This window comes from Photobacterium sp. J15, from assembly GCF_963870815.1.
Classification (GTDB): Bacteria; Pseudomonadota; Gammaproteobacteria; order Enterobacterales; family Vibrionaceae; genus Photobacterium; species Photobacterium marinum.
On the sequence record NZ_CAWMUI010000002.1, the window covers coordinates 1,729,455 to 1,787,125 of the forward strand.

Sequence of the window (57,671 nt, forward strand, 5' to 3'; positions counted from 1 at the left end):
CCCTATTCCGCGCACCCCGCGAAAGAAAGCCACCAGCTCTTCCGGTTGTGGCAACACTGGTGTTTCTGTCAAGATCTGGCTGGCTTCTTCAACTAACTCGCGGCAATCTTCAATACCGCTGTCAGGCTGCTGGCTCTGGACTTGTTTTTGTTCAGTCGTACCTTTATCCGCTTCCTGCCGTTGAAGATAAGGGTTTGCCCCTCCGGTCGGATGCATACCCTGGAAGTTCCAGGCTTCACTTGGCCACTCTTCTCCTGAAGCCCTGGCAACCCGATGCAAAGCATAGTGCTCATCAGCTGGCGCATATTCACCGGTATCAGTTAAATAGCTGGCATGGCCGAAGGCAATATGGCGCATAGTACGAAGCAAAGATGAATCGATCTTGCCTATTTCTTCCCAGTTACGTTCAGCAAAGTATGGCTTAGTGAAGTGATCCGGAGCCATTAACCACATTAGGTACTGGCCAATCCAGTCACGGATATATGGGAAGGCGGCAAAAGCAGTCGCACACTCAAGGATCGAATACTCATCTTCAGTACTGACCGCGATATCACAGGCCCAATATTCCGCATTTGCGGCTTTGGATACCCGCACAGCCAAATCCAGCACCCCCTGAGGAACATCTTGGTAATCCATGCTGCCACCCTGGCTGGTATTGGTCAGCCACTCCCCTTCCGGCGGACGACGCCAGAAAGCACAAACCGGCTGATGGCCTACCAGCATCACCCGAATATCGGCTTTCATCGGCACGAAATCCTGAATGTATGCCGGGTAATAACGACGCTCAGTAAACAGACGTTCAGCCTCTTCGACGCTATCTATCTTATGAACGAAGTAACCGCCATAGTTTGACGGGCCGTAAGAACGTTTGACGATCTTGGGATAATCAGTGCTGCGCAAGAATGCCAGCGCTTCATCCGGCTGATAGAAGATCCGGGTCTTCGGGATCGGCAACTGGTACTTTTCACAGAAGTGGGTGACATTTTCTTTCGATTTATTGCTGAACTGGGTATCCAACGACGGAATAAACTTCACCTCAGGCAGCTCGCGAGCAATCTCACGGAAGGTTTCGTAGGCGGTGGCAGGAATATTACCAATCAGGACTTCGATCTTTTTACGCTTCACTTCATTGATGAAACGCTGCTTATCATTTCCCCAGTGATAAACGACCTGCTCGATCTTGTCCGGCCAACCTTTGAAATTAGATTTATCAAAGAAACGTAAAACATGATCAAGGTAGAGCATACCGATTTTCGGCAAAGGCTGCTTTGGAGAAATCATAGTACTTTTTCCTTAACGACTGAGCTTGAAGGGGCTGCAACTTCTGCAGGAGATAATTCCATGACTGACACTTCCGGGCGCACTTCGTCACGACGAGTAACGGTTCGCTCCATCAGATCAACCAGGTAAGCAATCTTGGTATCGTTGAAATTCAGGCCGGACTGTTCCTGATCCGGCGTCGCAAAAGCCGGAATACCATTCACTTCCAGCACCACATATTGTTGATGCTCGACATCATAAATAATGTCGACACCGGCCACTTCGAGCCCGGTTGCCTTAGCGGCTTTCTGCGCCAGCTCGATCACTTCCTGTGACGGTTCACGAAGGAACACACTACCGCCACTGGTGATATTGGTTTTCCAGCTACCAGGGCCAGCTTTGCGTCCATAACAGGCAACATACTTGTTATCGACAATGTCGATCCGATAATCAGTGAAATCGTTTTCAATTACCCGCTCAAGATAGAACTGAGGAGCGCCCTGCTCAGAGATATAAGGTTGAAGCAGATCCAGATCCCGCTCGTTTTCCAGCTTGATAATGCCCCGGCCACCCCAGCCATTAACTGGTTTGCAAATCGCTTTACCGTTCCAGAACCGCAGGTGCTCTTTCAACTCTTCGATATTGTTCTTATTACAAACAATGTGATCGGCTGTCGGTATGCCATGAGTTTTCAGAAGATGCGCAGTGCGAAACTTATCTTCTGTCAGTTCAAAAGACTGATAATTATTGATGGTCGGTATCATACTGCTAAGGGTCTGATACAGATAAACCTGAAACGGCCCCTGCTGCCCGGCGTTATAAGAGAAGAACAAATCCAGCTCTTCCATCGCATGGCCGTTACAGAAAATACTGCCGTTATTGGCCGACGCGTTGTTCAGGTCCAGCCCCGTAATTGCTTCAATGTTTCTTTCATTCAGCTTTTCAACAATCTTGCGCTCAATCTCTGTTCCGCCAGAGTTCTGATACATCCATAAACCGACACGATGGGGGGCCATGATTTACTCCTTAATCATCCGCACTTCAAAAATATGCCACGCGGGCATCCAAACGATTTCAAATCGGTATTAATATAGTTGCACATCATAGTGTTGCGCATTAGCAAGAACAGTGACCTGGGTGGAAATTCTCATCGACAAATGGGCGTGAATCGCAATTACATCGGAAGGAATCAAATTGTGAAACGTATCGACTTTTCAGACTTAAAAACGCTGGTTGAAATTAACTCATGGACTCAAAACAAAAAAGGCGTAGATGCCAATGGCAAACTAATGCAGAGCTGGCTGGAAGAGCTCGGCATGACGGCAGAGATCTTCCGGCGCGAGCGCATAGGTAACCATCTGTTACTAAGCAGTCCGGTAGTCGATGACAAACCCAGATTATTACTGATGGGTCACTTAGATACCGTCTTCCCGCCAGATACTTTTGAGGGATTCCGCGAAGATGCAGAGTGGGTATACGGTCCGGGCACCTGTGATATGAAAGGCGGTAATTTTGTTGCCCTGTCAGCACTTCGCAACGTCTTTGAACAAAGTGGCAGCATTACCAATATCGACTTCTTGCTGGTAAGCGATGAGGAAACCGGCAGCGACGACAGCAAGCTGCTGACAGGCAAGATTGCCACCGACTATGACGCCTGTATTGATTTCGAAGCTGCAGGGGAAGATCACGAGGTAGTTAATGGCCGCAAAGGAGTCGCAACCTATTGTATCGAACTTAAAGGCGTCGCAGCCCACGCCGGCAACCACTACGCCAGCGGAAAAAATGCCAACCTCGCTGCAGCGAAATTACTGATCACCCTGACAGCCCTGACAAACCTTGACCTCGGCAGCACTGTGAATGTCGGTTTGATAGAAGGCGGCACCAGCACCAATACCATTTCACCTTACGCAAAAATAATGGTCGAAGCCCGCTTTGCCGAAGACGGCGAGCAACAACGGATACTGGAAGCCATCCCGGCTCTGATTGACCAGCATGGTGTAGAAGGTGTCAGCGCAACCATCAGCGGCGGCCTGCAGCGCAATGTCATGATGCCATCCAGAGCCCAGGCGGAGTTTATCAATACCCTGTCTGATCTGCTTGGCTACCCGCTGAAAACCGAACAACGCGGTGGAGTCAGTGATGCCAACGTCACAGCCGGTGCAGGAGTACCAACCCTCGATGGCTTTGGCCCATTTGGTGACGGTGACCACACAGAATTCGAGCGCGCCTCCAAACAGAGCTTCGTCCGGCGAATTGATGAAGTGACTAAGATCGTTCACCATTACAATCAGCATTACTGATTTAGCCGACATTAACGACACCAAAGCCCGTCAGATATCGGCGGGCTTTTTCTCTTCACAAAAAATAAAAAGGAAAGGTTAATTATTTTAATAAAATTCCAGATATTACTCTGAATGACAATATAAATAATAATGGATTAAATAACCCTTTCAGAATAATTAACGTCATTCCCCACCCACATGACAAATTAATGACACCATTCAAAAACCTAACACCTAATTTGTCACTTATATGTTATTAAACCAATGGCTTATTGATGTAAATTTATACGCAACCAGCACAATATACACTCAACAAACAAAGCTTCAAAACTGACAATAACTTACATTAACCACATGAAACAAAAGGGCTTTGACTGGCAACCAAAGCAAATATATAGCAGTAAATCCAATCAATCTGCTCCAACCAATTGAAAATAAGAAGTTCATCAATTGTATCTGTCAAAAAAATGTCCCATAATGCGCCTTTCATTCGGATTTAGAATGAAGTAATGCCCATCAGGTAATAGTACATGGATAATAAAATATTAGTCGTAGAAGATAGCCGACCTTTCCGACGCATTATTGAAAGTGAATTAAGAAAAGCAGGATATACACCTGTTCTGACCGACAGTATTGCTGAAGCTGAAAAAGTACTGGATGAAAGTACCGACTTTCTGTGCGCGATTCTCGACTATTGCCTGCCTGATGGCCAGGACGGTGAAATCATCGATGTCTGCCTGTCGATGGATATCAAGGTTATCGTTCTGACGGCACTGATGGATGACTTAACCCGTGAGCGAGTACTTGCTAAAACGGTTATTGACTATATTCCCAAAGACAGCCCGACCTGTATCTCCAGCATTATTCCGATCCTCAACCGACTGAAGCGAAATAATGAACATAAAGTTCTGGTTGTTGATGATTCAGCAACCGCACGCCGTTACCTCCGCAGTTTACTGGAACGCCAATACCTGACAGTCATCGAAGCCCGCAACGGCGATGAAGCGCTAGAGGTCATCAACAAAGAAAATGATATCACCCTGGTCATTACTGATTATTCCATGCCGGAGCGAGATGGTGTCAGCCTGGTCAAAGAACTGCGAAAAACTTTCCAACCCCGACAACTGGCTGTAATTGGCCTGTCAGCCAGTGATGAAGCTTCACTAACAGCTAAATTTTTGAAAGCCGGGGCAAACGATTTCCTAAAAAAACCATTTAATCAGGAAGAATTTTACTGCCGCTTGCACAGTACCCTGAACTTCCTTGACTCCGAGCGCCAACTCTATCATCTGGCAAATCAGGATTACCTGACAAAGACTTGGAACCGTCGTTACTTCTTTGAACACCATCTGGTGAAGAATTTCAAAGGACCGCGATGCCTGGCGCTGTTGGACATCGACTACTTCAAAGTACTGAATGATACCTACGGCCATCATATTGGAGATCTGGTACTCATTGAGCTGGCTAATACCCTGCAGCAGTATTTCCCTGATGCCCTGGTAGCTCGATTCGGCGGCGAAGAATTCTGTATCCTCTACGGCAACTCAGAAGACATTTTCTATCGCCGCCTTCAAGCCTTGACTCAGGATATCGCTGATACCGAGCTGACGTTATTTGGCAATGCCATCCGTTACACTGTCAGTACCGGTGTTGTTAACGGCGATGCTAATATTCATGAACTGATCCGCCGTGCGGACAAATGCCTCTATCAAGCCAAATCAGCAGGCCGCAACCAGATGGTACAAGAATAATTTGATTTCAGAGCCACCAGCTCCAGCACGTGGCTTCTCATTACCTCTTTTCCCTACCTCCCATCTTGCCAATACGCCACAAAACGCATAATTTACTTTTACGCAATGTACAGGCGAAATAATACTAGCCCGATTCCAAAAAGCAGAATCAGGCAAGTTTCAGGCAGAATTGGTACTTAAGAAGTCTCCAAGTCAGAGATAAAATAATTGCCAATAGTGGATGTTTTTTATCCAATGGCTTCTGATAAAGTAGTGCCATTCCTTTTGTGCTATGCCTGTTTCTTATACCCAGCAACGCAGGCATAAACACCTCTCCTGTTAACAATAAAGACATGGCTCTGAGAAGCCGATACCTACAAGCTCAACCGGAATCATCATTCTATGTATAAACTGTTTGAAAAGCTGGCTTCAGCATTTCCGCACCATGAACCCGAACAGCCGCCCGACAATCTGTTTGCGTTTCTGCGTCACTACACTAAAGGCTTTGAGTTGCCACTCATCGCAATGGCAATCCTGAGTGCCCTCATCGCGATCGTTGAAGTCTCCCTGTTTGGCTTTATGGGCCAACTGGTAGACTGGCTAGCCTCACATAATCCCGACACCTTCTGGGCAGAAGAAGGCGGAAAGCTGATGGCGATGGGGCTTGTAATAGTCATCATCGTGCCGCTGCTGATTACCCTTCACTCGCTGATTGTTCATCAAACCCTGCTGGGCAACTACCCGATGTCAATCCGCTGGCTGGCACACCGTTACCTGCTGCGCCAGAGCATCTCTTTCTACCAGGACGAGTTTGCCGGACGCATCGCCACCAAAGTGATGCAGACCGCCCTGTCGATACGTGAAACCGTAATGAAACTGCTGGATGTACTGGTTTATATCACGGTCTACTTCGGCTCAATGCTGGTAATGATTGGTAAATCAGATTACCGCCTAATGCTACCGATGCTACTGTGGCTGGGCGCTTATATCGCTATCCAGTTTTTCTATGTGCCGAAGCTAAAACATGTTGCCACCGAGCAGGCCGATGCGCGCTCGATGATGACCGGGCGTATCGTTGACAGCTACACCAACATTTCAACGGTCAAACTGTTCTCCCACACTAATCGCGAAACCGAATACGCCGAACAGGGCATGAGTGGTTTTATGGATACGGTGTACCGCCAGATGCGACTGGTCACCGGCTTTAACCTCTCGGTCGAAACCATCAACTACGGACTGGTCTTTATTATTACCGGCCTGTCTATCTGGCTATGGTCTAATGCCGCTATCACTATCGGCGCTATCGCCATTGCGGTCAGCCTGGCGCTGCGTATTAACGGCATGTCGAAATGGATCATGTGGGAAGTCGGTGGTCTGTTCGAAAACCTCGGTACCGTAGTAGACGGTATGAGGACTCTGTCTAAGCCGGTTGCAATTGAAGATAAACCTAATGCACCGGAGCTGATTGTTAATCATGGCGGGATCAAGTTTGATAATGTCAGCTTCAACTATGGCGAAGAAAAAGCTGTTATTGAAAAGCTAAAACTGGATATAAAACCCGGTGAAAAAGTAGGTTTGGTCGGCCGCTCCGGTGCAGGTAAATCAACCATGGTTAACCTGCTGATGCGATTCTATGACGTTGAATCCGGAGCTATCAAAATCGACGGTCAGAACATTGCCAATGTCACCCAGGATTCATTGCGCGGACAAATCGGCATGGTGACCCAGGACACCTCCCTGCTTCACCGTTCGATCCGTGAAAACATCCTGTACAGTAATCCGGATGCAAGTGAAGCCGATCTGCTCAGGGCAACCAAACAGGCTCATGCCCATGAGTTCATTACCACATTAACCGATCCGCACGGCAATACCGGCTATGATGCACAGGTCGGCGAGCGCGGAGTAAAACTGTCCGGCGGGCAACGTCAGCGTGTGGCTATTTCCCGGGTACTACTGAAGGATGCTCCGATCCTGATCCTTGATGAGGCAACCTCAGCACTCGATTCTGAAGTTGAAGCCGCAATCCAGGAAAGCCTGTACCAGCTAATGGAAGGCAAAACAGTAATTGCGATTGCCCACCGCCTGTCCACCATCGCCGCTATGGATCGCCTCATTGTCATCGACGATGGCCGAATCATTGAGCAAGGTACCCACCAGGAACTGCTGGAAAGAGACGGCATCTACGCCCAGCTATGGGAACACCAGACAGGTGGCTTTATCGCTAGCGAAGTCTAGCCACTTGTAGCAATTCAATTTAAGTATCAGGCTCCCTTTGTGGAGCCTTTTTTATGCCAATCTCAGGCAGAACAACCACCAGAGCAAAACGGCTGACTTCTCAAAGCCGGTAATCATTCTCAACGCTTAGCTGCAAAATCCTGCCGTCTGGCTGATTTTAACTACAATTCAATCAGGTACTGGTCGCAATTTCTGTGCGCTCCGACAGCGCCATTCTCTGTTGCAGGATGCTTGCTATGACGGTCAACCCCCAAAGCCTGAAAACCGAAAAACCCGAACAGACAGCCGAATCACTATTAAAGATGATTGAAGAGCTGGTTACAGAGCTGCGGCAGGGAGAACCGCCTCCGGCAACACTGAACCTCGACACCCGACTTGATCAGGACCTGGGGTTTGACAGCCTGGCCCGAGCCGAGCTTATTCAACGAACTGAGTCCCAATTTAGCATCACTCTTCCCGATCAAACTCTGGCAACAATAGAAACACCCCGAGATCTGCTGAGAGAAATATTGCAGGCGAGCAATCATCACTTCAGCACCCTATCGGAACAGACCATTCAGCAAATCAAGCTTGATGTGGTGCAGTCCGCACCGGAACATGTTGAGACCCTCCAGCAGGTACTCGACTGGCATGTCAGCACTCACCCCGACCGACCGCACCTCTATGTCTATCAGGATGCTGAACATGTTGAAGAAATCAGTTACCGGATGTTGAAAGAAAAAGCCCTGCAAATCGCCAGCGGACTGGTTGCGCAGGACATCGCCCCCGGTGAGTGTGTCGCAATTATGCTGCCCACCAGTAATGACTACTTTTACAGCTTTTTCGGCATTTTATATGCCCGGGCGATACCGGTTCCTATCTATCCCCCGGCGCGACCTTCTCAGATAGAAGATCATCTCAAACGTCACGCCAACATTCTTCATAACGCCCAGGCACGGCTGTTGATCACCGTCCCCGAAGCTAAGCCACTTTCCCAACTGCTGAGGATGCTGGTTCCTTCGATCAAAACTGTTGTAACCCTTCCTGAACTGCTCCACTGTAAAGAAAAACCGGATGTCGGCGAAGCCGCAAAATCTGATATCGCATTTCTGCAATACACATCGGGAAGTACCGGCCAACCCAAAGGAGTTACCCTGACTCATGATAATCTGCTGCACAATATCCGGGCGATGGGTAAAGTCGTAGGAGCCAGTTCAGGTGATGTCTTTGTCAGCTGGCTACCGGTTTATCATGACATGGGGCTGATCGGAGCCTGGTTCGGCAGTCTGTATCATGCAATCCCGCTGGTGATCATGTCGCCGCTGGTTTTTTTGTCCAAACCCCAGCGGTGGCTTTGGGCTATCCACCGTCACCGCGGCACCCTGTCCCCGGCACCTAATTTCGCCTATGAGTTATGTATCAACAAAATTGACGACAGCGAACTTGAGGGACTGGACCTCAGCAGCTGGCGTCTGTCATGGAACGGCGCAGAGCCTGTCAGCCCGAGCACCATCAAACGTTTTACCGAGAAATTCGCCAAATATGGTTTCCGTCCCGAAACCATGTCTCCTGTCTACGGCTTAGCAGAATCATCCGTCGGGCTGACCTTTCCTAACGAAGTCAGGCTGCCGAGAATTGAAAAAATCCAGCGTGAACCTATGGTTCGTTTTGGCCGGGCAATTCAAGCCTCAGGTGAAGATACCAATCCTATGCAGGTGATAGGATTAGGCCAGCCACTACCGGCTCACCAGATCCGCATTGTTGATGAATTCGGACGGGAGCTGCCGGAACGAGAAGAAGGCACCCTACAATTTAAAGGCCCGTCAGCCACCCAGGGCTATTACCATGATGAGGAGAAAACCCGCCAGCTCTATCACGGCGACTGGCTCGATACCGGTGACCGTGCCTTTACTATCGGCGGCGAGCTGTTTCTCACCGGGCGAACGAAAGACATTATCATCCGGGCCGGACGCAATATATACCCTCATGAACTAGAAGAAGCCGTCTGTAATATTAAAGGGATCCGCAAGGGTTGCGTCGCAGCCTTTGCCAGCCATGACCAGCATTCTGGAACAGAGCGATTAATTGTACTGGCCGAAAGCCGGCAGACCGATGAAGTCAGCCAACAGGCATTTAAGCAGCAAATTAATAATCTCTCAGTCGATTTACTTGGCAGCCCTGCAGATGACATAGTTATCGCTCCGCCCCATACCATACCCAAAACATCAAGCGGCAAAATTCGTCGCGCGGCCTGCAAAGAGTTGTATGAACAAAAACAACTTGATATTCGCCAGCGCGCCGTATGGCAGCAGACTCTGCGCCTGATCCAGGCTGGTATTCGTCCGCAATTAAAGCGCTATTCACGCATCTTGCTCGATTTCGGCTACGCCGCGTATATGTGGTTAGTCATGGCAATATTGGCGCCCACAGTATGGGGGCTGGTTGCGATTACTCCCAACCGTGATTGGAGCTGGGCTATTACCCGCTTAGGGGCAAGGGCTCTGATAAAACTAACCGGAACCAAACTCACCGTGCAAGGAGAAGAAAACCTGCCAAAGGGAGACCAACCCTTTATTATGGTAGCCAATCACTCCAGTTATCTTGACGGACTGGTCATGACTGCCGCGATTGACCTGAACTGTCGTTTTGTCGCCAAATCAGAGCTATTGAAAAACCCGTTTGCCCGGATATTTCTTTCTCGACTAGGGGCCGAGTTTGTAGAACGCTTCGATGTACAAAAAGGCATTATTGATGCTAAACGGATTGCTGATAGTGCCAAAAATAATCAACCGTTGTGCCTGTTCCCAGAGGGCACTTTATACCGAATGGCGGGTCTGCATCAGTTCCACATGGGCGCCTTTACGGCGGCCACTGATGCCAGCCTGCCGGTGATCCCTGTTACCCTGTGCGGCACCCGCTCAAAGCTTCGCGATAAGTCCCTGTTCCCAAGAAGAGGAGATGTCAGCGTAACTATAAGTGAGCCGATTTATCCAAGAGGTGAAGACTGGAGTGCTGCACTGGCACTTAGAGATAAAGCAAGAGGAGAGATCCTGCGCCACTGCGGTGAACCGGATCTGGCGCATACACCTCCTGTGCGTTAACCCCTAGTGCGGCAACTGATCGAGTCGAACAATTGGAAAGACCTGGTTATGCCGCTCAAGGGTTCGGACAAATTCAAATTGCTGGCGCATTGCATGGCCTTCACTAAATTCGCTTAAGGCGTGTTCTGATTGAGAAACGGAGGCACAACCGCCTATCAGCCAAAGCAATCCCAGTAAAACAAAATATCTGGACATAACATCCACTTACCTATCGTAACCCCAAGGTCACGATAAGCCGCTGTCAGGCTATGGGAAGAGTACATATTCTTAGTTTAGATGGCCTGTTTCAGAAGCGGGACTGATGTCTCAAAAGAGAGGGATGTTTTAGAAATGAAAAGGCAAGGAACATTTCCTTGCCTTCAAAAACCATAACCAAGAGTAATTAAAATTTATGAGCGATTAGAGGGAATCAATGCTTTAGTTGAAATAGAGTTACCCTCTTCATCTGTAGCTTTAATTGTTACTGAGCGAGCAGACTCACCAGTGCTATAAACAAATACCCGTCCATTTTCAGCCGTTGTATAGCTTTGTCCATGCAGGGAAACCTGAACACCTTCCTGTGGCATACCCGCTTTTTCAACTATCACCCAAGCGCCGTTTTTCTGTGGTGTTACATCAAGCTTCAAATCTGCCATTGCTGTACCTGAAAAAGCAGCAACACCAAGCATAATTCCTAAAATTGACTTTTTCATAACTTCCTCACTATCAACTGTTGTTTTGTTTAATTACGCAGTGTGGCTGCGTCTTGATATAAAGATTAGTTGTGATGCTGCTCACACTCGATAATGCATTTTGATTGGAGATGTTCGAAAAAACTGAGCAAGAAACAAGCAAAGAATCAGGTCAGAGGGGTATGAAAAACAAAAATTTCGCATCACAGCAAATAAATTCAGGTTAAATAAAATGAGTTTTTTTCATTAAAATTCAACAAACAGGAGCACTGTACGAGCAATAAGATTAAATAGATCACACTTTTGTGCAATCAGGCTATTTACAACAGCCTGTTTTCTGTTTAGTGTTTTTAAGTCTGGAACTCAGACCTGACAGTGATTTTCGAAGAACACTCCTCACTTCCGTCAAAGTAAGAAGACCTCCCAAAAAGATCATTCAGATGATTTCTTTCCACTGCCATCGCTAACGTTGCAGGCGATATTGCAGTGATGAGCTAATGAGTAGGGTGAACTCTTAGCTGTGAAGAAATAAAAGGTCAATGGGTTTCAAGAACATCAGCCACAGAAGAAAACGTGGCCGGATTGTATTTGTACTCAGATTGATAGCCACAAACATGAAGACTCGGTGCTATTGAGCATGCAGAGCATGATTTGGGCAGAAAGGAAAATATTATGACTTCACAAACCGGTATTATCCGTAGTTTTAACCCAAAAGATAAAACAGGCCTGATCACTTGTGATCTAGGCGGTGACATTCGCTTTGAAGCAATCAGCATCCGTGGTAAACACGCACCGGAATCTGGCAGCTTGGTTGAGTTCACAATGGACGACTCCAAGAGCAAGCTTCAGGCCGTCGATATCCGTTTTATCTGATTTCACACTCGCTATTACTTCTTAGTTAATTAATAATCACCACCATATGAAAGCAAATGTTACATGGTGGTAATAATGTACAACTGGGAAGGCGTCAGTGAATTTGTCGCTGTGGCTGAAGCTGAAAGCTTTACCGCAGCGGCAAAACGCCTTGGCATATCAACCGCACAGGTCAGCCGACAAATCAGCGCGCTGGAAGCCCGGCTTGCAGCCAAACTGTTTTATCGCACAACCCGCAAAGTTTCAGTCACTGAAGTTGGTCGTATTTACTACCAGCACTGCCGTCAGGTTCTCGACGGTCTGGAAGAAGCAGAGCGAGCAATCACCAACCTGCAAACCACTCCTCGCGGCCTGTTAAAAATTACTGCACCGGTAACCTATGGCGAAGGCACAATCGCACCGCTGATCAACGATTTCATGCAGAAGTATCCAGAGCTGGAAGTTCAGCTCCTGCTGTCAAACCAGAAAGTTGATCTGGTTGATGAAGGCTTTGATCTGGCGATTCGCCTCGGCAAACTGGACGATTCCAGCATGATGGCAAAAAAGCTCGGCTCTCGAACCCAGTATGTTTGTGCATCTGAAAAATACCTGGCGACTTATGGTATTCCCCATTCATTATCTGAACTTGAACATCACAACTGCCTGCCTGGCACTCTCGATTACTGGCGTTTTCTCGAAAACGGCAAACCTCGTAATATCAGAATTAAAGGCCGCCTGAGCTGTAACAGTGGACACGCACTGACTGACGCAGCACTGAAGGGACTCGGCATAGTCCAACTGCCGGACTACTATGTTCAGGACTATATCGATAATGGCCAGCTAATCCCGCTGCTTACTCAGTTTATGGAAAAAGATGACGGTATTTGGGCACTGTATCCGCACAACCGCCACCTTTCTCCCAAGGTCAGGATGCTGGTTGACTACCTGGGCGAAGCTATCGGAAAGCTGAAACAATCACCGGATCAATATGTGAAATAAAATACGGCCGACCAGAAGCTACTAAATCCATAGCCATTGATTTGTAAGAAACATTTAATAATCAGCTAAATATACTGCAGTACAGTTGAAATGCGTGACCATAGTTCAGTAAAATGCAGTGAAACTTTTTGCTTAATATAGCTTATAGGTATATGGCACATGGAATGTAACTGTACTCAGCTAGTGCGAATAAAGCGTAGCTTCTGGCAACGCTTGTTTTACAAATCAATCCATCGCTGCAAAGACTGCGGAAAACAATTTAAGCTATAGGTCAGGGTTTCATCCTATTCCCCCTTCACTGTCCTTTTGCTTTTGTGTTAGATGAATTGGTAATCTGAAGCCTCGTTAAACATAATTTGTTTGACGAGGCTTTTCTTATTTTGCATCAACAACTCTCGGGTTACGAACCTGCCCTCGTTGATCAACCTTTACCTTTCACATTTCCTGACACTAGGGTATTACCAGTTAATCTCCAATGCCGTTCGACAAGAAGTTGCAGTATAGTAACCTTCCATTATTGCCCTGATTATCAATCAGTTCCTTTTTCATGGAGAGCAACAAGATGCCAGCAGACCTCCATTCATCTTATGATGCCATCGTTGTCGGAAGCGGCCCGGGCGGAGCGACTATTGCCAGAGAGCTAACTCATCAGGGCCAGCAGGTATTAATTCTGGAGTGGGGAAACAATACTCCGCTTAAAGGATCCTTCTGGCAAATGGCACAAATGGCGGCAATTCCGGGAAAGAGTGCCTACGTGACTCGCGACTTGTCACTGCTTATTCGGGGAATAACCGCTGGCGGGAGCTCGGCTATCAACTATGCCGGAGCAATGACACCACCGATTGATATGTTCCGACAATACGGTGTCGACTTAACCGCTGAAGTTGCTGAAATCGCAAAGGAGTTACCCATTAATCCACTTCCGGAGCACTTAATGGGGCCGGTAGCTAAAGCCATCAGCAGCGGAGCCCGTGAGCTGGGCCTAAAATGGGACAAGCTGGATAAATTCATTGATATCAACAAATGCCAGCCACAATGTCACCTTTGTGCTTATGGCTGCCCGACAGATGCAAAGTGGACTGCCAGAGATTTCCTTGACGATGCAGTTTGCCATGGAGCCACACTACTTACCGGAGCTAAAGTGACCGAAGTACTTACGCACGGTCACAAAGCGGTCGGCGTTAAATTCCGTCATAAGGGCCGAATAAACTCCGTCTTTGCTGATAACATCATTTTGGCTGCGGGGGGAATTGGCTCTGCTCAAATTCTTCAGCAAACCGGGATCAAAAAGGCCGGGCAGCAGTTCTTCATCGACCCGGTAATTGCTGTCATGGGAAAAGTAAACGACCACTTCCCAGACGGTGAAATTCCGATGGCAGCGGGTCTTCACCTAACGGATGATGGCATTTTGCTTTCTGATCTCAGCCTGCCAAAACCTTTTTTTCATCTGTTTACAGCTCAGGTCGGGAAGTTCGGAAATATGCTTTCTGCTAACAATACCCTGTCGATCATGGTTAAAGCAAAAGACGAACCCAATGGCGTCATCGGTGAGAAATGGATGAGCAAAAAACTGGGTGACAGCGATAAGCAGCGCTTGGCAACGGGCTCTGAAATTGCTGAGAACATTTTGCGTCAAGCCGGTTGCAGCCATGTTTACCGCACCCATCATTTTGCAGCTCATCAGGGCGGTAGCGCTAAGATTGGCGACGTGGTCGACAGTAATCTACAAACGGAATTTCAGGGGCTTTATGTTTGTGATGCGTCTGTCATTCCTGAAGCATGGGGGCTTCCGCCGACCTACACTCTGCTTTGTCTGGCAAAACGACTAGGTAAGCATCTCGCATAAGCATCCCCCTGCCGCTTTTTGTGTTGACCATGAATGTGAATTTTCCGCATTCATGGTTTCACCTCCCCATCCACTTTTTCTAATAACACTTTCCATCTTATTCAATTACCTCTCAGATCTCACTCAACTTACAGGAAAAGCACAAATTTTGTGCCAGACTTTGTGATGGTTACAAACAAGACTCCCCATAAAACCAATCGAGGTAATTCGGTTGGTAACAACAGCGATAAGGAGAGCATTAGCATGGAGAGCAACACTCCCCTGCTGAACATACGCAACATCCAATCAAGTGATTATCCTGAGCTAGCGACACTCATGGATTTGGTGTTTCACGATGTGGGCGGGGCATGGCCACGGATGACAATCATGGATCTCATCCACCAATTTCCGGACGGCCAGATCTGTATTGAAGACAGCGGAAAAATTATCGGTGCCGCGCTCACCATCAAAGTCGACTATAACCGCTTTTCACTCAGTCACACATACACCGACATAATCACAGAACAAAATGTGATTCAGCATCAGGCCAGCGGAGATGCTTTATACGGCCTAGATGTCTTTGTGCATCCTGACTACCGGGGGCTGCGGCTCGGGCGACGCTTGTATGAAGCGCGTAAGGATCTGTGCCGTAACAATAACCTTAAAGCGATCTTAGCTGGTGGCCGTATTCCCGGTTATCACAACGTCGCTGATGAAATGTCTGTCCCTGAATATGTCGAAAAAGTGAAGCGCAAAGAGCTTCATGATCCCATTTTGTCGTTCCAGTTATCCAACGACTTCGACGTAAAGCGCCTGATGAAACATTATTTGCCCGAGGATACAAAATCCAGTGGCTATGGCACCCTACTGGAATGGGACAATATCTTTTATGAAGAAGAAACGCCCTCGGTTATCAATACAGAAAAGAACCTGGTGCGACTCGGTTTGGTGCAATGGCAGATGCGGGCAATGGTGTCCGTTGAAGATCTAATGAATCAGGCTGAATTTTTTGTCTCTTCGCTCTCCAATTATCACGCCGACTTTGCCCTCTTTCCCGAATTTTTCAATGCACCACTAATGGGATTACAGAACGAAAAAACATCCGTCGAAGCCATCCGCTTTTTAAGCGAATTTACCGAAGATATTAAACAACGCTTTTCCCAAATGGCGGTCACCTACAACATCAATATCATCGCAGGGAGCATGCCGGTTCTAAAAGATGATCGGCTTTATAATATCTCCTATCTCCTCCATCGTGACGGTTGTATTGATGAGCAATACAAAATCCACATTACCCCACATGAAGAACGGGACTGGGTCATTGATGGTGGAGAAAAAGTGAAAGTCTTCGATACCGATTGCGGCCGCGTCGGAATACTCATTTGTTATGATGCAGAATTTCCGGAGCTTGGGCGCATGCTGGCGGAAGAGGGAGTGCAGATCATTTTTGTTCCGTTCTGGACCGACACCAAAAATGGTTACTTGCGAGTCAGATTATGCGCTCAGGCAAGGGCGATAGAAAATGAATGTTACGTGGCTCTTGGTGGCAGTGTCGGCAACCTCCCCCGAGTTGATAACGTCGATATTCAGTACGCCCAGTCCGCGGTATTTTCCCCCTCCGACGTCTATTTCCCCCACGACGCCACCATTACCGAAGCCAGCCCGAATACCGAGATGATCATATTTGCCGATGTCGAGCTCGACAAACTGAAATACCTCAATACCGAAGGTTCAGTCACCAACCTTCGTCACCGTCGTTTAGATCTCTATGGCGGGTTTACCAGACCAAAAGAAGAATAATCATTTGCCCTGATAATAAGAAAAGGGCTACGCATGTAGCCCTTACTATTATTTACATATACCGGCTTGGTTATTCTGCAGGAGCAGGTTCAACAGGAGCTTCCGGCTCTGCCGTTTTTTCTGGTTCAGCTGGCTCTTCCGGCTCAACAGGAGCTACAGGCTCCTCAGGCAATTCCTCTTCCAATGGCTTACGCATCTGAAGAAGCCAGTATTGAGAATCGCGATCACTTGACTCCGGACTAATGACTAACACATCACCGAGATTAAACAGCTGATAAGTACCAGAAATAGTTTCTGGCAACTGATACATATATTTATCACTTTGCCATTGGCCGTGCTCATCAATCACAATGGTGCGACGGTTAAAGACGGCAAATGTTTCATTCGACACATTCGGGTTTTGGATTAGAGACTGACTACCTTCCTTAATCTTCGTGCTGATATTTGCATCAAGGTAATTGTCATTTATGTGGTAACGCTGAGATTTAATTTGCTTTTCAACAATTCCATCAACCTCAACATCAACAACTTCAGCAATATCCGTCCAACTGACACTCGTGTCGCTATCTACAGTAATTCGCCCACTACTGAAGAGCATATTACCGTCTTGCTTACGAGCTGCAACACCATGGTTATTCGAAGTATATTTTGCTTTACCATCATCGAAGAGATGAAGCATTGGAAGCTCAGCAATCGAATCCCATAGCCAATATCCGACACCGTCATAATCGCCTTTTTTCACCACCATACAACCAGCGCCGGAATCCAGTGTACTCTCTCCGGTTGCTATACTCATGTTTTCAATATCACGACAAACATATTCAGCATCACCAGGAATAACAAATTCCTGGCTGGTTACTTCCAGCGTTTCCAAATCCATAATGCTCAATACTGGAGCCAAATATGGTGTTCTTGACATATCATTGGTATTTAATACCGCAATATGTGAATTATCAGAAGGAAGTTGAATATGTTCACCAGAGATCTTGGCTTTTTCTTCCCAGGTACTGGTGTCAAAATGATAAATATACGGTGTTACAAATTTATCACTACCTGATGTCGTATCTTCATCAAGAACAACCAAATCACCTGTCGGTGTAAAAGCAAAGCTATGACGGACGATGTTGAAAATATCACGCTTGAACCCAGAAATATCCACTTCGGTTAAGGTACTGTCACTTAACTTATAACGGTAAACGATTTGTCGCTTATCCGATGAACTATTATCGTTATCGGTGATCAACAATACATAACCATAACTATCATGGATAATGCCATTTTCAATTAGCTCATGCGTGTACGTATAATCGTACTCATTCACAAACTTATTTGCGGCCAGAACAAATTCCGGCTCAGATTCGCCTTCAGCCGTCAGTTTAGTAACGTAAATTCCGTCTTTTTCAGAACCATCTACAAACCAGAAGCGATAAAGGGTATCTCCACTTTGAATAGCCTGAATCACTGTTGCTGTTTCATCGTCATTTTCACCGCTAATTGGCGAGTTTCCTTTAAAGCGATTCCACTGATACACATCTCGATTATCAGTAATATTGACTTTCAGTGTTACATAACTTGTACGAACATCTGCTTCGATAGCGCCAAGTTCAACAAGAATATGCTTAAACTCATCCGATACATTATCAATGGTTAATTGTTCCTCCCCAGAACGAATTGCGTATATACGCTCTTTTTCATCATCGATATACGCGATCTGAATTCCGGATTCGTCGCTATTCTCTCGAAACGCATGCTCCCCAATCCGCATTTCTTCAGTACCATAAGCAGAAGTTGCGGTAAACTCATGCTCAACGCCATTTGAACGAACAAACTTGAAGTTATATTCAAGCACATCGCCTTCTGTCATTGTAAGCACACCATCAACAAAGCTTGGTGTTGAACTGACAATCTTTGGATGGGTTACTTTTACTTTCTCTTCCAGGGTGTAATCTTTATAGCTTGCCGTAACAACAGCCTCACCTTCAGTAATACCCTTCGCCACGCCATCTTCTGTCACTTCCAGCACTTCTGAATTATCACTGCTCCAGACAATATCGTCGTTAATTACGGCAACTGTACCGTCATTAAATTCACCATTCAGAGTCAGCTGCAGGTTCTCACCGCGGGATATTAAATTATTTGGCAGATTCAAACTGATACCGAGCAACTTCGCTGTAATATCAACAGTTAGTTCAGCCTTAAGATCTCCCTTAGTGGCAATAACTTTCACTTTACCCGTTTTATTAGCCCGAAACTCACCGCCACCTAGTGATTCCAGAATTTCAGCATCACTGGTCGTCCACTCAACTTCTGAACTAAAGTCGAGATGATAATCGTTATGGTGAACACCATAAGCAACAATATTGAATTGATCATTAAGATACTGATAATTTTGATAAACTTTCAAACGCAATGACGTTAGTACAGCAGCATCAGAGTTAAATTGCGTGGTAGCCGTAGCCCCCTGATATTCAGCGGTCAGCGTAATCGGGCCGGTTTTCATTACCTGTGGGTAACCGTCTTTAATTTCCACAGCACCAGCTGGCGTACAGGACCAATTAACCTGAGAAGTTATATCAGTAGCGCTTTCATCAGACCATAACGCCGATACATTTGCCATCAGCTTGTCGCCGACCGTGACATGCTGACCAATGCCACTCAATACAATATTTTGTGGCGCAGTATCTACGGCATTAAAAGAAATTTGTGTGGTAGCGCCATCGTACTTGGCAATTAGTGTGACATTACCTGTATGCATGACTTCCAGATGATCACCTTTAAATGCTAAAGCATTCTCTGGCTTAACATCATACTTTGCCTTATAGCTTACATCCTTCGAACTGAAATTTGATAGCAAGGCAAAAACCCGAGGAATCACATTATCACCGACTTTGACCTTCTGCGGCACGCCAGTAAGAATGATATTTTCTAATACAGGCTCACCCGGTTCAGGAATCGTCACATTGTCAACCTGATCATGCCAGCCACTGATATCATTAAAGTGCTCACCTTGCTTTTCAAGGAACCAACTATCGGTGAAAGTTGTCTCCCACGCTTCACGGTAAGACAAGCCATTCATGCCATACCACTGTTCCCACGCATTATCATCACGTAATGCACGTAGCCAGTTTGTACTGTTATCAAAGCCGGCCATTGTGGCTGAGTAATCAACCACAGCTTTGAGACCGACACCATAACGAACAATTAGAGGTTCAATAACGCTACGATCCTTAAGCAGATACTCTTTCCACTCATTACGAGTAACAAAGTCATTTTTATCAGTATCTGCATAGAGATACTCAACCGTTGTGAAGTTTGTTATCAGCGCATTATTCTTCTTGTTATTTAATGCCTGCTCAAGGCTGGTACCGTCATAATGATATAAGAAAATATCCCCGCGCTGAGCACGATAGGTTATTGGCTGAGATTTGATTTGTTCGTATTGTTTAACAGAGATCGAAGCATCGACCGAGTATTTACCGTTCTGATCTGTTTCTGCTTTAGCAAGCAGATGCTTACCAGCAAAAACAGAAACAGTTGTATCAGCCATCGGGCCGTCATACACCATTCCACTAAAGGTCATGCCCTTCTGAGGCACTTTCTTTGAATCTGGAGCAGTGCTGGAATCAGAACCGCCACCACAAGCTGTCAACATCATGATGAGCGGTACACTCATCAACATAGGCCTATACATTCGCTCTCCTTAAATTTACTACGCTTAGGTTTCAGATGGCTTTAAATAACAGCTATTCGTTAGGAGCTATTAAAAAACCATCTTCCGGCAATGAATATACAATCGTATTGAAATCGTTAATTTTCATTGCAAGTTCTATTAAGCGCGAACAATAAGTTGAGTCGACATATAATTCAAATGAACATAAAAGCACTCATTAATAGCTTTAAGGCACACTAAAAATGAGTATTAGATTTTTAAATACTATTATCACCAATTAAAAACCAAAACACAAAAAACCATAAAAACAGTAACTTAACAAAAACAAGCTGTATTAAAACCAAATAAACACAACATTAAAGTTGGAGTTATAAATTACATCACCTTGTGAACAACCTTCCACCAACAAAAACACAAAAACCAATTAATGCCATAAGAGAATTAACTGCTTTATTTTTCTATTTCGAGACATTTTCAAATAAAAACTCTTAATCAACTTATCTGTTACCAATCCTCTGTGAGCTCCTTCCAACATTAATTTTCACTCTTTTTGTTTATTTTTGGCTAATGTGCCGAGTGATAATTAAGAAATGACATGTTAATTTAACTTGAATAGTCATCATTTAGTGGTGACGTATTATATAAATCCACCAGCCAGGCAACGAATATTAAGTAGATACCGGCCATAGAAATCTGGCCAATACGGGTATAGAAACTGACATCAATCGCTTTATCGCTTCCGGAGATCACGGCACCAAAAACGACCAGCATCGCAGAGAAAATACCGGCATAAATCGGTGCTTTGCCCGGTTCAGTACAAATTTTCTGCCCGAACAACAGGCTGAATATCGCCATCATGGCAAGCAGAAAAGGAAACCAGGGTACGGTCACCAGCAACTCATAAGCAATAACAGCCAAAATTCCGCCAACCAAGTTAGTCAGTAGCAAAAACAAACTGAGCTTAATACTCTTCGGACTGCTTAGCTGTAATGACAAAATCCCGATAAACGCCATCGTCAGCAGCGCACCATTAATCTGGAAGTAGTAGAAATAAGCAATGACAGGAAAACTGATAGCCAGTGCCTTCAGCGCATTACGGACACGTTCTGCCTCATAGGTTCTGTCAGTATCAGCACTTGCTGTCCCCTGTTCTGGGTGTGCAGCTGACCGCATCGCCACACTATCAAGATCCGGTAACAGGCTATGCATCAGCCAGAAAATCATTACTGCGCCGCTTCCGGAAATCATCAGTCCCTTACCAAGCATCAGGGCTGCTGCCGGGTGAATGACCCCCATATACGGTACTAACAACACAGTGATCATCAGGATAGTGGCAAAGAAATTCCATTTCGGATTCTGAAACAGGTAATAGGCCCAGAACATCAGCAAACCGACCAACAGCAGCAGAATCAGCGGATACTGGGTCACGCCATTACTGACTGCCATTGCAATCAGCACGGTTACCACCATAGCCAGAAACAGCTCATCAAAGGTTTCTTTGGTCGGTTCCGGTCTGTCGGCGAAAAACTTAGCCACAAACACCGGCATCACATAAGCAAAAGTCCAGTTAATGCCATATGCCAGCAACATCGCCAGAACCACACCCAACGCATACCTCAAGATCCGGCGGGTCAACAATACCTGTTGAGCCTCTGGCATGAGATTGATATTAACGGACATAAGACATCCAGCTGATCAGACGAATCCAAAGCTTGCCAAACAAGTTCATTACCGATGCCTCATCGGTATAAACCATCACGTCTGCCTGACCACCGACTCGTAACAGGCCGTGGGGGACATCCCCTTCAAAACGAACCATTACAGGAAATCGCTGGGTCTGGCGTAACCAGCCAGTCTGGTTAGCAACTGTCGCTAATTGCCCGGATTGCTGCGCCTGTCCCCAGTTCACGCCATAATCAATACTGGCAATACGCCCGCGGAAAATATCACCTGGCGCATTATCCAGAGCAATCTCAACCAGATCACCGGACTTCATATTGCCCAGGCTGTTCTCACGATAATAAGCTTCGATCCAACTGTCTTCACCGGATACAAACGTCATCAGTGGCTGTCCCTTACTGGCATAAAAGCCTTCATCAAGGCGAAAGTTAGACACCCCGCCCATCGCCGGAGCACGAATAACTGTTCGCTCCAAATCCAATTGTGCTTTTTGCAGTGCCAGCAACGCCGCCTGCATTTCGGTATTCTCCTCACCAAGCTTACCAAGCTGCTTTTTCGCCTGAGCCAAACCAGCCCTGGCGCTGTCTACCTGAGCCCGGGCGTGAGCTATGGCTGCTCGGGTTTTATCCGCTTCTGCCTGAGTCACAATGCCTTTATCAGCCATCGTCAGCACACGCCCGGCCTGTCGCCGGACATTTTCCTGATTTATCAACGCATCAGATAATCTGGCCTGAGCCGCTTCTACCGAAGCCGTCTGAACACCAATCTGTTTACCTGCCAGCTCCAAGCCCTGTTCAGCCTTTTTTACCGCAATCTGATAATCCGTCGGTTCAATCTGGAATAAAGCATCTCCAGCCTGCACTAACTCATTAGGTGTGACATTCACTTTATTGATTACACCTGATACTTGCGGAGCCAGCGGGATAACATTTCCTCTTACCCTTGCCATATCAGTAGTCGGGATCATCCTGTCGGCAACAAGATAAAAAAGAAACAAGCCGACACACACAGCCAGCACCACTAGAGTGATGACTCGGGGAGTCAGATGCTTATTTGATGGCTTGCCTGAAGCACTTTCAAGCTTTTTCGTTTTCTCATCAAAAACGACAGGTTCATCGCAAGCCACTGAACTGGCTTCAACTGGGGAAAACTCAGGATCTTTTTGGCTCATAACGACCTCATCAGATTAATCGTACGCCGCGATCTTAAATCGAAATAGAATTTATTTTTTACCATTTCACGCCAAACCATAATTTAAACAAACCGCGGAATAAACAATAAAACATTTAAAAACAACAATTTAAATAAAAACGCATTCAATACACCCAATGTGGCGTAAAATGATAAGTTTGGTTTTGTGTGTTTTTTATACTTCATCTCGTCAGCAAGCAAACCAACATTAAGCGAGAAGTGAAATGAAAAAGATCTGGGCCAAAATTAAGCAATTCCTGTGTACTCCATACGGTAAGGCTTATCTGGTTTTCATCACCCTGACTAAGCTTTACCTGGTATACAAATGGGCATTGGATTATGTGAAGAAATTCGGTGGAGAACTGTTTGAGCTTATTGGCGCATCTGTAACAATGGGCGAGCAATTCAGTGCCCTAAGTTTTACTGCTGTATGTGGTTACTACACGATAGAGGCTATCATCAGTATTTTCCGCGGTTCACCTAAGAAATCCCGACAGGCGACTCAGGCATAATTTCAGTAGCTGCAGGGATGCAGCTGCAACAAGCAGATACACAGGTATACTATTGATACCAGCCATTTCCGGAGTAAAGGAATGATCCCAGGCCAACTGGTTCCGTTAATCAAAACGGCTCATGCAGCAACATTAGTCGAAATGCTCAAACATTTTGAGGCTGATATCTATCCACTCCTCAAAGCCGCCGGACTGCCTGATGATATTATGCGAACCCGCCATGAGTTTCTTCCTGAAACACCGGTTAAACATTTACTGGCGCTGATGGCAGAGCGCGCCGATCCCCAGTATTACGGCGATCTACTGCGCACAGCCAACCGTGAATACTTCATTCCGAAGATGCTCCGCCATCTCCGAAGTCCCGAAACCTTGGGAGAGGCAATAGAACAAATGAAAACAGCCGTCCGTCATGAGTCACCTTCAGCGACGATCAGTATCGAGTACTTCAACCACACGCCGTGGTTTTGTCGGTTTAAAGATAAAGAGGATACAGAAGAGTTTTTATGGGCCGAAATCTTTGCTGTTCTATTCCTGATTGAGTTTATTCGCTTACTCAGTAAAACAGACTGGCAACCAACATGTATTGCTATCCAGTCAAAGAAAGCCGATAAGCTGGCCGAAATACTGAACAACCCGAAAACTGTGCTGTACGCAAACCGAAATCTGGCCGCGATCGAACTTTCAAGCGAATTGATGGCACTTCCGCTTCATCTTCCGGCCAGTTTTACATCTCAAGTCTCCCGAGAGGATGATCCCAAAGCGCTAAACTTCCTTGAAACTGTCTATTTGGCACTGGCACCGTACCTTTCTCGCCAGTCGCTATCCTTACAGCAGGCAGCCGAAATACTGAACACCAGCGCCCGTACGTTACAACGCCGTCTGGCAGAGGAAAATACCAGTTTCAAAAATGTCAGAGACAACATCATGCTGGCGACGGCCTGTCAGTTAATGGAAAACGGGCAATATTCACTCACCGATATTGCCTCTGAGCTGGGTTATGCTGATATTGCCCATTTCTCAAGGGCATTTAAAAAGCTCACCGGTTTTCCTCCTAAAGATTACCGCAAGCGATTTCTGGCTAAAGCCTAGCATCTGCAAAACGGACAAAAACCAAACCCTACTGACACGTAACCCAATACTTCGCAACCAGGCAGGGAAAAAAACGCCCCATCACGATCTGTTCCAGCACTCCACTGTTGGCTTCGATCACCTTTCTTGATGCAATATTGTCTTCATCTGCGGTGATCAACACCTTTTCCAGTCCCAATTGCTTAGCTTTGACCAGACCATGTTTAAGCATTTGGGTGCCATAGCCTTGTTCGCGAAAACTCGGCGCAATATCATAACCAATATGCCCGCCTTCATGAGACAAAAAAGGCGTTTCAATATGATGCCGGATCCGTAGCACGCCAACCATTTTCCCTTTCTGATTTAAAAACCAGTAATGATTACAGGGAACATATCCCTCTGGCAGATTAACACCTCTCGATTCATCAATCAGAGACTGAACATATTTCGAAAATGACGAACACGCGGGTTCATAAAATTCAGCATTCGGCGCATCAAATCGCTTGATGTCATCAAGAAATGCCAGAAAAATATCCTCATATTCACAAGATGGGGAAACTAACTCCATGTAACAATTATCCTTTAAATTTTTATATGCTTACCGAAAGCGTTTTTTTCTGATGTTTTCCTATTATTCATCGTCAAAACTGATCAGCGGACGACCTTTTTCCTTACGCCATTTATTACTGTCTCTCAGGCTGTAAGCACAACCACAATATTGCTGATTATAAAAACCAATTTGCTTGAGCAAACTGTCTTTTCTTGCCGATAAGCCACCTTTACGCCAGTCCTGATCCCAGTACTGGGCAGTGTTACCTGTCAGCCAGGCCGCCGTCTGTCCGGCCTGTCGAATCTGATTAATATCTTTCCATCGAGAGCTGGCTAATGTTGTCGTAAAGTGAGTAAAACCTTGCTCTTTCGCGTAATTTGCCGTCTTTTCCATCCGTAACTGAAAACAATGCAAACAGCGCTTTCCTCGCTCCGGTTCATGCTCGTAGCCTTTCATCTCCCGGAACCAGGTTTTCGGATCGTAATCCATATCGACAAAATCCACCCCAAGTACCTCAGCAAAACGAATGATCTCGTTTTTGCGCTTCAAGTACTCCTTTTCAGGATGAATATTCGGATTATAGTAAAAAATCGTCGGCTGAATACCGTGGGATAAACACGCTTCGATCATGGCACTTGAACAGGGAGCACAACAACAATGCATCAGAACATGCTGACGCTCACTTGGAGAGGTTAAATCTTTCTTCGGGCTATCACCGAAATCATCAGGCAAGCGCATTTAAACACCATAAGTTACTGAATAAAATTAATTTTTATATAAATACAATCAAATACATATTAATACAAAGCAATATAACAAAATCCATTACCATAGTACTAAGAAGCATTTTTTTCACTTTAACAGCACTTTTTTACTACCACCAAGCATAGTGGCAATGTATTATCCGCTAATAATATAATTATCAGGAAGTTTGTTTTGGCTGCCATCAGTTACATATCCAATTTACCTAAGCTTGCTAACGAAATTTATCCCAATACCAAAGGCATAAACAAAATCCGCAAAAATGCCCGTTTCTGTTTTTGGGGAATTACTAATAGCAAAGCGATTAAATCAATGACAGAAGTTTTTGAAGACAAAAACTTAAAGTCAGTGCTGGATAAAAACCCGGATATTATTGAAAAGCCACTAAAACCTTACCTGTGTGTAAATTGGTCTGGCAGCGAACGAACCACTCACCTAAAAGAGCATTACCAGTTTGTCAGCCAGATTTTTGGTGAAAAGTCTGCTCAGGTAGTCTCAGGTGAAGGGGTGACACTGCTTACCTTTACAGATTCCAAAGATGAAGAGTATCGCGTTAACCTGTACCGCGGTACCCGAAGAGAAGGCGGGCTTGGCATCAAGCTCATTAATGACAAGGGTCAGAACATCTACTCCATGTCATTTAATATCTCTGGCTGCCAGCAAAAGACAATGCACATTGGCATGGTTCAGGGACCGGCAGATGATATCACTGACCGACAAAGCCTGATCGTAACCCTGACCCGTTCACTACATGGTTTGCGTACAAAAGCGTTGATGATCGAAGTTGCGCTGATCCTTGCTCGAATCTGGGGAGTTGCTGAAGTTAAGGGCGTATCTAACAAGGGCCATATTTATCAGGCGCTGAGATATGTCGGCTCGAAACGCAAATCTGTTACTTTTGATTATGACGATTTCTGGACTGAATACGGTGGCGAGCCGATTAGCAAATACCTATTCAGTGTTCCGGTAAATCCGCCACGCAAAGACCCATCAACGCTGAAAAAGACCAAGCGAAGACTTTACACTAAGCGTTATCAGTGGCTGGCAGATGCAGAACAGACCATTAATGATAACCTTGCTGTAATCAGCAAATAGCACGGTAAAACAGAATAACAATCAAGCCGGTCAGCATATGCTGGCCGGCTTTTTATCGCGATAGTTCAGGCTAATCAGCAACGTTACATCTCGCGGGTATCCTTGAAGATTTCACCGCCCTTGATCACGACCTGAATGTTGTCCGGGTTGGCCAGGATATCCAAATCATCAACAGGATTTCCGCGAACAAACAACATATCAGCGTAAGAACCTTCACAAACCACACCAATATCGCCTTCCGGGTACGGATCCAGCAAACCTGACAACTTCAGCAGCTCACCGGCATCTGATGTCGCCTGTTTCAGCCCTCGGAATGAACCAAAATATTTCTTACGTGCAGAAAACTCAGCATTCTGCTTCGCATGTACCTCTGGTGTTCCAATCAAATCAGTACCGAAGGCACATTTGAGGTCATATTTCTCAACTAGTTCTGCCTGTTTCAGCAACCCTTTACCGACACGTTCGGTTTTTTGATAAAGGATTTCGCTGTCGAGCGGGATTTTACGGTTGGCGATCAGCTCTGCTGTCGCATATTGCGGTACAACCCAGACCTCTTTATCCAAACACAAGCGGGCAATATCATCATCCATGAATGTAGCATGCTCGAGGGATTTAACCCCTTCCTCGATAGCAATCTTCATTGCAGGACCGGCATGGATATGGCTGCAGACGTACGAACCGTAATTGGTCACCGTTTCCACAATCGCCCGCAGTTCTTCTCGTGTGTACTGAATCGTGTCGAGCGGATCAAATAGTGAAGATGCACCGCCACCACCGAATATTTTGATTTGTGACGCGCCCATGAAAATCTGATCACGGGTTCGTTTCAGACACTCGGGCACGCCGTCAGCCAGCACCAGATGTCCCTGACGCATAAAGCTGGAATCGTCCAATCCTTGGTTGAAGTTCGAACGCTGGGTTCGATTCTGACGGTAATCCGCATGACCACAGGTCTGGGAGATACCAGCATAACTCGGGTAGATACGCGGCCCCGGTACAAAGTTGCTGTCGATACTTTGCTTCAGTCCGTAACAGTTACTGCCGACATCACGCACCGTGGTAAAGCCGCGTTCCAGCATCTCACGGGCAATAACCGTAGATCGCACCGCCACTTCTTCTGCTGTCATGTTATCGATAGCATTAAAAGTATCTGAAAGCGCGATATGGGTATGGGCATCAATCAGTCCTGGGATTACCGTATAACCCGCAGCATCGATTACCCGATCATATTCCATTGTCGGATTTTGCTGATGGCTGATCTCACTGATCACACCATCTTCAACACTGATGAAACATCCCTGCCTGATAGCCTCATTAATCCCGTCAAACAATGACACATTCTTAACTAGTACTTTCATAATCAATCTCCGGTCATAACGTTTTTTTGCTTAAAGTCAGGGTTATTCGCAAAGTGCGGCAACATCATGCTGCTGACACTTTTCCAGCTCGATATGGTAGGTTTCGATGATTTTCTCTGCTGTTGCATCAATATCCTCTTCAGAGGTGTGACAGTTAAGCACAGAGAACAACATGGTCTTCAGCCCCTTGTAGCCGGATGTCGACGGATAGCAGAAACCATCCTGTTGCAACTGGTGTACAACCCGTTCGGTCAACCGATTTCGGAATTCATCCCCTCCCTTACCGAACTGAGCGGAGAATCGGTTAGAAACAACATCATTGAGAATGGTGATCCCGTCTACCTCACGAAGCCTGTCGGCCATCTTCATCGCCATCGCGCAACAATGATCAAGGTGTTCTTCAATTCCTTGTCTGCCGAGCGCTTTAATAGCGGCATAAACAGGTACTCCTCGAGCCCGGCGTGATGCGGAAATACCAAAATTGATGGCATTGCGATCCGGCTTGGCTATCGCATCAGTCAGGTAGGCTCCCATACTGTTGCCACCCATAGCTTCTGCCAGCAACGCAGCATCACGGACAATCACCATGCCGCTGTCATAAGGCATGTTGAACCACTTATGACCATCGGTATCCCAGGAATCCGCTTTTTCGATCCCTTTCAAAAGATGCTTTTGTTTTTGGCTGGCAGCAGACCACAAACCAATAGCACCATCGACATGAAGCCAGGCATTCGGATGGGCCTGCACACAAGCGGCAATCTCTTCAAACGGGTCAAAAGCCCCTGAATCAATACAGCCTGCTTGCGCACACACTAATGTCGGACCGTCGCACTCTGCGAGAATTTCCGGCAGGTATTGAGGAAGGATTCTCAGATTGCTGTCGGTCGGAATCGTCTTAATATCGCTTTCGCCAAGGCCAATCATCCAAAGCGCACGTTTAATGGTGGAATGGATCTGATCGCTGACCACAACATGAATACGCGGTGCTTCATAAAGTCCTTTTTTGGCCACATCCCATCCCGCCTTTTTCAGCAGGCTGTTACGGGCAGTAATCAATGCGGTATAAATCGCTTCCTGCGCTCCGGAAGTAAAACCGACACCTGCTGTTTTCGGCAGACTTAGCAGTTCCAGCATCCACTCGGCCGCGGTTTCTTCGGCCACTGAGGTTGCCGGGCTGGAAACGTAATAAGGTACATTCTGATCCCAGGCACTTACCAACCAGTCAGCTGCAAGGGAAATCGGGAAACTGCCGCCAATGGCGTAGCCGAAATAACGGGGGCCACCTGACGCGATCAGGCCTTTCTCAATATTTTCTGCCAGTTCATTAAGCACTTGTTTCGGGTCGCCTGATTGCTGTGGCAACTCTCCACCAATGAGTTCGCGCAGCGACTCAGAACTGATTTTTTGATCGATTGGTCTTTCCGGCAAAGACTCCAGATAATCAACCGCACGAGAAAGGGAACAGTTAAGCAACTCACTGTATTGGTTAAATTTATGGGTCATGGCGTATCTCTCTGTTGATGACTGTGTACACCCCATAAATTAAAGATTCCCCCCGAATTTATTTACCATTTTGCGCCAACGATAAAATAGCCAGAAGAAGGAAAGTGAAGTCAAAAAGACCCTAAACATCCTTCTGCTATGCTTTTCATATCACTAAGTGAGAATTGTGCGGAGTACGCCATGAACCAATCGCCAGACAAAATCATGTCACGTCTTGCCTACCTCGGATTATTGCCATTTATCATCAGCATTCTGTGTATCTGGGCTGACAAAACCCTGTTCGGACTTAGTGCCCAAAAGGTGTTCATCGCTTACAGTGCGGTGATATTGAGCTTTCTGGCCGGGATCTTGTGGGGAAACGCGATCGACCACATCAAACACAAGTTAAGCCGTAATGCTTTAATCCTGAGTAACCTGTTTGCGCTGATCGCATGGGGAGTTCTGCTACATTCACCGGAAAGCTATGTAATTTCAGTACTGGTACTTTTATTCGGCTTTGTCGCAGTGTGGTTTGCTGAAATGAAGATCCGTGAAATAGAAAAAGAAGGAAAACCAGAAGGTTACCAGCCGATGCGTAACCGGCTGACAGGGCTGGTCGCCCTGATGCACCTGATGGTCATTGCCAGCTAATAACGTCTAAGCTGGCAATGACTCTGTTTTAGACAATCTAATTAGCCGACAAAGGTGAAAATAATCGGCTTCATAGATTGAGGGTGGACAATCTGAAGTTCTTTGTCAGAGAAGCTTTTCACTACAAGGTGACCGCTTTTAGGGATGAAATGCTTAGCGGTTCCAACCACGTGATGCGCTTTAAACGCCTTCCCTGTGATCTTCAATGCGCCAGTTACCGCCCCTTCGGAATGGTCATTAGCATGAGGATTAATTGAAAGAACGAACCCACCGTTGCTGTTTACTTTCAACAAGTAATGAAATTCAGGGTCATGCTGAGACTCCCACGTACCAACTGGCATTGGCGCATCATCGAGTGTCGCGTGAAACTCATATAAGTTTCGGTATTCATCACTCTCCGGCTTATACATAACCGACAAGAACTGGTATTTCTCATGCTTCTCTTCTTGCGCCTGATCCACATCATGCAAGATGAAATACCCCACTCCGGCCAGAACTGAACAGGCTAACAAAAACTGAATAAAACGGATCACAATGGCTCCTTTCGATATCCGTTCAAAACAAGCAAATCAAACGCACCTGCGAAGTGGTAAATCCGCGTCAGGTGGAACAATGCATACAGCGGACAAGAATGCCACAATCAGGCCATTAGCAGGTATATGCAACACTATGACAGCATTATTTACCAGCTCCTGAATTAACTTTAATCCACATAAATTTATATGCAAAACAACACACTACAAAATAATGAAACTTTGATTTCAAACACCACTAAACCAAATAAGGCAGCCATAAAGGCTGCCCTGTATCGAAAAATAGCGAGTGTTAATTATTCAGCAATGATTAAATTGCGGTAGCCAGTGTCGCTGAGCTTCAAACAGCTCATTAAACATGGCGTCAATCTGCTCAAGGGTACAAACCGCAGCAGTAACCGGATCTAACGACAACGCATAGCGCGCCGCATCCAGGTTGTGAGTAAGCGCTGACTCAACAATCAACTCCTGAACCGCAATATTGGTCTTGTTCAGGCTGGCACACTGCATCGGTAAACGTCCCATTTGCTGAGGCTGTAAACCTCTGGCATCAACCTGGATTGGCACCTCTACCACACAGTTTTCCGGCAAATTTTCAACCAACAACCCTCCCGGCTGATGATTTGGTACATTACCGTTAATCCGGGTTCGATCCCCACTGACCATGGCATTTATCAGCTTGGGCGCATTGAGCATGTTAGGTGCAATCACGATTTTCTGGCTACCAGCCAGCTGAGCATCAATTTCGGCCTCACCTGCAGCATGTACTTTTTCTTCAAGCGCCAGCAAGTTCCAGCGTTGTGGCAAAAAGTGATTAATCATCGCTTCATTCTTGCGGAAATAAGGCAGGTAGTCGCTGCAATGCCAGTGATTTTCAGTACACCAGTGACCGAAGAACTTCAGCACTTCACAGCGAACAGCATCGGCCTGGTACACTTTAGGGTTTCCTGCCATTTCACGGAGCTTAGGTAACAGATCTTTACCATTCGCCGTCATTCTGGTGATCCAGGTCATGTGGTTGATACCGGCAAATTCATAGTCGATATGTTCCGGCACCTCATGGTACATCAACCGTTGCCAGCGTTCCGGGGTCGACGGATGTTCAACCCAGTCACCTTCACCAAGGTAACCGGCCAACTGTGCGACCGTATATCGCACACCGTAACAAAGCCCGACAGACTTAACCGGACTATAGTCTTTCGCAGCCCAGGTAAGCGGAGCCAGTGGGTTGGCATAGTTAATAAACAGGGCATCAGGACACAGGATTTCCATATCACGCAAAATAGAAAGCATCGGCGGAATATGGCGTAAAGCGCGGAATATGCCGCCCGGCCCCATAGTGTCCCCAACTTCCTGAATGACACCGTATTTAGCCGGAATATCCATATCCAGCCGCCATGGTTCCAGCCCACCAACCTGAATGGCATTAATCACAAAATCAGCATTCGTCAGTGCCTTACGACGGTCTGTTGTCATCATCACCTGAACACGAAGGCCTGCCTGCTCAATCATCCGGGTAACAAGCTCAAAACTTCGCTTGAGAACCTGACTGTCAATATCCATCAACACCAGCACAGCACCGTCAAGGGCCGGATAGGAAAGCAACGCCGAGGTTATCTGGCGAGTGAACATCACACTGCCAGCACCGACAATTGTTATCTGTGTCATAAGCAAATCCTCAGGAAAGCAAACGTCGCCACGATCCCATATGCTGCTTCAGCAGCATACTGTGAACCATAAGCGAAACCAAAATAGTGATACCGTAAATAAGCCGGGTCCAGAAACCAGCCAGACCGGCGCTGATAATACCCGCTTCAAGAATGCCGATAATGCATGCACCGAACAGCGTTCCCATGAGCGTACCTCGACCACCGAGTACCGACGTCCCCCCGATGAAAACCGAGGCAAACACCAGCAACATGTAACCCTGTCCCTGATTCGGCCACCAACTGCTCATTTCCAGGCTGACAAAAACCCCGACCAGCGCAGACATTCCCCCCATCAGCATAAACAGCAACATGCGGGTTCTTTTGACCGGTACACCCATAACCTGCGAAGCCTTCGGGTTATCACCGATAAAGTTGATATTATCGCCGAACACATGATGAGAAAGCAGAGACCATAGCAGAGCCAGAATCAGCAACGCCCACAGCACCTGCGCCGGAATAACATCAGCAATCCGCCCGACCATAACGGAGTGCAGCCAGGTTTCACGCACCTGCGGAATGCTCAGAGCAACGCCGTCGGCCAGCACAGTTGTCAGGCCGCCCAAGAAAAACAGCGTGCCGATGGTGGCAATGATTGATGGGATACGAAAGTAAACCGCCAACACACCATTCAGCATTCCACATACCAGACCTGCGGCAACGGCACAGCCCAACGCCAATAAAGGCGAACCGGTTGACTCAAACGTGACAGCGAAAACATAACCGCCCAAAGCGACAACAGCCGGAAAGCTCATATCGATTTCACGGGCAATCACCAACAGGGTCAAAGCTAATGCCAGCATGGCAGTAAAGGGAATGGTCGACATGAAGGAGATATAAATACGACCATGAAGAAACGTTTCCGGACTAAACGCAGTAAAAATGCTCCATAGAGCAACCAGGATAAGAGCTGTCAGCACCGGAACCCGGTGACGTGAGACAAAATGATGATTCATAATGCCCCCTGTCCGACAGCATCCAGCAATGCCTGCTGCAACGATGACCGGGTCATTGCGGATTTGCGGTACTGAGCCACAATCTTGCCACGATCCATTACTACAAACCGATCAGCAACTCGGTAGGCATCGTTCATATTATGGGTGATCAATAAACAGGCTCTGCCCTGTTCACGAAGCTGCTCGACAAAGCTGAGCACCTTTTCAACTTCTCCGACAGAAAGCGCAGTAGTTGGCTCATCCAGAATCACCACCCGGGCATCAAACAGCATTGCGCGGCCAATCGCCAGCCCCTGACGCTCGCCTCCCGACAGCAAGCTGACCGGCGCTTCAATATTGGCACCGACCCCGCGAAAATCGAGCGTCTTCAATAAACGGGCGGCACGGCGGCGCTCTTCCCGGTGATCAATAAAACCAAAGCGATTACGGAGATGACGCCCGACAAACAGGTTACGCCATACACTCTGCTGCTCACCGAGGGAACCGGACTGATAAACGGTTTCTATCCCTAATCGTCGAGCCTGCTGTACCGAATACCGGCTGGCTGGCACCTGTTTACCACTAATGCGTAATTCGCCATGATCAATGTGTTCGGCCCCGGCAATCAATTTAATAAGGGTTGATTTTCCGGCTCCGTTATCGCCAAGCAGGGCACAAACTTCGCCAGAATGAAGGGAAAAGTGAATATCTTTCAACGCATGAACCGGGCCGAACCATTTGTTCAGCCCGTTCAATTCAAGTACCGGCAAATCCATTAACGGATGCCTTTTGCTGCCAGCGGTGCAATGAAGTTAATGTTGTCGCGACTGACAAACCCGGCACCGGTATTGATATCCAGACCGGAAAAACCATAGCGCTTACTCAGCACAACCTGAACCACTGACAGGTATCCCATCAGATATGGCTGGCTGTCAGCAACTAACTGGACGTAACCAGTTTTGATCGCATCCGCGGTCGCTGGCGACAAACTGAAACCAGCCACATACAGCTCCTGTGGACGCACGCCGGCATTACGCAGGAAGTTCCCCATCTGCGCAGTCAGCGCACCATGATCGACCATGATCAGTTTCACATCCTGATGGCGAGCCAGGTAAGCAGTGATCACATTGCTTCCTAGTGACGGATCTTTATCGGTTTCCGGTGAGATCTGCAGAAAATCGACCTTGATACCCGCATTTTCCAGCGTCGAGATCAATCCTCGGGTTGAATCACTGCGCTCAGCGATATCTTTGATGCCCCAAACCATGGCACGATCTCCCGGCTTGAACTGGCCCCGTCTCAACGCCTCATTAGCTAGCGAAATACCGCGGGCTGCATTGCTGACACCGACATAACCAAAACCGGCACTTTGGTCCTTGTTCATGACAGCCGGTAATGCCGTATCCACTGACGTTACCTGGATACCTTTACTGAATGCTTCGTCCACCAGCGGAGAATAAGCACTGTCCCCCGGATGACCCATCACCACGATCCCGGTCGGCTTAGCCGCCAGTGCCTGCTTAAAATTCTCGACCATCTTCTGCGGTTGCCAGTCAGAATACATAACACGCAAATCAACCCCGAGATCTTCGGCCGCCTGAGTAGCCCCATTCTGCACCACGGTCGCATAAGGACCACCAACAGGCCCTCCGACATCAAACCATACCGACATGTCTTTACCGGACTGAGCGGCCATCGCATCAGTCATCCCCAATGTCGCAACAGCAGACAATAACAAGGCGCAAGCCGAGCTCCGTTTTCGACGGGTTAAAACGCTACCGAGATTCATTATGCTAATACTCCCAACTGGCATAAATACTAATTGCGCATGATACTCCAGAGTTGGCCTTTTAAAATCAAAATAAAGTTTTGTTTTTGAGTGTTTGATAAATGGGGAGTTGTCAAAATATGAGCTTGCTCTCAAATGTCAGACAAAAAAGCCCGCGCCATTATTTGGAGCGGGCTTTTTTACGAACAAAATTAAATATTACCAGCTAGTTACGAGTAATAAACTAGCTGCGAACTTCACCATTCACATTGCCGATGATAAGTTCTCGTAACCAGCGGTGGCCGGGATCATGTTCAAAATGATTGTGCCAAAGCAGAACATAGTTCCCCGGAACCACATCCACCGGCACATCACGAGTGATCAGATCAAAATGCTTTGTCATTTTTGCCGCATAACGGGCCGGAGCCGAGAGAATAAGATCACATCGCTCACAAAGGCTCATTGCGCTGTAAAAATCAGTCATGTTAACCGCGATATCACGACATAATCCATCAAGAGCCAACACTTCATCAAGCAGCCACCTGTCGATCCCGCCGAATGTCACCTGAAGGTGCCGATATTTCAGGAATGCCGCCAGATTCCACTCTTCCTTTAGCAAAGGGTGATCTTTCCTGAACAAGCAAACCGGATAGTCACGCACCAGTTCGACATAATTCAAATCCTGGGGAATATTTTTGACATGCAATGGCGAACGCTCATCCCACTCACGGCTGCAAATCGCCATATCAATTTCGCACTTAAGCAACTTCTCCTTGCTTTCGTGATTCCAGGTCTGGCTGTTCAGGCTGACATGAGGTGCCTGACTGAGCATAGATGGCATGAAAAAAGGATAAGTCAGCGAATAAGCCGTTTCTACCAGATGGATCCTGAACTCACGAGTACTCTGTGCTGGCTCAAAAGCCTCAGGGCGGGTAAATTGCTCCAACCGCTGCAAGATCTGATGCAGCTCAGGCGCTAGCTGTTTTGCCCGTGGCGTCGGGCGCAGCCCATGTGCAGTACGCTCAAACAAAGGGTCATCAAAAGTTTCCCGCAATTTCGCCAGCTGTTTACTGACAGCCGACTGGCTGAGGTACAACCGCGACGCAGCCGCAGTCACACTTTGCTCTTCCAGCAAAACTTCCAGTACTTTAAGCAAGTTATAGTCGAAATGATTCAAAAGCTTACAACCTGATAATTAACGCCGGCCACTGTTAGCCAACAAGCCAATAATTCTCATTATATTAAGCTGTTTCAGTAAGTTATTAAAATTCATCTCATCAATCTATTTCTCATAACAGCGAAAATATGCTGAATATCAGGCACCCCTGATGACGTCCTATTTTTGATGTTTTTAGTTCTTATGTTTGTAATGGTCAAATCTATTCCTCCCTACAATAGCGGCATCACTCAAAGGGAGACTTAACTATGACAAAAACACCAATCAGCATCGAAATCACCGAATCTCACCCGGCATACCAATGGGCAAAACGCCAGTCTGATTCCGTGAATGCAATGGGACACATCGGCACCCATATTGACTGTTACACCACAACGCCGGAACAACACCAATACAACCCGGATACTGTCATGCTCGATTGCTCTGATGCCATGCCGGACATCAAAGCCGTTTCAGCACTGCCACTGAAAGGTAAAGCGCTGGTGCTTTACACTGCCAACCTTGAGAAGAACGGTTATGGCAATGACGCATATGGCAAACAAGACACCGCCCTGCATAGCGATGTCCTTGATGCCATTCTGGAACAAAGTCCGGCTTTTATTGTTATCGACAGTTACGGCATCGGCTCCCATGGCGAACAGCACAGGAACTTTGATGAGCTTTGCGAGCAACACAACTGCTTTGTCATTGAAAACGTTGCCCTCACTCATGCCATGATGGATACATTGACCGCACTGGAAATCGAGTTCGACACCACATCAGCGTCAACCGGCAAGCGCTGTGAAGTTATCGCCGTACTCAATGAATGAGCCGATTGCACAGGAGAATCAAGAATGAAGACTAACTGTAGAATTAAATCCGTCTCCGGGCTCAATCGCACAACTATAAAAGTCATACTGAAACCGGTAACCCCATTTTCATTTCGAGCCGGACAGTACCTTAATCTATGTGTCGATGGTAACCCGCCTCTTACGCTCTCAATCGCCAGTGCTCCAGCATTGAGAGAAACGGACGAACCTCAAGACATTGAGGTCCATATTGGTGGCGTAAACACTGATGAAGTACAAAGCTATTTAAGTAATCGTAGCAACCTGACAACAGAAAACAGCTTAGCCAACGCCCAAGTACAAGCTCTTCTTGATGCCTGGCAATCTAAGGAAAATATCCTTATCGAAGGGCCATTTGGCCATGCCTGGCTGAGAGAAAATTCAGCACCACTCGTTCTGATTGCTGGCGGCTCCGGCTATACCTATATCCGTAGCTTGTTACTGCGAGAACTGTGCAGAGACAACCAGCGTCCGGTTACCCTTTACTGGGGAGCTCGGACACCTGCAGACCTGTACCATGATGAAGAGCTGCTAACTTTAGCCGAAAAGCACAGCAGGCTTAGCTATATTTCTGTGGCGGAAGAGATTGCTGGTAGCTTTAGCGGAAAAAGAGGACGTTTACTGGATATAGTTTATGACGACAACCTGTTCTACCAACAGACTGAAATTTACCTTTGCGGCCGCTATGAGATGGTGCAAAGTGCCTTTCATCATATGACGCAAAATTTCGCTATCCCAGCTAAAAACATCTATTCAGATGCCCTGCCAACAGGCAAGTAAAATAAATACAGAAAGCCCGCATAATCAAACTATACGGGCTTTATCTTTCGACTTGATACCTGTCAGACAGTCGCCAATGCGTGATTACTTATCTAGGTCGTAGACAACATATCCCTTGTTATCCAGACAACGACGAAGTACTTTGGCCTGAACATCTGTTGCATCATTGGCACCGGACAATGCACCTGCACCCCCACCAATTGCGCCACCTGCAACAGCGCCGACAGCAGCACCGCCCAGACCATCATCCAGACCACCAGCAATCGCACCAATCAGAGCCCCGCTTACAGCACCGTTCTGTGCTTCAACCTTCGCCGACTCCTTCTTATCAACTTTCTCTGCATAGGCCTGGCAGTAAGCAAAATCCTGTTCATACTGAGCAGGATCCACATTGGTCATATCAACAACCGGTTTTTGCTGGTAAGCACAAGCAGATAATAAAGTGGCCAGAGTGGCAGTAACCAAAAGCTTTTTCATGGAATGATCTCTCTATTTCTTATGGGGAGCAGGAACATGTTCCGGCTAACCAGAGTTACCAAACTCTCATCCAGCCAATTGGTCCCTGTCACAACAATGTTTTTAATCTGGAGACAAATGTACACCGTTTTATTGTTACTGCCTATCTGATCTCTGTACGCTTTTGTACAGAGTAAGCATCTACGATTACAAAAGAATACAAAGTGACTTAACCGGGAGATTACATCGGCTAAGATGCCAACCAGCTTTGTCCCGTCGATATTTATCAGGCGCAAAAAAAGGTGCTCCGGATCTATCCGAAACACCTTGTTTATTTCGCTATCGACTTTGAACGCCTTACTGTGCTGTAGTTTCTGCTGTCAGTAATTCATCTGATGGCTCAGTTGGAAGAATCAGAGTAAAGCGTGCGCCGCCGGTATCACTTTCACCGATCTCAAGCTGCCCCTGATGGCGGGCGACAATCTGAGAGACAATCGCCAACCCCAACCCATGACCGCCGGAGGCCCGATCCCGCGCGGTACCGACCCGATAAAACGGCTCAAGAATTCTGGCGCGCTCTTGTTCCGGTATACCGATACCATCATCATCAATCAGGATAGTAAGCCGTTGCTCATCGCAAGAAACCCGAACATCAATCCGCTGTTCAGCATAGCGAAATGCATTACGGATAATATTCGAAACCGCTCGTTTGAGCTGATATTCATCCAGGCAGGCCACAAGCCGAGTATCACACTCCAACTCAATATGTTTATCCGTATCCCGCTGGCAATCTGACACCAGTTTACTCAGCCAATCCGATACCGGCTGGGTCGACAGATTCAACGGAATCGCAGAGCGCTCCAGTTTGGCAAAATACAATAACTCTTCAATGAGCTGCTCCAGCTCAGCCATGTCATCAGTGATCCCGGCGACATACCGATTCTGCTCCTCGCTCATCCCAGAATCTTCCATCATTTCCAACTGGCATTGAACACGGAAAACTGGTGTTCTAAGTTCATGGGCTACCGCATTGGTCAGTTGCTTATGACTGGTGATCAAACCTGAGATTTTATCTGCCATCTGATTAAAGCTGCTGTTCAGGCGACCAAGGCGCATTCCAGCTTTTTCTGACGCCCGCACCGAAAAATCACCATCAGCGAAGGCCAGTGTAACGCGCTCAAGAGCCCGAAAACGCCGGGCCAGGAACGCCATCATAAGAATGCAGTAGATAGCAAAGCTGGTACAGACGAAAGCCCACAGCAGATCCGACTCAAAATCTAATTTTTCCCAAATCGGAAAGCTGAGGTCAGGTGCCAACAAATAAATCTGCTTAAGGTTGCCGTACACAACGTAATAGCTGTATTCATCATCAAATGAAACCGCGCCATGATTTTTGATCTCATTAACGATTTCCGGGCTCAGCGTCGGACTATCCCAACTTATAGGAGTTACACTCAAAAGATTATTGCTGGCATAGTCAGCGAACATTTCATCCGCTCGCTTCTGTCCCTGAACTTCGGCTATTTCATCCAACAACCTCATCGCGCCATGAACATGACGGACTTCAACCTCCAGCTCATAATCGGGCGTATAAACCTCGGTGTAATAGACATAACTGACAATACAGAGGAAGAAAAAGGTCACGACACCGATAAAAAACTCCAAAAACAGTCTTTTCATCAGCAAGCTCTACCATCGGTCCGGAACGAACAGATACCCCTTACCACGAACCGTAATGATCTTGCGTGGTAAGGACGGGTTATCATTGAGCTTCTTTCGCAGCGATACCACCTTGTTGTCGATGGTACGATCCAGGCCATCGTACTCAATGCCACGGGTACTCTTAACCAGAAACTCCCGTGACAACACTTCATCTGGTCGTGAAGCCAGCAACCACAGCAGATCAAATTCACTATCGGTCAAGCTCACAACACTATCATCCAGAGAACAAACCTTTCTCCGACTGTTGAGGTAAAGTCCACCATGACGGCATTCAAATTCTGAATCTGACTGTTCACGATTATCAACCGACGAATCATCCTGACCTTGCACTGGCATCCCACCACCACGACGCAAAAGCATCCGGATTCTGGCCAGCAATACTCTCGGTTTAATCGGCTTATTTACAAAGTCGTCGGCACCGATTTCCAGCCCGGCGACATGGTCGATATCATCATCACTGGCTGTGAGCATCAGGATCTTACCTGATACCTTTGGCCTGACATTACGACAAATCGTCAGCCCGTCCACTCCAGGCAGCATTAAATCAAGCACCACCAAATCAGGTTGATGTTCTACGATGATATCTGTCGCCAGACTTCCGTCAGAAACCGTTATCACTTCAAACTGCTGTTGTCGCAAATAATGTGCGAGCAACTCGCATAGCTTTAAGTCATCCTCTACCAGAACGATCTTTGTCATACCTCTCCATCCCCCAAAAATAAAACACCGTTCACAACCAGGCGCGCCTATTACACAGAGAAACCACAAGGATATCAAGCTCTAGACAGAAATAGCTATGAGGTATAGCAAACCACACTATGTTTGCACCAAATTGAAACAAATAAGCGAAAATAATCTTTTCGTTCATTTAGTTATATTTATCATTCACTTGAGCCACTTCAACCCACTTAATAAAGTTCACTATACCTTTATCATTTTCTTCAGGAGCCCATTGAGCAAACTCAACAACATCTGAAGGGTTGTAAGGACCTGGCTTTATCTCCAAAATGACAGAATCTTCGTCCAATGGCAGAACCATATGCCATGTTTTGGGTTTCATTTCCGCCCCAAAAGCAAAGTCCTTTTCAGATAAAATAATTCGTTCTTTAATTACACCATCTCGATCGAAAATGAGTAGTAGTGATTTACCTCTAACACCAACTAACATTTCCCACTTGTTAGGCTGAGGGTGCATATGAGGCCTAACGTAAGTACCAGAAGCCAAACCAATCAACATTCTTTGAACAGGGTCTGTAAAATCCGAATGGATAGAGAAATGACTTCTTTTTCGAGGGCTTTCTTGCGCTTTAAGAACTAACTCATCCAATAGCTCTTTATCTATAACTCTATACATCGTTATCACTCATCAAACTAAGGCTATATAAACAATAAGCTGGCATGAAACAGCAAAAGCTCCTTTAGTCCCAATCCCCACACTAATCTAAAACAAACAGTACCCTCTTAATGAATTAGCTCAAACTACTTTGGAAAAACACTGGTCACTTGACCAGACTGGTGTCTGCACCTGTAATAAAACCTACATCCATGCAGCTAAAGCCAAACATCTGATGACAGATCTGATATCAAAACGCACCAAACCGTTACTCATGATATTTCTGGCAACCCTGGTTCTCTTTACGCTATCGGACAGCGAAAAGTCACAAAGCCAGGTCGAACAACTGTTGCTGCCTTTGATCGGCTGCTGGGAAGGAGAAGCGTTAAAAACACCCAGGGGAGCTCTGCCCTATCCGGTCTGTTTCAAACGCCTTGACGACGGGACGCTTTATGGTCTGGCAAAGCTGAACGTCTCTGACCATCATTGGTACTTTTACCTGAACAATAAAAAAAGCAGGCTGCGTTTCATGTCAACTTTTGCCGATAACCTCAAGCCGGTAAACCTGCCAGCTACAAAGCTACAGGCAAGGCATATTGAGTTTTCCACCGCGCCTTTTTCCAATGAGCACGCCTCCCAGCTTCATATTGCCATAGATAAAGTGCACAAAGGGTATTTGTTTACCATGACGCTACAAGGTGTGGAACATGTCATTATTAGGCTGGCAGAGAAAATACCGATGAAGGGGTCCACGACAAAAACACGTGAGGCACAAAATTGAAGAGCCGGTGAAACACCGGCTCTTAGCAAATAGACGACTTATTTATACGTGGTTAACAGGTAGCTTACTTGAGAAAGCGTGCACAAATATCACTGAAGACTGATTTTGCATTATCTTCAATAATATCGCCGTGAGTCACAATGATCCTCTCAAAATCCCACTCCTGCACATGGCGAATAAAATTACAGAACTTGGGTTTATCCTTAATCATGTATCCGATCTTAAGCGGCGGAGCAACGCAGGAACCTTTGAAGCCTATCGGCTGGAAAACATATTTAGTCATCAGCCCAGCAAAACCTGTTGGCACCTTATCAGGATAATTCTGGATCAGATCAGTAACGATCAAAGAACGTGTCTTTTTATGCAGAAAAACCGTTTCATTGAACATAGGAACCGAAGGCATCGTCTCCCACGCCATATCCGCTTCCCAAGGATTCTCCATCCCTCTTTGCAGGATATGATAATTCGATAGCGGCACTTTCCTCGGAATTCCGGCGCTGACATAAGCATCAGCTTCCGGATAAGCTTCACACCAGTCCTGCAACCATAGGTTATGCGCATTACTGGCAGCCACAATGCATTCAACTTTGCCTATTTCATCAATCTCGCGTTTCAGCTCGGGCGTTATCGCCGTCGGAGAGTGAACCCACACGCCACCGGATGATAGCTTAACTATCGTCATCCGAAGCCCGAGGCGGGTTCCCATCATATTCATTGAATCATCATGAACCCAAAGATCGTCACCGATTTTTCGCATGCTTATCCTCGTTAGCTACCTGAATCTATTCAGTTATATTGCCAGAGGCTTCCACTTTCGCATGTACCCGGGATCACAGAACACAGTGGAAGAGCAATGAAAACAATGATCGTGCTCTCATCACCATAAAGAAGCTTAATTAACGCTCAGCCATAGGATGACTTGGACTTAGCTCCAGCAAATCCCACAAGTTACCGTAAAGGTCTTCAAATACAGCAACAATTCCGTAGTCTTGCTCTTTGGGTTCACGGACAAACCGGATCCCTTCAGCTTTCATTCTGTTATAGTCACGCCAGAAATCATCTGTACGCAGGAACAAAAATACCCGTCCTCCGGCCTGGTTACCGATAAATGCTTCTTGCTCAGGCTTTGATGCCCTGGCCAACAAAATCCCGGCGCTATCTGAACCCGGCGGAGCCACCACTACCCAACGCTTATCCTGCTCCGGCTGATACGTATCTTCGATCAACTCGAACTTCAGTTTATTGGTGTAAAAATCGATAGCCTCATCGTAATCTTTCACCACAAGTGCGATTTGGAACAAAGATTGTTTCACGTTTTCTCCTGATAGTTTTTTATTTAGAACTGGCTTTCGATAAACAATTAACACTGTAAATCGAAATCATGCCAGGCTTAAAGCGCAACTTCTTTACCGCCAATCCACAGAGTGACTGAATCGCCGGATTTACGCAGCTGCACTTCAACACTGTCATAATTTTCCGGCAAAGCTTTATCATTCCATTTCAAAACACCGTCACTCAATTCAACCTTGTCATCGCCGAGGCTGATTGAACCTTCCGAACCAGTAAACCCACAAATAGCTGAACTCTGACCATTTTCAGTCTTAGAAGATGAGGTTGTTGAACCATTAGAAGAGACAGCACAACTGTTACCGGAAGAAGATCAGCTCCAGCTAGCAGAGTGAGCGGCAAAACTAGCGGCTAAAAGTACCGCACAAACAAGCTTATTCATTTTATTCCCTTTAAATACACATCCTACTGATAAGCTTGCCATTATGACTCAGGCTTGCCCGGCGCTCCAGTACGACAAATTCATATTCACAACACTGCTATATTTTCTTTGGTTTGGTCAATCCGCTGCTTTTTCTCAACCTTAGTGCAGATATACTCACCAATGGGAATTGCCGATGTCGCCGCTGGTGACGGCGCATTACAGACATGAAGGCTGCGCGGACTTTCTGCAAACAAGAAGTCATGAACCAGGGTGCCATCTCTCAGCACAGCTTGCGCCCGAACGCCAGCCGGATAAGGAAGCAAGTCCCTGTGCGTAATTTGCGGGCAATATTTTTTGACCAACTTGAGATAGCCCGGCTTCCACAAGGAGTTCTTCCACTCCATAATGCCGGTTTTCAGGTGATTAAGATTCACTTTCCAGAAGCCACTGAAAGAAAACATCTCCCGAATATCGACCAGACTGATATTAACCCTGCCATACCCTTCCCTTTTCCAACCTTGTACCGCATTCGGCCCGACTGTCACTGAACCATTTATCATTCGGGTAAGATGAACGCCAAGAAATGGTAAATCTGGATCCGGAATCGGATAAATAAGGTGATTCACTATGTGGTTGTATTTTTCCGGCAGGCGATAATATTCGCCGCGATATGGAATGATCTGAAAGTCGGTTTTTATGCCCTGCATCCTGGCTACCCTGTCGGCCATCAACCCAGAGCAAGAAACTAGAAAGCGGCATGAAAATATGAGCTTCCCGCCTCCCTCATCGTTACGGGCAGTAACAACAATTTGTTCCTCTGTTTCTTCCAAAGCTGTCACTTCAGCCCCCAGCATCACAGTTCCGCCCGCCGAGATAAACTCTTCGGCCATTTTTTCCGTCACCAGACGGAAATCGACGATACTGGTTGCCTTAACAAAAATGGCCCCCAAACCTTCAATATTGGGCTCTCTTTTGTTCAGTTCAGCCTGACTGAGCAACTCAGTATCAATACCATTCTCACCGCAACGCTGATAGAGTGCCTGCATCCGTTCCAGCTCAACCGTATTCGTCGCAACCAACAACTTGCCACAATTTTCTACCGCAATATTATGCTGATGACAAAACCGCTTCGTCGCTTTCGCACCAGCCTTACAAAATTCGGCTTTCAGACTTCCCGGTTCGTAATATACCCCGGCGTGAATCACACCACTGTTGTGGCCGGTTTGATGACGAGATAAACCCGCTTCCTTCTCCAGTAGCAGTACCTTTTTGTCCGGGTGGCGTTGCTGCAACTGCCACGCAGTCGACACACCAACTATCCCGCCGCCGATAATGATGTAATCGTAGATGTCTTCCATAGTTACCACTCCTTTGATAACACACCTGATCCAGTTCAGGCATTAAAGGAACTGCTTCACCTCAGTCAGACTGGCAATAACAGCCGTCGCCCTTTCAGCAACATCGGCATCAGGCCCCAGCAGATCCGGGATCATCACCGCATGGCAGCCGGCATTCAACCCAGCACGCATACCATTGTTAGAATCTTCCAACACAAGACAATGAACCGGATCGATATCCAACTGCTCACAAGCCATACGGTAACAATCCGGGGCCGGTTTACCATTTTCTACTTTTTCAGCAGTAATGATGGTATTGAAATATTGCAGATAATCCGAACCGGCAAAGTGGTGTTCAACCTGAGGCAAAGCTGACGAAGTAACCAATGCACATTGCAGCGATCGTCCTTTAAGCTCGGAAAATATATCTTCAAATCCGGCTTTAAATTTCACACCTTTTTTCCGTTCGGCCTCCAGCATGGCATCCCGCACCAGCCTGAAGCGGGCCATATCCAACCGCTCACCAAACGCATCAACCAAGAGCTGCTCACATTGAACATCCTGAGTACCGATAAAACGCTGATAGTAATCATCGGTGAGCACTAACCCCTGTTCGCTAACCGCATTCTGCCAACTCGTTTTACATATGCCTTCGGTATCAAAAATCAGTCCGTCCATATCAAACAACACAGCTTTAATCTTCATAGGTCACTCACTTGTCTGTAATCCAATCAACGTTAACAACTTCAATGACCATCACCGAGTTACTCCCTGACTTCAATACCCATTCGCACCAATACCACCGCAAATGAATAAAACTGTCGGCGGCATCTCACTGCTTACTGCTATGAAAAACCAGATTACAAAAAACGCCCTGAGGGTATACCAGGGCGTTGATTGAGCATCACAAATAAAAACCACAAAGCCTCAGAATTAACTCACCCCTTACGAGCACATTTAACACGTTGTTTCTTATTCTCTTTCCCTTTCGGCGGATACGGGCCAAAGCGTTCGCGCAGGTCGGAAACAGCGAGGATATTGCGGCCCAGGCGGTAGTCATGCTCGTCAAGCATCCGGTTGTAGTAGTTCAGCTCATCACTAGGTTTTGCCCACTGGGATTCAGGCAGCGGTTGGCTCCAGACTTCGATTTCCGGCACCGTGGTGTAGGTATACTGGCTACGTTGCAGGCGGTAATTTGTCGCCCAAATCCCCAGCCGGGTGCCGTTGATTTCCCACCACAAGCGTACCCAGGGACTCATTTTATCCGGGGTGATTTCATGTTGCTGGCAGTACTCTTCCACCAGCCCTTTAAAATTAATGGGGCAAGGGTTTTCTATTGCATCCGCGCCTTCATCCATGAATTTGCGTATCATCTCCCACTGCGCCGCTCCGGCCATGTTATGCATGGCTCCGACTGACAATGCCGCCCAGAAATGGCTGGGATCGTCTTCGTCATTGGCACCGATAAGCAAAGAAGACAGGCTGTACATACCGCTGGTGGAATAGGCCTCTCCGTGACCAACCATGGCACAGACTTTCTCCCACGGCACTACCTTGATATCTGGCTTTTTGGTGCGGGAGTTCCAGCGGGAAAACATCACCTCGCGGCGCTGGCGGTGAAAACGCAGTGGCAAAGTACGGGCAGAGTCGCTGTTCCCCTGAACCATAATGTTAATGCAGACACCTGTAAGTGCAAACAAATGCAAAAATAGAACCCCTAATACATATATACAGTTATACCAGCTGAATACATACTCCCACTCTTCATCACCAAGATATTTAAGTTCATAAAAACTCTGCACGACTTCATCATACCCGCCCCAAAAAGCCACCATGGCCATCGAGATAGAAAACGAAAACATAAATAGATAATAGCAATATTGGGTCTGGAAAATACTGCCCGCTTCACTGCCTAAATCAATATAATGCTCAGTTTTACGCATCAGCAGATTACAGCAGTTGGCTGCCGGAATCTGCGTTTTAACCGGCAACGGGCTGAGGACATAACGCGATGAAAACTTTTCCCGGGTATGCTGCCCGGCAAAGAAAGGGAACTCTCGGTTGGTCATTGCTAGTGCCCGGCTCCTATACAGGGTTCCTGATCCGGACTCTGGTTATTCCCTTTCGGCGGATACGGGCCAAAGCGTTCGCGCAGGTCGGAAACAGCGAGGATATTGCGGCCCAGGCGATAGTCATGCTCATCGAGCATCCGGTTGTAGTAGTTCAGCTCATCACTGGGCTTTGCCCACTGGGATTCAGGCAGCGGTTGGCTCCAGTCTTCGATTTCCGGCACCGTGGTGTAGGTATACTGGCTACGTTGCAGGCGGTAGTTTGTCGCCCAAATCCCCAGACGGGTGCCGTTGATTTCCCACCACAAGCGTATCCAGGGGCTCATTTTATCTGGGGTGATTTCATGTTGCTGGCAGTACTCTTCCACCAGCCCTTTAAAATTGATGGGACGAGGGTCTTCTATTGCCTCCGCGCCTTCATCCATGAATTTGCGTATCATCTCCCACTGCGCGACTCCGGCCATGTTATGCATGGCCCCGACTTCCAGTGCCGCCCAGAAATGGCCGGGATCATCTTCATCATTGGCACCGATAAGCAAAGAAGACAGGCTGTACATGCCGCTGGTGGAATAAGCCTCTCCGTGGCCAACCATGGCACAGACTTTCTCCCACGGCACTACCTTGATATCTGGCTTTTTGGTGCGGGAGTTCCAGCGGGAAAACATCACCTCGCGGCGCTGGCGGTGAAAACGCAGTGGCAAAGTACGGGCAGAGTCGCGGTTACCCTGAATCATAATGTTAATGCAGATACCGACAACGGTTAAGAAAGGCAACAAGAAGATCAATAATACCTGTATGCAATTGTACCAACTGAAGACATGTTCCCACTCATCATTACCAAGATACTGAAGTTCATAAAAACTCTTCACGACCTCATCATACCCGCCCCAAAAAGCCAGCATTGCCAATGTGATTGAAAGCGAGAACATAAAACCAAAATAACAATACTGAGTCTGGAAAATGCTGCCAGCCTCACTACCCAGATCGATATAGTGGTCCGTTTTGCGCATTAACAAATTACAACAGTTGGCTGCCGGAATCTGCGTTTTAACCGGCAACGGACTAAGGACATATCGCGATGAAAACTTTTCCCGGGTATGCTGCCCGGCAAAGAAAGGGAATTCTTGGTTGGTCATTGCTAGTGCCCGGATCCTAGACAGGGTTCCTGATCCGGACTCTGGTTATTCCCCTTCGGCGGATACGGGCCAAAGCGTTCGCGCAGGTCGGAAACAGCGAGGATATTGCGGCCCGGGCGATAGTCATGCTCGTCAAGCATCCGGTTGTAGTAGTTCAGCTCATCACTGGATTTTGCCCACTGGGATTCAGGAAGCGGTTGGCTCCAGTCTTCGATTTCCGGCACCGTGATGTAGGTATCTTGACTAAGTTGCAGGCGGTAGTTTGTCGCCCAGATCCCCAGCCGGGTGCCGTTGATTTCCCACCACAAGCGTACCCAGGGGCTCATTTTATCCGGGGTAATTTCATGTTGCTCGCAGTACTCTTCCACCAGCCCTTTAAAGGTAATGGGCCGAGGGTTTTCAATTGCCTCCGCGCCTTCATCCATGAATTTGCGTATCATCTCCCACTGCGCGGCTCCGGCCATGTTATGCATGGCTCCGACTGACAATGCCGCCCAGAAACGGCCGGGCTCGTCTTCGTCATTGGCACCAATAAACAAAGAAGACAAGCAGTACATTCCGCTGGTAGAGTAAGCCTCTCCGTGACCAACCATGGCACAGACTTTCTCCCATGGCACTACCTTGATATCCGGCTTTTTAGTACGGGTGTTCCAGCGGGAAAACATCACCTCCCGGCGCTGGCGGTGAAAGCGCAGTGGCAAAGTACGGGCTGAGTCACGATTGCTCTTAATCATGACCTCGATGCTAATACCGCCGAGAATGAAAAAATGCAAGAATAGAGCCCCTAATACATATATACAGTTATACCAGCTAAAGACAAATACCCACTTTCCTTCGCTATTTCGTACCTCGTCATAAAAACTCTTCACGACCTCATCATACCCGCCCCAAAAAGCCACCATGGCCATCGAGATAGAAAACGAAAACATAAAGAGAAAATAACAACACTGGGTCTGGAAAAGACTGCCAGCTTCACTGCCCAGATCGATATAGTGGTCCGTTTTGCGCATTAACAAATTACAACAGTTGGCTGCCGGAATCTGCGTTTTAACCGGCAACGGACTAAGGACATATCGCGATGAAAACTTTTCCCGGGTATGCTGCCCGGCGAAGAAAGGGAACTCTCGGTTAGCCATATTAAACATACGCTCCTGTAACGGGGTTAAAACTCAAAACTGGTTTCAGCTCAATCAACACATCTTCAAAGCGGGCTTTACCGACCATTTGCTGGTCGCTTTCTTCCAACAACTTGGCCTGATACCAGTCTTCGGTTTGCGGCACAGCATCCAACTGGTCTATCTGCTGTAAATTCAAGGTGAAACGGGCACCACCCTGTTCAGCAAACAACAGATCACCAAACTGATTTGTGACACTGACCATCAGGTCCAGATATTGATAAAATTCAGAAGGGGATAATTGGGCAGGCCACAACCATTCACAAATGGTATTCATGCCATCAAAAACCATGTGTTGACAATCATTTACCAGCAATGAAGTTATGTTCTTTATTTCACCATCAGAAGTTTTAAGAAAAGCGGCAACCTGTACCTGCTGTGGCTGCGTCATCGGAATCACGATACGCAGCTTAGTGACAGAATGGCATGAAAGATAGGAATATGTATGGTAGGTATAATAGCCAGGCTCATCATACTCAACGGGAGTGAGATTTTCATCAGCCGTCAGGAACAAACGTGGCGTCTGCATCACTTCCTGCCATTTCAGCAACTGAGTTTCATAGTCCCAGTTCTTATTGTCGCCGCCCCAGAAGAGCCCGCGTTTCTCCTGTCCCCATGACGACTGACCAACCCAAATCATTAGCGGGGTAGACTGTGTCGAGTTATAAATAATTTCACCGACAAAAACCAGCGCACTTCCCCACCACATCCAGGAACTCAATCGCCCGGCAAAACTTAAAATCCTCTCTGCTGCTGTATCCCAAAAAATCTCCTTTAGCACTACCCCTTTAATTTGGGCAGAGGTGTACCTTGCCAGTTTTGCCGTGTGATAAATCTGTATTCCATCCCCGCCCAAGGCCATCAATGTCCCCACCAGTGCGTGGACATCGCCCTGACGCCAGGTTTTAATCAATCTTTTCCCCTGTTTAAAACCATCCACTGCAACAGAAACCACCCCTAAAGAAGCAGTAACCAAAGTACCGATAGTGATTATTTTCCCGCACAACATTTGCGGACCTTTTTTCCCGGATTCCACCCACTCCAATAACGTACTGGTCCGGGCAATTTCGACCGCCACACCTAAACCCGATGCCAGCATGCCTGCAGTCGAACCTAAGAAATCTAGCTTTTGAAAATCAGTCCATTCCGACTTCTGCTCCAGCTTGCTGTAAGAGTCACACCAATTCCATCCCGCAAAGATGAAAAAAACTAAACCAAGACTGGCAGATTTCACCGCCCCATCCGGCTTATACCACTTAAAGCCTTCCTCGGAGCCATACAAAATCTGATTTTTCATTAACCTATAATGGTGTTTGGCCCATTTTTTAAGCTCTTCCTCATTCAGCCCTGCGGCTTTCAGCATCACATGTGACGAAGGGTACTTTTCTCCTTGACTTGCTATCGGGGTACTGGTTGCTCCCAGCTCATCCAACAAACGCTCAACGTCTCTCCCTAAGCGGGAGATCTCTTCATTCAAGTCAAGGCGAATTTGCTTTTTTTGATCCTTCGTCAGCCCGCGGCTTTCTTCTTCAACCTTATTCCTTTCTGACACCAGATCGTTATACCTGGCCGCGGTTCTCTCCATCTCATCGATCAAACCACCAATACGATCGACCCCGGCTTTAGGACCAATATCAATCGTCACTTGGGCATTTTTTGCCTGCCCCAATAAAATAGCAGTCAACCCAGGTTTAGCATGGCGGAATATATTATTGATTCGCTGCGTATTACGAGCCAGATCGGCCTGTAACTCACGAAATTCTTTCAAGGCTAAAGGCGCCAACTGAGCACCAAAACGATTCATCTGAACCCGAATGTCATCAGGAGGATTCTCCATCGGAACCAGCGCACTGCCATCAAGCAGGGAGCGGAAATCTTTTACATCTTGTAGCGCATTATCAACGCCATCCTTTCCCTTTTTAAGCTGATACAGCTTTATCGCATCGCTGGTCAGGCTGTCATAATCTTCCACAACCGCCAGTTGTTTTTCATTTTTCACATATTCCAGATGCAGGTTTTGCTCACCCAGCGAATGGAAAAAGAACTTGCACTGTTGCGACAAATGTTCGTCAAATTCAGTCAGCCCGACTAACCAGTGGTTCTCCGCTGCCAGCCGCATCTTAAATGTCTCGACATTTTCTTTGTCATAAACCGGCAGCGCCTTATAGGCGATAGGAAGGAAATCAGTCCGATCGGCACATATCTTTTCCCGCTCTTCAAGCCACAAGGTCACTTTTTCACAGGCATCAGCGTACCATGCCTGCATTTCATCATGCCGGATCCTCTCGAGCACACCGCGCTTACCCGAAGTATCCCCATTACGAAGCGTGTTATTCTGTCTTATTGTCCGATTAAACAGACTAAAAATTTCTTTCGGTTTCACACCGATGTTTTTAGCCAGTTGAACAATCCGTTTTTTTTCCTGCTCTAAATTGATATAAGCACGACTACGCCTGAAATGTTGCGGTGCCCGACTTAATGCCGCAGAAGAAGCTTGATGCTTATCCTCCTCATAGGCTTTCATCGCCTGCCTGTAGTCATAAAAATATTCTTCCGCTTTATCCGGATTATTTTGGATATACTCACTGATTTTTTTATTGCTGCTATTGGCCAGCAAGTGTCGCTCTGTCACCTCAATCAAAAGGTTGATATGAGAAGCGGCAAAATACTTAGCCCGGTTCTCATCTTTTTCCAGCCACTCAATTTCCTGAGCAGTCATAGCAATATAAGCACCAGCCAACTCATTCATGACTCCGATAGGATCTTCCAGAATTAAAATCGCCGAATCTTGCTTATACTGACCAAGAATATGTTCAGTTATGGTGCTGGCTTCTATTTTTTCTACCGGATCGACCATCCAGCGCCATTGAAAGTCTTTCGTGTTCCGGCTCTGTTCCGGATGGCAGTCAGCCAGGTGATCAGCTAACTGATCCGGAGGCAACAGGTGCGTTGCACCATTTACGCATTCATAGCTACCAACCGAGCAACGCTGCATCAGCTGTGAACGCAATTTCGATGAACTTAATAACTGACGTTGCAGTTTCGGAGAAATAGGAACACGGCTATAGAGCACTTCAATACTGCCAGCACGTTCTACCACCAAGGCTGATTCTGACTCCGCATAGACATACTCCTGCCCATTCGCCGTGTTCTTCAGGCCCAGCTGTTCCAGCTTGGTCACCGCTCCGGTGGTTGAAACTTTATAAACATAAATAATTTCCTGGCGCTTACTGTGGATCACATACAGATAGCCATCTTCAATAAGCGGACGAATACCGATGGGGCGATAAGAGAGCAATGATGCGTGTTTACTGGCAATTGCAGGGTGTTGCGGCTTTTGTTCTGTGATTGCGTAGCGCACCGGAACAAGCTGAATTTTATTTTCTTTTAACGGACAGATTCCGACCGGGTTGCGTCCATCTTTATTGCTTGCACTTCTTGCATCACTGTTTGGTGAACTCATTCTATTTTCCCTGCTTTGCATAAGCTTCTGCTAACTCGGCGGCACGTTCAATCCGCTGACTCGGCGTCATTAACGATGGCTGTTGGATCAAGTGATATATATCAGGGTAAACCGGCTGGTTAATTGCCGACTCACCCAAGTAACCGAGAACATTAAAAAACGAGAGGAGGTCACTATGTACGCCAAAGCCTTTCTGGTAGGCCGCATTTGCCCAGGATGCAACCCAGTCGACAGGGTTATCGCTTGCGCCCAGACGCTCCGGAAACCATTTCACCATGTGCCGATAAATCATTTTTTGGGTATTGCGCCATGAAATATCACCAAAGGATTGCCATTGCTGCTCAGTAAAGACTAATTTTTCTGCCTTTGGTGACGGTAAATTCTTTGGGTGTGATTTAACTTGCCACTCTCCCTGAACCGGTATCCACACTTTGCTGATCCCTTGCCATAACAAAGGCGATTCATCTTCAAATAACACCCAGGCGCCTTCAGGGTGTGCCATTTTGAACATCACCTTGCCGCCATAGGGGGTGATACCTTCTGCTAAAGTTACCAAGTGGTGAGTAAGATCAAATGGCTCTAGCTCGGAAGAAAAAAAATAACCGACATCGGCAGTTTCAAGCGCTGTAAACCAATCAATAATGGACGGGGTGGCTTCCACCACAAAAGGGGAGACTTCCCTTAGCTGCTCCCACGGCGGAAAACTGTAAACAGCCGAGAAATATGCGTCGATATCAGCCAGCATCAGCTCTCGGCTGAGTAAAGGTATTTTGCTTCCGTCAACAATCAAATACAGATTGTCGCCTTCATCCATGCTGAAATCAGGTAACGGAAGGGGGAGATTAAATTGAAGTATAGTCATGACTGCTCAGGCTCCTGGCAAACTTCACAAACAGGCTCATCACTTTTTAATGCCTGAATCTGTCTGGATTTAAGCAACGAAGACATCTTTCCTTCTCCGGATGACTGCTTTTCATTTGATTGTGACGTCTTACTTTTCCCTTCTCCAGCCCCCGCATCACTTCCACCACTCTGCCCACCAGCACTGTCACCAATCAATACCGTGCCGCATCCACCAACAATCACACCACGATGAGCAGTGTCATCTCCTAGCCGGGCAGCCGGTTTGCCATTAATGAAGACAGAGGACGAACCGCCTGCAATTTTATCCGGCGGCCCAATACATACCGCCATATCTCCCTGACGGGCTGCTGGCAATCCGCCAATAAAAACATTCGGTGAGCCTTGTACAATCGGCCCACCAACATGAGGTACTTTCCCCGTTCTTTTCGGACAGGTATGAAAATCACCGACGCGAGCTGCTGGTTTAGACATATTTACAACTCATTGAAGTTATATGAACTTTATTGAGTTGAATTAAGTCATACAGTAAGAGAGGTTACGATGAGCAAAAAAAGCGGATGCGATACAGTTCAAAGACGTTTTCTGTCATAGCGTTACATCTAATCACTACTAAAGTGAGACTTATCGCAACTTATCTAATCTACCTAGATAAGCTATAGCATTCGCGCGGAAGCCAATTAGATATTGGTTATAGATATCTATAGTGGCCTGTCTCTATTTGATATTTTTGTGAATTGGAAAGGGAAGAACTTTTATCTTTTCGATTTCATTCACATTACTGCCTCATCGGAGCAGGTACATTTCCTTTTAAAAACAAAGGAGTACCCTCATGACCCGCCCTATTATCATCGATTGTGATCCTGGCCATGATGACGCCATTGCCCTGATCCTTGCTTGTGCCTCCCCGTCTCTTGATATCAAGGCGGTCACCACCAGTGCCGGTAACCAGACTCCGGAGAAAACCCTGAACAATGCTCTTCGGATCCTGACCCTGCTTGGCCGTAATGACATTCCGGTTGCCGGCGGAGCCTTAAAGCCTCTGGCACGGGAACTGATCATAGCCGACAACGTCCACGGCGAAAGCGGTTTGGACGGCCCGTCACTGCCGGATCCGGGATTTGATCCTGTCGGAGAAAATGCCGTAGAGCTGATGGCTCGAATCCTTCGTGAAAGCGACAGACCCGTTACTCTCGTTCCGACCGGACCACTGACTAATATTGCCCTGTTACTTGCAACTCACCGCGAGCTGGCAGACAAAATAGAACGAATTGTGCTGATGGGTGGCGGTGCCGAAACCGGAAACTGGTCTCCGGCCGCTGAGTTTAATATTTATGTCGATCCGGAAGCTGCTGATATCGTCTTCCGCTCCGGCATTCCTGTTACCATGTGCGGGCTGGATGTTACCCACCGTGCCCAAATCATGGATGAAGATATTGAACGAATCCGCGCTATTGGTAATCCGGTTTCCGATGTGGTGGCCGGACTGCTTGATTTCTTCATGATCTACCACAGAGATCCGAAATGGGAACTGGCTGGCGCGCCGCTTCACGATCCTTGCACCATCGCCTGGCTGCTGAAACCTGAAATTTTCACAGAGCAAGACTGCTGGGTCGGCATAGAAACCAAGGGCGAGTACACCCAAGGCATGACAGTTGTCGACCGTTACCAGCTCTCTGGTAAACCGGCCAATACAACAGTTCTGTTTGATGTCGATCGTCAGGGCTTCGTCGATTTGCTGGCTGAAAGCATGCACTTTTACGGCTGATTTCTAAACCTTTACAGCCCGTGATTATCACGGGCTGTTTCATTCTCTTCCTGTTTTACCCTCTGCCTACTTTTTCCAGCCCGTTTAATTCACTGTATTGTCTGAGCAGGCATAAAGCTCTCCACGGAAAAGATAAAGTCATCATTGACATCTCATTGCGCCCAGATATTATGAGCCCACTTTCATTCAATTCTTCAACAGGAGTGTATATGCCGGTTCAAAATAACAGCGCGACAGAATGCACTGCTGTTGTCCAAATCGCCTATCTCAAGCAACCACAGATTGCTTAGCTAAGGCAGTGAATTTATACCAATCGGTAAAAACAAATTCACTGCCGCAAATCTGACAACCTAACTTTGCGGTATTTCATCTGTCTCTTGAAAGAGAACAATTCCGGCTGCGTAATTTTAATATCCGGCTCAGCATTCACATTTCAACCGCCGGCCTTACGCGACTATCCATGCTCCGGAACCTTCTCCTTCAGGTTTAAAGGTAAGAGAAAAATGAAACACTGGTCCAAAATGGAAATGCTCCATGAAACCGTAAAAAACAAAAACATCTTCCTGAAAGGAACACACAGCTATTACAGTGATGCTTACGATGACGGATTTGAAAAATCAGTTGTCCGCTATCTACACGGCGATGAAGTCAGCAGCCAATGGGAGCCTCGCTGGGAGGTCGATAAACTTCATATCGGTGACTATGTCTGCATCGGCGCCGAAGCTGTAATTCTGATGGGAGGCAACCATACCCATCGCAGTGACTGGTTCTCACTGTACCCTTTCATGGACATGATTGAAGAAAGCTACCAGTCCAAAGGAGCTACCTACCTTGAGGACGGTTGCTGGATTGGAATGCGTGCGATGGTCATGCCCGGAGTGCGTGTCGGAGAAGGTGCTATTGTCGCGGCCAATAGCGTCGTCACCCGAGATGTGCCGCCATATACAGTTGTCGGCGGTACACCGGCCAAACCGATCAAGCAGCGCTTTTCACCGGAAACAACTGAGCGACTGCTGGCGCTGAGTATCTACGACTGGCCTGAAGTTAAATTCAACGCTTTGAAAAAACTCATTTGTGCTTCAGATATTGACGCTCTTGAGCTGGCCCATCGGGCCTATGATCACAATCAGCAGGCCAACCTCTAACGCGATAAATAAAAGGGGATGCGGTATTTCACCGCATCCCCTTATCACCCGTAACCTTTCAGGTATTCGCTTTCAATTAATTCAGGCTTTCTACCGCCTTTTGAATCGCCGGGCCAATCTGACGTTTACGGGACGTAACCCCTTCAAGTACCAGCCAGCCATTTGTCGGCTTAGCCTTAAAGGCAACCTCGGCCACCTTGCTGTCAGCACTGTCAATCCACAGCAAATTTGCACG

General features: G+C 46.9%; 48 protein-coding genes (2 of these 48 cut by a window edge). 17 read left to right on the top strand and 31 right to left on the bottom strand.

Annotated features, from left to right (window positions below; translation table 11 throughout):
• Together AACQ93_RS24605 and AACQ93_RS24610 are read right to left on the bottom strand one after the other, a co-directional pair.
• On the bottom strand, window positions 1-1,281 hold the 5' portion of the coding sequence (locus AACQ93_RS24605) for an ATP-grasp domain-containing protein (protein WP_064609533.1). The gene continues 159 nt to the left of window position 1, outside the view; the window shows 1,281 of its 1,440 coding nt (coding positions 1-1,281); the start codon lies at window positions 1,279-1,281; its stop codon lies beyond the left edge, outside the window.
• Window positions 1,278-2,276, bottom strand: a complete 999-nt coding sequence (locus AACQ93_RS24610; protein WP_064609534.1) for an ATP-grasp domain-containing protein — start codon at window positions 2,274-2,276, stop codon at window positions 1,278-1,280. Before AACQ93_RS24610 ends, AACQ93_RS24605 begins: the two co-directional genes overlap by 4 nt.
• 180 nt (window positions 2,277-2,456) lie before the next feature.
• On the opposite strand from AACQ93_RS24610, the gene AACQ93_RS24615 reads away from it, so the two are divergent.
• The 4 genes from AACQ93_RS24615 to AACQ93_RS24630 all read left to right on the top strand — a co-directional run bounded on the left by AACQ93_RS24615 (window position 2,457) and on the right by AACQ93_RS24630 (window position 10,587).
• Entirely contained in the window at window positions 2,457-3,560 is a 1,104-nt protein-coding gene (locus tag AACQ93_RS24615) for a M20 family metallopeptidase (protein WP_084419463.1), read from the top strand.
• Between the two features lie 512 nt (window positions 3,561-4,072).
• Window positions 4,073-5,293 carry a response regulator gene (locus tag AACQ93_RS24620; protein ID WP_064609536.1) on the top strand — a complete coding sequence of 407 codons (1,221 nt, stop codon included), beginning with the start codon at window positions 4,073-4,075 and terminating at the stop codon, window positions 5,291-5,293.
• A gap of 381 nt (window positions 5,294-5,674) precedes the next feature.
• Window positions 5,675-7,507, top strand: coding sequence for an ABC transporter ATP-binding protein (locus AACQ93_RS24625; RefSeq protein ID WP_064609537.1), 1,833 nt, complete (start codon window positions 5,675-5,677; stop codon window positions 7,505-7,507).
• 236 nt (window positions 7,508-7,743) lie between these two features.
• On the top strand, window positions 7,744-10,587 hold the full coding sequence (locus tag AACQ93_RS24630; RefSeq protein ID WP_064609538.1) for an AMP-binding protein: 2,844 nt from the start codon (window positions 7,744-7,746) through the stop codon (window positions 10,585-10,587).
• A gap of 389 nt (window positions 10,588-10,976) precedes the next feature.
• On the opposite strand, the gene AACQ93_RS24635 is transcribed toward AACQ93_RS24630, so the two are convergent.
• Window positions 10,977-11,279 (bottom strand): hypothetical protein, encoded by a 303-nt coding sequence (locus AACQ93_RS24635; protein WP_064609539.1) that lies wholly within the window; start codon window positions 11,277-11,279, stop codon window positions 10,977-10,979.
• A 651-nt stretch (window positions 11,280-11,930) separates the two neighbouring features.
• Between AACQ93_RS24635 and AACQ93_RS24640 the strand changes: the two genes are divergently transcribed.
• From AACQ93_RS24640 to AACQ93_RS24655, 4 genes are all read left to right on the top strand, one after another.
• Window positions 11,931-12,131, top strand: coding sequence for a cold-shock protein (locus AACQ93_RS24640; protein ID WP_064609540.1), 201 nt, complete (start codon window positions 11,931-11,933; stop codon window positions 12,129-12,131).
• 75 nt (window positions 12,132-12,206) lie between these two features.
• Entirely contained in the window at window positions 12,207-13,109 is a 903-nt protein-coding gene (locus tag AACQ93_RS24645) for a LysR substrate-binding domain-containing protein (RefSeq protein ID WP_064609541.1), read from the top strand.
• 562 nt (window positions 13,110-13,671) lie between these two features.
• On the top strand, window positions 13,672-14,955 hold the full coding sequence (locus AACQ93_RS24650; RefSeq protein WP_064609542.1) for an FAD-dependent oxidoreductase: 1,284 nt from the start codon (window positions 13,672-13,674) through the stop codon (window positions 14,953-14,955).
• A gap of 243 nt (window positions 14,956-15,198) precedes the next feature.
• Window positions 15,199-16,734, top strand: coding sequence for a bifunctional GNAT family N-acetyltransferase/carbon-nitrogen hydrolase family protein (locus AACQ93_RS24655; protein ID WP_064609774.1), 1,536 nt, complete (start codon window positions 15,199-15,201; stop codon window positions 16,732-16,734).
• A 70-nt stretch (window positions 16,735-16,804) separates the two neighbouring features.
• Here the strand turns inward: AACQ93_RS24655 and AACQ93_RS24660 are convergent, their stop codons facing one another.
• The 3 genes from AACQ93_RS24660 to AACQ93_RS24670 form a co-directional block, all read right to left on the bottom strand.
• Window positions 16,805-20,425 carry a hypothetical protein gene (locus tag AACQ93_RS24660; protein WP_064609543.1) on the bottom strand — a complete coding sequence of 1,207 codons (3,621 nt, stop codon included), beginning with the start codon at window positions 20,423-20,425 and terminating at the stop codon, window positions 16,805-16,807.
• Window positions 20,426-21,007: 582 nt separating this feature from the next.
• On the bottom strand, window positions 21,008-22,084 hold the full coding sequence (locus AACQ93_RS24665; protein ID WP_064609544.1) for a DUF2955 domain-containing protein: 1,077 nt from the start codon (window positions 22,082-22,084) through the stop codon (window positions 21,008-21,010).
• Window positions 22,074-23,255, bottom strand: a complete 1,182-nt coding sequence (locus AACQ93_RS24670; RefSeq protein ID WP_064609545.1) for an HlyD family secretion protein — start codon at window positions 23,253-23,255, stop codon at window positions 22,074-22,076. The genes AACQ93_RS24665 and AACQ93_RS24670 overlap by 11 nt, the downstream gene beginning before the upstream one ends.
• 244 nt (window positions 23,256-23,499) lie before the next feature.
• On the opposite strand from AACQ93_RS24670, the gene AACQ93_RS24675 reads away from it, so the two are divergent.
• Both AACQ93_RS24675 and AACQ93_RS24680 read left to right on the top strand, forming a co-directional pair.
• Window positions 23,500-23,787: a hypothetical protein gene (locus AACQ93_RS24675; RefSeq protein ID WP_064609546.1), complete on the top strand. Its 288-nt coding sequence runs from the start codon at window positions 23,500-23,502 to the stop codon at window positions 23,785-23,787.
• Between the two features lie 81 nt (window positions 23,788-23,868).
• On the top strand, window positions 23,869-24,876 hold the full coding sequence (locus AACQ93_RS24680; protein WP_064609547.1) for a helix-turn-helix domain-containing protein: 1,008 nt from the start codon (window positions 23,869-23,871) through the stop codon (window positions 24,874-24,876).
• Between the two features lie 28 nt (window positions 24,877-24,904).
• Here AACQ93_RS24680 and AACQ93_RS24685 read toward each other — a convergent pair whose 3' ends face one another.
• Together AACQ93_RS24685 and AACQ93_RS24690 are read right to left on the bottom strand one after the other, a co-directional pair.
• Window positions 24,905-25,423, bottom strand: coding sequence for a GNAT family N-acetyltransferase (locus AACQ93_RS24685; RefSeq protein WP_064609548.1), 519 nt, complete (start codon window positions 25,421-25,423; stop codon window positions 24,905-24,907).
• Between the two features lie 63 nt (window positions 25,424-25,486).
• Entirely contained in the window at window positions 25,487-26,143 is a 657-nt protein-coding gene (locus AACQ93_RS24690) for an epoxyqueuosine reductase QueH (RefSeq protein ID WP_064609549.1), read from the bottom strand.
• A 198-nt stretch (window positions 26,144-26,341) separates the two neighbouring features.
• On the opposite strand from AACQ93_RS24690, the gene AACQ93_RS24695 reads away from it, so the two are divergent.
• Window positions 26,342-27,262: a VirK/YbjX family protein gene (locus tag AACQ93_RS24695; protein WP_064609550.1), complete on the top strand. Its 921-nt coding sequence runs from the start codon at window positions 26,342-26,344 to the stop codon at window positions 27,260-27,262.
• 83 nt (window positions 27,263-27,345) lie between these two features.
• Here the strand turns inward: AACQ93_RS24695 and AACQ93_RS24700 are convergent, their stop codons facing one another.
• Window positions 27,346-28,620 carry a metal-dependent hydrolase family protein gene (locus AACQ93_RS24700; RefSeq protein ID WP_064609551.1) on the bottom strand — a complete coding sequence of 425 codons (1,275 nt, stop codon included), beginning with the start codon at window positions 28,618-28,620 and terminating at the stop codon, window positions 27,346-27,348.
• A gap of 42 nt (window positions 28,621-28,662) precedes the next feature.
• Window positions 28,663-30,123 (bottom strand): pyridoxal phosphate-dependent decarboxylase family protein, encoded by a 1,461-nt coding sequence (locus AACQ93_RS24705; RefSeq protein WP_064609552.1) that lies wholly within the window; start codon window positions 30,121-30,123, stop codon window positions 28,663-28,665.
• A gap of 180 nt (window positions 30,124-30,303) precedes the next feature.
• Here AACQ93_RS24705 and AACQ93_RS24710 point away from each other — a divergent pair, with 180 nt between their 5' ends.
• Window positions 30,304-30,753 (top strand): DUF3429 domain-containing protein, encoded by a 450-nt coding sequence (locus tag AACQ93_RS24710; RefSeq protein WP_064609553.1) that lies wholly within the window; start codon window positions 30,304-30,306, stop codon window positions 30,751-30,753.
• A gap of 41 nt (window positions 30,754-30,794) precedes the next feature.
• On the opposite strand, the gene AACQ93_RS24715 is transcribed toward AACQ93_RS24710, so the two are convergent.
• From AACQ93_RS24715 to AACQ93_RS24740, 6 genes are all read right to left on the bottom strand, one after another.
• A complete protein-coding gene (locus AACQ93_RS24715; protein ID WP_064609554.1) occupies window positions 30,795-31,286 on the bottom strand; it encodes a hypothetical protein in 492 nt (163 codons plus the stop codon).
• Window positions 31,287-31,586: 300 nt separating this feature from the next.
• Window positions 31,587-32,954 carry an alpha-glucosidase/alpha-galactosidase gene (locus tag AACQ93_RS24720; protein ID WP_064609555.1) on the bottom strand — a complete coding sequence of 456 codons (1,368 nt, stop codon included), beginning with the start codon at window positions 32,952-32,954 and terminating at the stop codon, window positions 31,587-31,589.
• A gap of 10 nt (window positions 32,955-32,964) precedes the next feature.
• The gene (locus AACQ93_RS24725) at window positions 32,965-33,948 is read right to left on the bottom strand and encodes an ABC transporter permease (protein ID WP_064609556.1); all 984 of its coding nucleotides are present in this window, start codon (window positions 33,946-33,948) and stop codon (window positions 32,965-32,967) included.
• A complete protein-coding gene (locus AACQ93_RS24730; protein ID WP_064609557.1) occupies window positions 33,945-34,703 on the bottom strand; it encodes an ATP-binding cassette domain-containing protein in 759 nt (252 codons plus the stop codon). The genes AACQ93_RS24725 and AACQ93_RS24730 overlap by 4 nt, the downstream gene beginning before the upstream one ends.
• Window positions 34,703-35,716 carry a sugar ABC transporter substrate-binding protein gene (locus AACQ93_RS24735; protein WP_064609558.1) on the bottom strand — a complete coding sequence of 338 codons (1,014 nt, stop codon included), beginning with the start codon at window positions 35,714-35,716 and terminating at the stop codon, window positions 34,703-34,705. The genes AACQ93_RS24730 and AACQ93_RS24735 overlap by 1 nt, the downstream gene beginning before the upstream one ends.
• A 223-nt stretch (window positions 35,717-35,939) precedes the next feature.
• Window positions 35,940-36,872, bottom strand: coding sequence for a LysR family transcriptional regulator (locus AACQ93_RS24740; RefSeq protein ID WP_064609559.1), 933 nt, complete (start codon window positions 36,870-36,872; stop codon window positions 35,940-35,942).
• A gap of 248 nt (window positions 36,873-37,120) precedes the next feature.
• Here AACQ93_RS24740 and AACQ93_RS24745 point away from each other — a divergent pair, with 248 nt between their 5' ends.
• Both AACQ93_RS24745 and AACQ93_RS24750 read left to right on the top strand, forming a co-directional pair.
• The gene (locus tag AACQ93_RS24745; protein WP_064609560.1) at window positions 37,121-37,681 is read left to right on the top strand and encodes a cyclase family protein; all 561 of its coding nucleotides are present in this window, start codon (window positions 37,121-37,123) and stop codon (window positions 37,679-37,681) included.
• A gap of 24 nt (window positions 37,682-37,705) precedes the next feature.
• Window positions 37,706-38,479 carry a hypothetical protein gene (locus AACQ93_RS24750; protein ID WP_064609561.1) on the top strand — a complete coding sequence of 258 codons (774 nt, stop codon included), beginning with the start codon at window positions 37,706-37,708 and terminating at the stop codon, window positions 38,477-38,479.
• An 84-nt stretch (window positions 38,480-38,563) separates the two neighbouring features.
• On the opposite strand, the gene AACQ93_RS24755 is transcribed toward AACQ93_RS24750, so the two are convergent.
• The 4 genes from AACQ93_RS24755 to AACQ93_RS24770 form a co-directional block, all read right to left on the bottom strand.
• Window positions 38,564-38,956, bottom strand: coding sequence for a glycine zipper family protein (locus AACQ93_RS24755; protein ID WP_007463339.1), 393 nt, complete (start codon window positions 38,954-38,956; stop codon window positions 38,564-38,566).
• A gap of 336 nt (window positions 38,957-39,292) precedes the next feature.
• A complete protein-coding gene (locus tag AACQ93_RS24760) occupies window positions 39,293-40,615 on the bottom strand; it encodes an ATP-binding protein (RefSeq protein WP_064609562.1) in 1,323 nt (440 codons plus the stop codon).
• Window positions 40,616-40,624: 9 nt separating this feature from the next.
• Window positions 40,625-41,356 carry a response regulator gene (locus tag AACQ93_RS24765; protein ID WP_064609563.1) on the bottom strand — a complete coding sequence of 244 codons (732 nt, stop codon included), beginning with the start codon at window positions 41,354-41,356 and terminating at the stop codon, window positions 40,625-40,627.
• 169 nt (window positions 41,357-41,525) lie between these two features.
• The gene (locus tag AACQ93_RS24770) at window positions 41,526-42,011 is read right to left on the bottom strand and encodes a WbuC family cupin fold metalloprotein (RefSeq protein ID WP_064609564.1); all 486 of its coding nucleotides are present in this window, start codon (window positions 42,009-42,011) and stop codon (window positions 41,526-41,528) included.
• Window positions 42,012-42,141: 130 nt separating this feature from the next.
• Here AACQ93_RS24770 and AACQ93_RS24775 point away from each other — a divergent pair, with 130 nt between their 5' ends.
• A complete protein-coding gene (locus AACQ93_RS24775; RefSeq protein ID WP_064609565.1) occupies window positions 42,142-42,771 on the top strand; it encodes a hypothetical protein in 630 nt (209 codons plus the stop codon).
• Window positions 42,772-42,835: 64 nt separating this feature from the next.
• On the opposite strand, the gene AACQ93_RS24780 is transcribed toward AACQ93_RS24775, so the two are convergent.
• The 10 genes from AACQ93_RS24780 to AACQ93_RS24825 all read right to left on the bottom strand — a co-directional run bounded on the left by AACQ93_RS24780 (window position 42,836) and on the right by AACQ93_RS24825 (window position 54,997).
• A complete protein-coding gene (locus AACQ93_RS24780; RefSeq protein WP_064609566.1) occupies window positions 42,836-43,528 on the bottom strand; it encodes a DUF4336 domain-containing protein in 693 nt (230 codons plus the stop codon).
• 139 nt (window positions 43,529-43,667) lie between these two features.
• On the bottom strand, window positions 43,668-44,084 hold the full coding sequence (locus AACQ93_RS24785; RefSeq protein WP_064609567.1) for a VOC family protein: 417 nt from the start codon (window positions 44,082-44,084) through the stop codon (window positions 43,668-43,670).
• A gap of 502 nt (window positions 44,085-44,586) precedes the next feature.
• Window positions 44,587-45,840 (bottom strand): L-2-hydroxyglutarate oxidase, encoded by a 1,254-nt coding sequence (gene lhgO, locus AACQ93_RS24790; protein ID WP_064609568.1) that lies wholly within the window; start codon window positions 45,838-45,840, stop codon window positions 44,587-44,589.
• Window positions 45,841-45,882: 42 nt separating this feature from the next.
• Window positions 45,883-46,524 (bottom strand): HAD family hydrolase, encoded by a 642-nt coding sequence (locus tag AACQ93_RS24795; protein ID WP_064609569.1) that lies wholly within the window; start codon window positions 46,522-46,524, stop codon window positions 45,883-45,885.
• Between the two features lie 233 nt (window positions 46,525-46,757).
• Window positions 46,758-47,888: a hypothetical protein gene (locus tag AACQ93_RS24800; RefSeq protein WP_064609570.1), complete on the bottom strand. Its 1,131-nt coding sequence runs from the start codon at window positions 47,886-47,888 to the stop codon at window positions 46,758-46,760.
• A 2-nt stretch (window positions 47,889-47,890) separates the two neighbouring features.
• On the bottom strand, window positions 47,891-49,024 hold the full coding sequence (locus AACQ93_RS24805) for a hypothetical protein (RefSeq protein WP_064609571.1): 1,134 nt from the start codon (window positions 49,022-49,024) through the stop codon (window positions 47,891-47,893).
• 2 nt (window positions 49,025-49,026) lie between these two features.
• The gene (locus AACQ93_RS24810) at window positions 49,027-50,169 is read right to left on the bottom strand and encodes a hypothetical protein (protein WP_064609572.1); all 1,143 of its coding nucleotides are present in this window, start codon (window positions 50,167-50,169) and stop codon (window positions 49,027-49,029) included.
• Window positions 50,162-53,662, bottom strand: a complete 3,501-nt coding sequence (locus AACQ93_RS24815; protein ID WP_064609573.1) for a toxin VasX — start codon at window positions 53,660-53,662, stop codon at window positions 50,162-50,164. Before AACQ93_RS24815 ends, AACQ93_RS24810 begins: the two co-directional genes overlap by 8 nt.
• Before the next feature lies 1 nt (window position 53,663).
• Window positions 53,664-54,524, bottom strand: coding sequence for a DUF4123 domain-containing protein (locus AACQ93_RS24820; protein WP_064609574.1), 861 nt, complete (start codon window positions 54,522-54,524; stop codon window positions 53,664-53,666).
• Complete coding sequence (locus AACQ93_RS24825) at window positions 54,521-54,997, bottom strand: PAAR domain-containing protein (protein WP_084419467.1); 477 nt, start codon at window positions 54,995-54,997, stop codon at window positions 54,521-54,523. The genes AACQ93_RS24820 and AACQ93_RS24825 overlap by 4 nt, the downstream gene beginning before the upstream one ends.
• Window positions 54,998-55,355: 358 nt before the next feature.
• Between AACQ93_RS24825 and rihA the strand changes: the two genes are divergently transcribed.
• On the top strand, window positions 55,356-56,291 hold the full coding sequence (gene rihA, locus AACQ93_RS24830; RefSeq protein WP_064609575.1) for a pyrimidine-specific ribonucleoside hydrolase RihA: 936 nt from the start codon (window positions 55,356-55,358) through the stop codon (window positions 56,289-56,291).
• A 503-nt stretch (window positions 56,292-56,794) separates the two neighbouring features.
• Window positions 56,795-57,436 carry a CatB-related O-acetyltransferase gene (locus AACQ93_RS24835; protein ID WP_064609576.1) on the top strand — a complete coding sequence of 214 codons (642 nt, stop codon included), beginning with the start codon at window positions 56,795-56,797 and terminating at the stop codon, window positions 57,434-57,436.
• 76 nt (window positions 57,437-57,512) lie between these two features.
• Here the strand turns inward: AACQ93_RS24835 and AACQ93_RS24840 are convergent, their stop codons facing one another.
• On the bottom strand, window positions 57,513-57,671 hold the final stretch of the coding sequence (locus tag AACQ93_RS24840; RefSeq protein ID WP_064609577.1) for a manganese-dependent inorganic pyrophosphatase. 855 nt of this gene lie beyond the right edge of the window; the window shows 159 of its 1,014 coding nt (coding positions 856-1,014); its start codon lies beyond the right edge, outside the window; it ends in the stop codon at window positions 57,513-57,515.

What these genes read in the sequence shown, in the direction of transcription:
- AACQ93_RS24705 (WP_064609552.1), bottom strand. Translation starts at nt 30,123, where the DNA reads ATGACCCATAAATTTAACCAATACAGTGAGTTGCTTAACTGTTCCCTT.
- AACQ93_RS24780 (WP_064609566.1), bottom strand. Translation starts at nt 43,528, where the DNA reads ATGCGAAAAATCGGTGACGATCTTTGGGTTCATGATGATTCAATGAAT.
- AACQ93_RS24805 (WP_064609571.1), bottom strand. Translation starts at nt 49,024, where the DNA reads ATGACCAACCAAGAATTCCCTTTCTTTGCCGGGCAGCATACCCGGGAA.
- AACQ93_RS24650 (WP_064609542.1), top strand. Translation starts at nt 13,672, where the DNA reads ATGCCAGCAGACCTCCATTCATCTTATGATGCCATCGTTGTCGGAAGC.
- AACQ93_RS24750 (WP_064609561.1), top strand. Translation starts at nt 37,706, where the DNA reads ATGAAGACTAACTGTAGAATTAAATCCGTCTCCGGGCTCAATCGCACA.
- AACQ93_RS24765 (WP_064609563.1), bottom strand. Translation starts at nt 41,356, where the DNA reads ATGACAAAGATCGTTCTGGTAGAGGATGACTTAAAGCTATGCGAGTTG.
- AACQ93_RS24635 (WP_064609539.1), bottom strand. Translation starts at nt 11,279, where the DNA reads ATGAAAAAGTCAATTTTAGGAATTATGCTTGGTGTTGCTGCTTTTTCA.
- AACQ93_RS24680 (WP_064609547.1), top strand. Translation starts at nt 23,869, where the DNA reads ATGATCCCAGGCCAACTGGTTCCGTTAATCAAAACGGCTCATGCAGCA.
- AACQ93_RS24815 (WP_064609573.1), bottom strand. Translation starts at nt 53,662, where the DNA reads ATGAGTTCACCAAACAGTGATGCAAGAAGTGCAAGCAATAAAGATGGA.
- AACQ93_RS24700 (WP_064609551.1), bottom strand. Translation starts at nt 28,620, where the DNA reads ATGAAAGTACTAGTTAAGAATGTGTCATTGTTTGACGGGATTAATGAG.
- AACQ93_RS24625 (WP_064609537.1), top strand. Translation starts at nt 5,675, where the DNA reads ATGTATAAACTGTTTGAAAAGCTGGCTTCAGCATTTCCGCACCATGAA.
- AACQ93_RS24630 (WP_064609538.1), top strand. Translation starts at nt 7,744, where the DNA reads ATGACGGTCAACCCCCAAAGCCTGAAAACCGAAAAACCCGAACAGACA.
- AACQ93_RS24670 (WP_064609545.1), bottom strand. Translation starts at nt 23,255, where the DNA reads ATGAGCCAAAAAGATCCTGAGTTTTCCCCAGTTGAAGCCAGTTCAGTG.
- AACQ93_RS24710 (WP_064609553.1), top strand. Translation starts at nt 30,304, where the DNA reads ATGAACCAATCGCCAGACAAAATCATGTCACGTCTTGCCTACCTCGGA.
- AACQ93_RS24640 (WP_064609540.1), top strand. Translation starts at nt 11,931, where the DNA reads ATGACTTCACAAACCGGTATTATCCGTAGTTTTAACCCAAAAGATAAA.
- AACQ93_RS24610 (WP_064609534.1), bottom strand. Translation starts at nt 2,276, where the DNA reads ATGGCCCCCCATCGTGTCGGTTTATGGATGTATCAGAACTCTGGCGGA.
- AACQ93_RS24690 (WP_064609549.1), bottom strand. Translation starts at nt 26,143, where the DNA reads ATGCGCTTGCCTGATGATTTCGGTGATAGCCCGAAGAAAGATTTAACC.
- AACQ93_RS24835 (WP_064609576.1), top strand. Translation starts at nt 56,795, where the DNA reads ATGAAACACTGGTCCAAAATGGAAATGCTCCATGAAACCGTAAAAAAC.
- AACQ93_RS24725 (WP_064609556.1), bottom strand. Translation starts at nt 33,948, where the DNA reads ATGAATCATCATTTTGTCTCACGTCACCGGGTTCCGGTGCTGACAGCT.
- AACQ93_RS24735 (WP_064609558.1), bottom strand. Translation starts at nt 35,716, where the DNA reads ATGAATCTCGGTAGCGTTTTAACCCGTCGAAAACGGAGCTCGGCTTGC.
- AACQ93_RS24825 (WP_084419467.1), bottom strand. Translation starts at nt 54,997, where the DNA reads ATGTCTAAACCAGCAGCTCGCGTCGGTGATTTTCATACCTGTCCGAAA.
- lhgO (WP_064609568.1), bottom strand. Translation starts at nt 45,840, where the DNA reads ATGGAAGACATCTACGATTACATCATTATCGGCGGCGGGATAGTTGGT.
- AACQ93_RS24760 (WP_064609562.1), bottom strand. Translation starts at nt 40,615, where the DNA reads ATGAAAAGACTGTTTTTGGAGTTTTTTATCGGTGTCGTGACCTTTTTC.
- AACQ93_RS24795 (WP_064609569.1), bottom strand. Translation starts at nt 46,524, where the DNA reads ATGAAGATTAAAGCTGTGTTGTTTGATATGGACGGACTGATTTTTGAT.
- AACQ93_RS24820 (WP_064609574.1), bottom strand. Translation starts at nt 54,524, where the DNA reads ATGACTATACTTCAATTTAATCTCCCCCTTCCGTTACCTGATTTCAGC.
- AACQ93_RS24770 (WP_064609564.1), bottom strand. Translation starts at nt 42,011, where the DNA reads ATGTATAGAGTTATAGATAAAGAGCTATTGGATGAGTTAGTTCTTAAA.
- AACQ93_RS24800 (WP_064609570.1), bottom strand. Translation starts at nt 47,888, where the DNA reads ATGACCAACCGAGAGTTCCCTTTCTTTGCCGGGCAGCATACCCGGGAA.
- AACQ93_RS24685 (WP_064609548.1), bottom strand. Translation starts at nt 25,423, where the DNA reads ATGGAGTTAGTTTCCCCATCTTGTGAATATGAGGATATTTTTCTGGCA.
- rihA (WP_064609575.1), top strand. Translation starts at nt 55,356, where the DNA reads ATGACCCGCCCTATTATCATCGATTGTGATCCTGGCCATGATGACGCC.
- AACQ93_RS24730 (WP_064609557.1), bottom strand. Translation starts at nt 34,703, where the DNA reads ATGGATTTGCCGGTACTTGAATTGAACGGGCTGAACAAATGGTTCGGC.
- AACQ93_RS24660 (WP_064609543.1), bottom strand. Translation starts at nt 20,425, where the DNA reads ATGTATAGGCCTATGTTGATGAGTGTACCGCTCATCATGATGTTGACA.
- AACQ93_RS24720 (WP_064609555.1), bottom strand. Translation starts at nt 32,954, where the DNA reads ATGACACAGATAACAATTGTCGGTGCTGGCAGTGTGATGTTCACTCGC.
- AACQ93_RS24755 (WP_007463339.1), bottom strand. Translation starts at nt 38,956, where the DNA reads ATGAAAAAGCTTTTGGTTACTGCCACTCTGGCCACTTTATTATCTGCT.
- AACQ93_RS24745 (WP_064609560.1), top strand. Translation starts at nt 37,121, where the DNA reads ATGACAAAAACACCAATCAGCATCGAAATCACCGAATCTCACCCGGCA.
- AACQ93_RS24665 (WP_064609544.1), bottom strand. Translation starts at nt 22,084, where the DNA reads ATGTCCGTTAATATCAATCTCATGCCAGAGGCTCAACAGGTATTGTTG.
- AACQ93_RS24675 (WP_064609546.1), top strand. Translation starts at nt 23,500, where the DNA reads ATGAAAAAGATCTGGGCCAAAATTAAGCAATTCCTGTGTACTCCATAC.
- AACQ93_RS24645 (WP_064609541.1), top strand. Translation starts at nt 12,207, where the DNA reads ATGTACAACTGGGAAGGCGTCAGTGAATTTGTCGCTGTGGCTGAAGCT.
- AACQ93_RS24620 (WP_064609536.1), top strand. Translation starts at nt 4,073, where the DNA reads ATGGATAATAAAATATTAGTCGTAGAAGATAGCCGACCTTTCCGACGC.
- AACQ93_RS24655 (WP_064609774.1), top strand. Translation starts at nt 15,199, where the DNA reads ATGGAGAGCAACACTCCCCTGCTGAACATACGCAACATCCAATCAAGT.
- AACQ93_RS24810 (WP_064609572.1), bottom strand. Translation starts at nt 50,169, where the DNA reads ATGTTTAATATGGCTAACCGAGAGTTCCCTTTCTTCGCCGGGCAGCAT.